The following is a 57671-nucleotide window of genomic DNA, read 5'->3' on the forward strand; positions in this document are numbered from 1 at the left end:
CCCTGCTGCAGCTGCGCCTGGCCGACTACGGTGGTGGGCACGGGCGAGCGGCGCAACTCGGTACTGGCCGATACGCCCGTTACCACCACCTGCCCGATTTCGGTGGCCGTGGGCTCCAGCGCCACATTGAGTGCTGCGGCCGCGCCCGTATCCACCGTTCGGGCCAGCGTCGAGTAGCCAACGAAGCGCACCTGCATCAGGAATCGACCCCGGGGTAAGTCGGTGAAACTGAACTGTCCGTTCTCGTTGGTAGCAGTAGCCTGCCGGAGGTCGGGGAAGTAAATAGTGGCCCCGGGCAGGGCCTCGCCGGTGGCGGCGTCGGTAATGCGGCCGGTTACGGGGGCGCTGGTTGGGGCTCGCGCTGCGGTCGGTGCCGGGGCGGAAACCTGGGCCACAGCCAAGCCCGAGCCGAGCGCAAAGCCCGTCGTGATAAGAAAGCGAAGCATAAAAGTAGAAAAAGGGAGCCGTCGGCGGCCCCGGCGCGGCCAAGTAGCCGTCGGCCAGGAACCAGCAGAATTGCTGCCGGCCATGCACGGCCGGGCGCTCCAGGAAAGAGAAGGGAAACAGGGGCTTAGCAGGGCCGTAGCGCCGCCAAAAAAGCCCGAATGCGCCCCGCTGTCCCCGTGCTACCGCTGGAAAAGGACAGCCGGTTCACGCAGAAAGCAGGGTACGTATTTCTTAACTAGGCAATAACCGTTGGCGGGCCGCGCAAATCGGCCGTGGCGCGGGTGGCCGAGTGCCATACCGAGGCGGCGGGCAGCGAGCGGGCCAGCTGGTAACCTACGGGCGGAGCCGGCACCACGAGCGGAGCCGGGGGCTGAAAGGCCGCATTGAAAAAATGGTCGACCGCGCAGTGCTGGTGCCGGCCACTTACTACCGCTTTGCGGCTGCCCGCCGGACCGGTCTCCAACGGAGCATCAACTGTGTGCTGATGCTCATGTAGCGCCAAAATCCACGCGTCGGGTACCTGCACCCGGGCAAAGCACAGGAGCAGCACCAAAGCCAGCCGGGACCGAAGAGCGCGCATCAGGACAGGACGAATGAGGGCTAAATGTACGGCAAAATATCGGCCGCGCCCCCGCCGTCTGTTAGCAGATGTATATCCGAAGCCCCCCTCTCAACTGGATTTTGGACAGTGCCGAACTGCTGCCGGAATATTGCGGCAGAAAAATAAATACATAGAATAGTTGTATTCCGCTGAAATAGGGGACCTCCTCAAAATTTGTATTTGTAGTATTCGACGTCAGCCGTAATATTGCATTCCGAATTTCATATATGAATGGTCGGAGGGAAGTTTGCTTGTGCGGAAGTGATGGAAGTTGAAACGTTGGAAAATGCCTTGGTCGTCAGATATGAGCGAAATGCGGCGCTGCTGCACGCGCAGTGGCAGTTTCTGGCGGCTCCGCACTGGGCGCCTTCAGCCCTGCGCAGCCTGCTGACGGCCCTGGCCGGGCCGCGGGTACGCGCCTGCCTCTTGGATTTACAGCATATGCCCGATCTGGCCTCGTTGGGGCAGGGACACACGGAATACCATTTGCTGCTACAGCTGGCCGCGCTGCCGCTACATCAACTGGCGCTGGTACTTAAAACAGATCGGCAGCATGAGGCCGTGCTTGCCGCCGCCAGCCAGCTAATGCCTTCGTTTGAAGTGCAGGTATTCGACGATGCCGCTACGGCCCTCGATTGGCTCCGGCAGACTGGCGAAGGCTACCGGGGCGGTCCGGCAAGACGGGGCCCGCTGTCAAACTGACAGCCGGAGCCATACTGGAACAGGGTTTGAAACACTGTGCTACGTCATTACCAGCTTCAAAAGGCTGGCAAAACGGCCGGTTTCTGTTTTCATTCATCTTTTCTGATTCTGTTATGCAAGAGAAAGGCAGCATCTCGATTCACACCGAGAATATCTTTCCCATCATCAAGAAATTCCTCTACTCCGACCACGAAATTTTTCTGCGTGAGTTGGTCAGCAATGCTGTCGATGCCACTCAGAAACTCCAGAGCCTGGCCCGCCAGGGGGAGTTTAAGGGCGAGCTGGGCGAGCTGAAAGTACGCGTTACGGTGGACAAGGAGGCCCGCAAAATCACGGTTTCCGATCACGGCCTGGGCATGAGCGCCGAGGAAATCAAGAAGTATATCAATCAGATTGCTTTCTCCGGGGCCACCGAGTTTGTGGAGAAGTATAAGGAGACGGACGCGCAGGCCAAAGACCAGATTATCGGGCAGTTTGGCCTCGGTTTCTACTCGGCCTTCATGGTGGCCAAGGAGGTGGAAATCTGGTCGAAGTCGCACCACGAAGACACCCCGACGGCCCACTGGACCTGCGACGGCAGCACCGAGTTTACGCTTGAAGAAACTGAAGGCGAGCACGCCAAGGCCGAGCGCGGCACCGATGTGGTGCTGCACGTTGCCGACGACTCCGATGAGTTTCTGGAGGAAGCCCGCCTGAAAGGCATCCTGACCAAGTACTGCAAGTTCCTGCCCGTTGAAATCGAGTTCGAGGGCGAGGTTATCAACCAGACCAAGCCCATCTGGACCAAGCAGCCCGCCGACCTCACCGACGAGGACTACGTGAAGTTCTACCAGGAGCTGTACCCGTTTTCGGAGCCGCCCCTGTTCTGGATTCATCTAAACGTAGACTACCCGTTCAACCTGACGGGCATTCTGTATTTCCCGAAAGTAAAGGACGAGCTGCAGCTGCAGCGCAACAAAATCCAGCTCTACTCGCGCCAGGTGTTCATTACCGATGAGGTGAAGGACGTGGTGCCTGAGTTCCTGATGCTGCTGCATGGCGTGATTGACTCGCCCGATATTCCGCTCAACGTGAGCCGCAGCTTCCTGCAGGCCGATGGTGCGGTGCGCAAAATCAACCAGTACATCACCAAAAAGGTAGCCGATAAGCTGGGTGAGCTGTTCCGCAAAGACCGCGAAGGCTACGAGCAGAAGTGGTCGGATATTGGCATGTTTGTGAAGTACGGCATGCTTTCGGACGAAAAGTTCTACGACAAAGCCAAGGACTTTGCCTTGGTGCAGAACGTGGCCGGCAAGCTGTTCACGCTGCCCGAGTACCAGGAGTTTGTGCAGGCCAACCAGCAGGACAAGAACGAGCAGACGGTTATCCTGTACACCACCGACGCCGAGGCCCAGCACGGCTTCGTGCAGGCGGCTCAGGAGCGCAGCTACGACGTGCTCGAACTCGACGGTCCGCTCGATTCGCACTTCATCGGCCAGTTGGAGCAGAAGCTCGAAAAAACCACCTTCAAGCGCGTGGATGCCGAAACGGTGGGCAAGCTCATCGAGAAGGACGATGCGCCCGAGAGTGTGCTGAGCGAGGACGATAAAACCCGCCTGGCCGATGTGTTCAAGCAGGCTATCAGCAACGACCAGATGCACGTGCAGGTGGAGGCCCTCTCGCCCCAGGATGCGCCCGTTATCATCACGCTGCCCGAGTTTATGCGCCGCATGAAGGATATGCAGCGCACCGGCGGCGGGGGCGGCATGCAGATGTTCGGCTCATTGCCCGACAGCTACACCGTGAGTGTGAATGCCAATCACCCCATCACCCAGCGCGTGCTCAGCGCCGAGGGCGAAGCCGGCGGCAAGCTGGCCCGCCAGGCCTTCGACCTGGCCCTACTGGCCCAAGGCATGCTGAAAGGCGAGGCCCTAACGGCCTTTGTGAAGCGTAGCGCCGATTTGCTGGCTGCTGAGTAGCTTTAGAAGGTATATAAAGTTTTAAGTAGCACAAAGCCCTGATGACAGTAGTCGTCAGGGCTTTGTATTTGTGGGCCTATAGAAGGCGAAAATAAAGCGCATTCCGGATAGCGCGGCCGGGAACCTGGTGGGGGAGTAGCGGGTGTTGTCGGGCTATCGGTTCATTTCCGTGGGGCGGGCTGGTACCAAATCCGGTTATCTTTACGTTTCTGGCTCCGAACGAATCCTGCCCGATTTTCTACATGCGCCTGTTCCGACTTACTTCTTTACCGGCCCTGCTGCTACCGGGGCTTTTGCTACTGGCCGGGGCCTCTGCTTCCTGCTCCCGCAAAACCGTTTCCTTCAACAGCCAGCCCGGTGCCCCCGGCCTGCTGACTGCCGGGGCCGATAGCCTCACGACGGCTACCGACACCACGGCCGCCCCCAGCTTGGGCGGCAAGCGAGTGGCCCTGAGCAAGGAGCAGGAGCGGGCCGCGCGGGCCAAGGAGCGGGCCGCAGAGCGCAAGCCTAAAAAGAAAAAGAACATCTTTCTGGGTGAACCCATTAAGAAAGGCTACACCAAGTCGGGCCCCAAGGGCAAGCGGCAGGAGGTAGAGATATTCTATTACCTGCGCACCTTCCGGCAGCCCGACCCCTCGGCCCTGGCCGTGTACTACTACAACCCACGCAAGCGCAAGGTCTTCAAGGCCAGCGGCGAACTGGATCCGGCAACCGATAAAGTAATGCATGGCCCCTACAAAAAGCTGCGCGGTGGGAAGGTAATTGAAACCGGCTTCTTCGCCTACGGTACCCGCCACCTGCGCTGGGAAAAGCTCACGCCCGACAACATTTTACTTTCAAAAACGCACTACGAGCGGGGCTTCCCGCGCGACGCCAACGTAACGTATTATGACGCCGAACGCAAACAGCTAAAGGAAGTGGTGCCCTACCTCGATGGCCAGATGGAGGGCGACTACGTGCGTTTTCTGGCTACGGGCAAGCGCGAGTGGGAGGGCCAGTTTGAGAACGGCAAGCGCGTGGGCGAGTGGATCAACTATTGGGGTTTCCGCAACCTGAAGGACCGCCGCCATTACGTGATGAGCTACGGCGAATCGGGCTATGAGCCGGAGCTGAAGGAGCCGGTGCTGCTGAAGGAGTACAACCGCAACGGCGTCCTCATCTACGAGAAGGACAAACTCGACAACCGGGACAAGGCGAGGTAATGAGTTGGTTTTCCGGGGCGCTGGTTGCTCAAGTGGCACCGTTAGGTTCCAAAACAAAGCATCAGCCACCCATTCCACTGCTCCACCACTTAATAAAAAGCATCCTCGAAATGCTCGATCCGCAGGCCGGCTGTAGCCGGGGTAAGGGCCACTATGTCGAAGCGGATGTCGGTGGGCCAGGCCAGGGTTTCCTGCAGATGCTCGGCGGCTAGGCGCAGCAGTTGCCGCTTGCGCTCCGTTACGAACTCCTCGGGGTAGCCGTAGCGCTCCGACGAACGCGCTTTTACCTCCACTAATACCAACAACGCGGGCGGGTAGCGCATCACCAGGTCCACTTCGGCCCGGCGGAAACGGTAGTTGCGGTGTAGTAGCTCGTAGCCCTGGGCCAGCAGGTGGTGCAAGGCAGCCTGTTCGCCATCATGGCCGAGCTGATGGGCGGGAATGAGCATGGCGGTGGCAGTTATGGGTATCGGGAAGCTCGGTAGGAAAGGGAAAGCAACGGTCCGGGTGCCGGGTTGGGGCGAAATCTAGTACCTTTGCTTGCCATTTGAAACAATGAATTACCCGGACTGAGTCGAAAAGCAGTTGTCTTTTTGATTGGAGAAAGTACAAGCCGCGCCTCACCAGTCAGGAATAAGTAAATTACTGACTGCCAACCGGGCACCGGCCGTTGTGCTTTTCGCCCGCTAGTTTGTTCCGCTTGCCTTCCCATGACGACTACTTACTCCGCCTGCGCAAGTCCTGCCGCCGAAGCCCAACCGGCTGCCGGGGCCGCTCCGGCCATTGCGGGCCAAAACCACCGGGTGCTGGTGCAGCGGCTGGGGCGGGTCGATTACCAGCCCGCCTGGGAGTTGCAGGAGCAGCTGCTGGCCGAAACCTTGGCGCTAAAAACCCAGAACCGGCTCGCTGCTGAAGCCGGCCAGCCGCTGGCTGCTACGCTCAATCACCTGCTGCTGTGCGAGCATCCGCCCGTGTATACATTGGGCAAAAGCGGCAAGCCCGAGCACCTGCTGCTTGATGAGGCCGGCCTGGCGCAGCACGGGGCTACTTTCCACCGCATCAACCGCGGCGGCGATATCACGTTCCACGGCCCCGGCCAGCTGGTGGGTTACCCCATTTTCGACCTCGACAACTTCTTCACCGACATCCACCGCTACCTGCGGCTGCTCGAGGAAGCCGTTATCCTGACGCTGGCCGATTACAATCTGCGCGCTGGCCGCATTGTTGGGCTTACCGGAGTTTGGCTCGATTTTGAAGAGGGCGCGCCCAACCCGCGCAAAATCTGCGCGCTGGGTGTGAAGTGCAGCCGCTGGGTAACCATGCACGGCTTCGCCCTCAACGTGAATACCGATTTGAGCTACTTCGGCCACATTGTGCCCTGCGGCATCACTGACAAAGCCGTGACCTCGCTGGAGCACGAGCTGGGCCACGCCGTGCCTTTAACCGAAGTGCAGGAGCACCTGCTGCCGCACTTAGCCACCTTGTTCGCCGCCGACCTGATTTCCGTCAGTCCATGAAAAAAGATATCCTCTTTCAACCCGTAACGGGCGTTGGGGTGGCCGTAACGCCCGATGAGCGGGCGGCTACGGCTACGGCCGAGGCCCCCGGCTGGCAAGTGTTCCTGCTCAACGACAACGACGAGCCCCTGCAGAACGTCATCGTCAGCTCGAGCGGCTACGGCACCGATGCGCAGGGCGAACCCGTCCGCACTTCCACGCTGCGCCACGCGCTGCCCGAGGTGCCGCCGCATGCAGCCGCTCCCATCGAAGCCCTCGACTCGGCGCTTTTTCACTTGCACAACCAATATTGGGTCAGCTATTATATAGCTGGTCAGGTGTTTGATAGGAAGTTCGTTTTCGCGCCCGATTCCATCAGCTTCGGGCAGCTGCAACCGATCAGCCTGCTCATTCCTCAGGGCATTTTAGCCACTTAAATCAGTTGTCTTTGCCTGCTTTCTCCGCTCCGCACCAAGCAGCTCTTTACCACAAGCGCCACCCACTCTTATGAACGCACTCGGAATTCAGCTGAGCCTGTCCTCGCTGTGGGCCTTTCTGGTAGCTATGTTCGCCGTGCCGTCCATTATCTACATCGCCCACCTCAAAAACATGCTCGATACGCCCAACGTGCGTACCGTGCACGAGTCGCTGACGCCGCGCCTGGGCGGTGTGGCCGTTTTTGCGGGCTTTATGTCGGCCCTCACCATCTTCGCGCCGCTCGACAATGGAGTGCAACAGCTGCTGGCCGGCTGCATCGTGCTGTTTTTTGTGGGCCTGAAAGACGATTTGGTGAGTATTTCGGTGGCCAAAAAGTTTGTGGGCCAGCTGCTGGCTACCGGCATCGTCATGATTATGGCCGACGTCCGCATCACCAGCTTTCAGGGTATTTTGGGCATCGGCGAGCTGCCAATCGGTATCAGCTACGCCTTCACCTTCTTTGCCATCGTGGGCATCACCAACGCCATCAACCTCATCGACGGTCTCGATGGCCTAGCCGGCTCCATTGTGCTCATTATCGTGAGCACTTTTGGTTACTATTTCTATCAATACGGCGGCCCTGATTTTCAGAACTACGCCTTCGTATCGGTGTGCGTGGTGGGCGGTATCCTGGGTTTTCTGCGCTACAACTTCCACCGGGCCAGTATTTTCATGGGCGACACCGGGTCGCTGGTCTGCGGCTTTATTGTATCCATTCTCACTATTCAGTTTATTGAGATGGGGTTGAAAGTGGGCCAGCCTTTTGGCAACGCAGCCCCGGCCGTGGCCTTGGGTATTTTGTTTGTGCCTCTGTTTGATACCCTGCGCGTATTTATTGTTCGCATGATGGCGGGCCGCTCGCCTTTCTCGCCCGACAAAAACCACGTCCATCACCGCATTCTGGCCATGGGCTTCCAGCAAATAAGCACCGTGATGCTGCTGGGCCTGCTCAACGTCATCGTAATTCTGCTCGTCATCAACTTTGCCTACCTGGGCAGTATGATACTGATTGGGCTACTAATCGTCTTCTCGCTGTTACTGAGCCTAATGCTGGGCGTATACCACAGCCGGGCCGAGCGCCAGCGCATTGCCTCCTAACTAAAGGTGAGTAATGCCAGCAGCGTGTAGCCCCCGTGCAATACACGGGCGGCATGCTACCGGCGTTGGCCTCTTAAAATCAACTATCAACTTCGTGCGCTGCCCGCTCTTCATCCGGACTCTGTGTCTGCTACTGCTGGGGCTGCTACCGCTGGCAGCCGGGGCCACCGAATACCGTCGGCTACCACCGCCGCCGCGCACTGGCCTCACTACCGACTGGCTGATTAAAGATGCTGGCCGCAACCGGCTGATCCTGTACCTGCCCAATTACCACGCTCCGGTGCAGGCCTACTACCAGTGGCTGAGCGTCCGGCCCGACCGGCCGCTACCCATCACCTTCACGGCCCGCGAAAACCTGAGCCTGTTCCTCGACAATCAACTAGTTTTCACTGCCCCCGCGCCAGCTTCCTACACGCTCGATTTGGCCGCACTACTACCGGCCGGCAGTCAGCCGGGCGGGCTGCACCTGCTATGCGTGTGGCACCCGGATGCCATTCCTAACCTAGCCTCCTTCCAGAATGCACTGGCACCGGCCGAGCGCTCTGCCGGAACTCCGAAAACACCGACGACTGGGGCGCAGCCGCGTCCTCGGGGGCATCAGGGACAAAACGTGTTTTTGGGCTTTTTGCTGCTAATTGGCCTTGGCTACGGAGGGCTGCGGGCCACGTATCAGCCGGGTTTCGCTCGCATCTACCAACTAGAGGGCATGTGGGGCCAAGGGGCAGCCGAGCAGGACTTTCTGGTGAAACCTGCTCTCACCTGGCTTAATCTGGTGCTGGTACTGCTATTTGCGCTGTCGTTTGCGCTACTGCTGGTAGCCATCCATACCAACATCGAAAACATCGTTATTCTGCGCCGGCTCTTCGATGTGGCCGAGTCGACTATTGTTGTGAAGGTGCTACTTTATACGCTTCTGGTAGCGGTCTTCGTACTGGGCAAATACCTGTTTTTGGAGTTGATGGGCTACATCTTCGACGTGGCCGAGTTGGTTGCCATTCAGTACCGCGAATTTATCCGGACGGTGCTGTTTATGGGCCTGTTTTTGCCGGGTGTAATGCTGCTCTACCTTGGCCTTAATCGGCAGCTGCCCGAAACGGTGCTGTGGGTATCCAACGGAGTGGTTTCCTTGCTGTTGATTGGTACCGTATGGCGCGTGGCTCGTACGTTGCACCGCAAAAGGTCACTCCTGAATCTACATTTGTTTTCGTACCTTTGCGCCACTGAAGTGATTCCTTTAGTCGTTTTGCTCAAATTAATCGTTTTTACCTACTAATCAGGTACTCAGACAGCCGTCTTCCGACTTCTAACGTTCCCCTATCGCTCCAGATTTTACCTTCATTTTCTACCCAATGGCCGACAACAAAGACCAGCCGGGAAAGGGCCGTCATGCCGCTCCTATCGCCACTATTCTGGTCAGCCAACCCACGCCGACCAGCGACGTTTCCCCCTATTTTTCGATTGCCGAAAAGTACGGCATTAAGGTAGATTTTCGCGAGTTTATTGAAGTTCAGCCGGTCTCCTATAAGGATTTCCGCAAGGAGAAGGTCAATATCGCTGAGCACACGGCCATCATCTTCACTAGCCGCAACGCCGTCGACCACTTCTTCCGCATCTGCCAGGAAGCTAAAATTGAAATGCCCGCCGAGATGAAATACTTCTGTATTTCGGAGCAGACGGCCAACTACCTGCAGAAATACATTGTGTTGCGCAAGCGCAAGCTGTTTGTGGGGCAGCGCACGGCCGCCGATATGTTTGACATCATCCGCAAGCACAAAGGCGAGACGTTCCTGTATCCTTGCTCCGACATCCGCAAGGAGGACCTTCCCGAGTTTATGCGCGAGAACAAGTTCAAGTTCACCGAAGCGGTTATTTACCGCACCGTCGCCGCCGACCTTTCGGACCTGACCGATGTGAAGTACGACTGCATTGCCTTTTTCAGCCCCTCGGGTATCAGCTCGCTGTTCGTCAACTTTCCCGACTTCGTGCAGAATAACACGCGCATTGCTGCTTTTGGCCCTACTACGGCCAAAGCTGTGCTCGACGCGGGGTTGTTGCTCGACATTGAGGCGCCCCAGCCCAATGCCCCTTCCATGACGGGCGCTATTGAGGCTTATATCCGGCTGCATCAGAGCAACGGAGCATCTAAAGCAGCTAACCAACGGTAAATCGGCAGACAGGGGCCCGCAGTGACAGGGCTGACAAGCACCTGCATGGCCTGTTTCTTTCGTGAGTTCAGTGAATAGATTGGAGCGGTTTTTCGTTACATTTGAAAACGTAGGCCCACCGCTATTCCGGGGCTAACTCACGGCTGATTTATATGAAAAGATATATACTAAGCGCCGGGGCGCTGCTGCTGCTGGGCAAAGCTACCGCCCAGCAGCAGCCGCAGTTCAGCCAGTACGGGCTCAATGGGATGAGTCTGAACCCGGCCTATGCAGGTGTGAAAGGCTACGGGGAAGTTACCGGCATCGGCCGCATCCAGTACTACGGCTTCAACGCAACCTTCGACTCGGGGGGCTCGCCTACTACGGGTTCACTCACAGCCTCGCTGCCCATGCCGGTGCTCGCTGGCGGTCTGGGCCTGAGCCTGTACCGCGACCGGATTGCCGAGTTGTATACGACCAACGTGCAGCTTTCTTACTCACGCCACCTCAAACTTGGCGAAGGCAAGCTGGGTCTGGGTGTGCAGGGTATCTTTAATAATATCTACCAAGGAAAATTTCGGGCCGTCGAGGAGGAAGACATTGCCGTGCCCCGCGAAGGATCGGATGCGAAATTTGATATGGGGGCAGGGGTATGGTATGAAGCCCCCACGTATTATGTCGGCCTGAGCGCGAACAATCTGTTGCGCTCCACCTACCGCTTTAAATCGGAAGGGCTGGTCAGTAAGAAAACGGCCCAGTATTTGACTGAGAATCATGCTTACCTGACGGGCGGCTACAATATCGACCTGACTCCGGACGTTGTACTTACCCCAACTGCCCTGCTGAAACTGGTGTTACCGGGGCAATTTGGCGATAACGACAAACTGACCCTGCGCAATGCCTCGTATGAGGTAGGCGCCCGGGCCACGTTCAACGATCGGTTCTGGGGTGGGCTGGGCTACCGCTCGGGCGACTCCTTCACGGCGCTGGGTGGAATTTCTTTCGCCCAAGACAATGCCCTGCGGTTGGGATTGGCCTATGACATAATTGCATTTGGCCAAGTTGCGAAAGCAACCAGCTCATTTGAGATTATGCTGAGTTATCAGTTGCCAAAATCTACCCCCAATATCCGTCCAGCTATCCGGACACCCCGGTATAGCTTCTGACGGACTGTTTTGAAGGAGAGGAATATGTGCTGTAGACGTGGAAAACGAAATGTTGGCGCAATCAGCCAGGCAAATGGACTAAATATCCGTTTAACCGGCTGATACTTTAGTTGGTAGACAAATGTGCGGTGTTGGGCGGATTGCTTGCGTACCAACGGATGATTCATTAGATTTGCCAGCCCGAAAAATTGTAATCTTTGGATATCACCCTCGGTCGTCTTTTTATACTTCACAATGAATAAGTTTTCCCTCCTGCCCCTTGTCGCTTTCTCGGCTCTACTATTGGGCGGGTGTAGCTTCAGCAAAGGCCCTACTGGCGACTTGGTTGGCGCGGAAGATCGGCCGGAATTTAACCCTCAGGAAGTGCCTTATGGCATGGTGCCTTGCCCTGGCGGTACCTTCCACATGGGTCAAACCGACCAGGATATTTCGGCCTCCATGGTCAACATGAACAAGCAGGTGACGATTGCCGGCTTCTACATGGATGAAACCGAAATCACCAACAACCAGTACCGCCAGTTCATGAATGCCATCCGGCAGGACTCGATTGATGTGCTGGGCGAAGAGTACGTGATGACCGAGCTATACCCCGATACCACGGTTTGGGTGCGCGATTTTACCTACCACATGGGTGATCCGCTGATGGAGTATTACTATACCCATCCTGCCTTCGACGATTATCCGGTAGTAGGTGTTGACTGGTTTGCGGCCAAATACTTCTGTAACTGGCGTACCAAACTGAAGGCCCAGGCCAACGAAGAAGCCGGCTTGGCTCCTTATCCTAACTTCCGCCTGCCCTCGGAGGCCGAGTGGGAGTACGCCGCCCGCGGTGGCCGCGATTTAGCTACTTACCCCTGGGGCGGCCCTTACATGCGTAACTCCAATGGTTGCATGCTGGCGAACTTCAAGCCCGGTCGCGGCGATTATGCTTCCGACGGTTTCGCCTATACTGGGCCGGTGGCCTCGTTTTTCCCGAACGACTTCGGCCTGTACGATATGGCCGGTAACGTGAGCGAGTGGTGCGACGATGCCTACATGGAAGCCTCCGTGCCAGTGGTGTGGGACATGAACCCAACCAACCCCGACGACAACGAGCCCCGCAAAGTGGTGCGCGGTGGCTCGTGGAAAGATATTGCTTACTTCCTCGAAACGGGTACCCGCAATTTCGAATACCAGGATTCAGCCCGTTCCTACATCGGTTTCCGCACCGCCATGATTCAAATTGGCTCGGGCGGCGACCGGTAGGCTAACCTAGCATTTCTCCGACTCCTCTTTATACCTCACCACTTCTTCTTCAACAACACAATCAAATGGCAGCTAAAGGCGGTAATTTTCTGTACGATGTATTGATGCCCAAGATATACGGCATCGGCGCGGCTATCGTAATCATCGGCGCTCTATTCAAAATCCAACACTGGGAGTACGCAAGCGAAATGCTGATCGTAGGCTTGGGTACTGAAGCCGTTATCTTCTTCTTAAGCGCGTTCCAGCCTACGTCCAAGGAGGTTGACTGGTCGATGGTATACCCCGAGCTGAGCGAAGGCTACGACCCTTCGACTGGTAACGCCAGCTTCCTGCAGCAGGACAATGGCGGCACGGGCCTGACCCGCAAGCTCGACGACATGCTGAAGGATGCTAACGTAACGCCCGAAGCTATTAACTCGCTGGGCCAGGGCCTGAACCGCCTGAGCACGACCACCCAGCAGCTTGCCGGCCTCGGCGACGCAACCAACGCCACCGACGAGTACACGACCAAGGTTCGCTCGGCTGCCCAGTCGCTGGAGCGCATCAACGATTCATACTCGAAAACGGCCGATGCTATGAGCACCATGGCCGATGCTACGGCCGACGCTGGTGCTTACCAGTTGCAGGTACAGAATGTAACCAAAAACCTGGGCGCTCTGAACGCAGTGTATGAGATGGAGCTGAATGATGCTAACTCGCACCTCAAGTCTATGAACCAGTTCTACGGTACGCTGGCCCAGGCCATGCAGAACCTGACCGAAGCTGGCAAGGAAACCGATCAGTTCAAGACCGAAGTAACCAACCTGACGTCTAACTTGGGCTCGCTCAACCGGGTGTACGGCAACATGCTGAACGCCATGCGGGCCGGCAGCTAAGCCGGACCCAGTACGGCAATTAACACTCATATAGGATAGCAACAGGCATACACGATGGCGGGAGCAAAGGAAACTCCACGGCAGAAGATGATCGGGATGATGTACCTGGTACTCACCGCGCTTCTGGCCTTGCAGGTAAACTCAGCAATTCTACTCAAATTCAAGTTTCTCGACGACAGCCTCTCCTCCATCAACGGAAAGGTGTCGAAGGCAAACGACGGGACCGTAAAGGGAATTCAGGCGCAGGTTGAAAAGGCCCGCAACCAGCCCAAAGACTTGGCCGTGCTCAAGCAAAGCCAGGAGGTGCGCGAGCGGACCAAGCAAACCATTGCCTACTTGGCCGGGGTACGGGAGCAGCTGCTCACCAAAACCGAGAACAAGGGCAAGAACGAGTTCAAGAACATGAGCGCCGAAGACAAGGTGGCCGAGCTGATGCTGGGCGCCAACAAGGACGGCGTGGGCTACAAGATGAAAGGCGAGCTGAACAGCTACTCCGATTACATCAAGAATATCATCCCCGGCGTTACGCCGCTGGCCCTCGACGCCAGCCAGGACCCGATGGTGGTAGACAAGGAACAAAAGAACAAAAACTTCGCTCAGCTTAACTTCGAGAACACGCCCGTAGTAGCCGCCTTGGCCGTACTGTCGCAGAAAGAAGCCGAAGTGCTGAAGTACGAGTCGGACGCGTTGAGCGCCCTGGCCCAGAAAGTAGGTGGTACGATTATCGTGTTCGATAAGATTGGGGCTTTTGCCAGCGCCGAGTCGAACACGGTAGCCGCCGGCACCAAGTACAAAGCAGAGTTGTTCCTGACGGCTTCGGCCTCGGGCCTCAACCCCAGCATGACCCTCAACGGCTCGCCGCTGTCGGTAGGCCCCGATGGCCGCGCCAAGGTAGAGTTCACGGCTCGTCCGGGCAACTTCGATAAGGATGGCAACGCCAAGTCCAGCTGGACCGGTACCGTACGCTTCAAGCAGAACGGCCGCGACACGACCTTCAAGGTGACCATGCCTTACACCGTTACCAAGCCGGTGATGCAGATTCAGTCGGCTTCGGTGCAGGCGCTGTATTTCCGGTGCGGCAACAAGCTGAGCGTAAACGTGCCCGCTTTGGGTGCCCAATATGATCCGAGCTTCTCGGCCAGCGGTGCAGCTACCATCAAAGGCTCTGCCAAAGGCGAAGTTACGCTGGTGCCTAACGCCAGCGAAGTAACCCTGAACGTGAGCAGCGGTGGCAACCCCATCGGCTCGCAGAAATTCGAGGTACGCCGCATTCCCAAGCCCGACATTCAGTGCTGGGTGGGCGGCCGGCCGGCCAACGATAAGCAGGGTACGCCCATCTCGGCGGTTCGTAACATGAACATGAAAGCCATTCCCGATGCCAGCTTCGCCACCTTCCTGCCCGACGATGCCAAGTTCCGGGTGTCGCGCTACGAAGTAACGCTGGTGCGCGGTAAGCGCCCCGTAATGGCTGCTATTTCCGTGAGCGGCCCAACGGCCGACCTGACTTCCGTAGTAAATACGGCCCGTGAAGGCGACCGTTTGTACATCGAAGTGAAAAGCGTGCAGCGTCAGAACTTCCAGGGCAACGTCGAAGATGTGCCGATGGCCAACAAGTCGTTCAATATTCCCCTGCTCTAAGCGTTGGTATGGTTTTGGGTAGTAGGTAGTAAGCATTCAGGCACTTTTTATTGCGCTGAATGCTTACTACCAAACTCCAGCTACCAACTACTTACTACCAACTGATTTCTCTGGTATGAACAAATTCCTTTCCTTCGCCGCCCTGGCGGCCGGCCTTACGCTGTCGGTGGCAGCTTCGGCTCAGGAGCAAGCTACCACCGCGAGCAGCAACGGCTCGTACCGCCCGATTCCGAACTCGGACATCATGTTCCGCAAGACGATCTGGCGGGCTATCGACCTGCGCGAGAAGCAGAACAAGCCCATGTTCTCGGAGGGTAAGGAAATCAGCGGCGTCATAATGGATGCTGTGAAGCGGGGCGAGTTGCAGGCCTACCGTAACGACTCGCTCACATCCACGCTTTCTGCTGCCGAGATGCTGGGCAACATGTCGTACCAGGAAGCCGCAGCAGGCCTCAGTGATGAGGAAAAGGCGGCCGGCTTCTCCAACGAAGCTACCGACGACTGGGGTGCTCCGGTTAAGAAGGGTTCGAAAGCGGCTGCTCCGGCTGCCGCTTCCAGCTATGCTTATCGCCCGAAGGAGATCTACCAGATGGAGCTGAAGGAGGATATGATTTTCGATAAGAAACGCTCGCGCATGTACCACGACATCAAGTCGATTACTTTGCTCGTGCCTTCCACCCTGAGCGGTAACACCTCGGGTATCGAGCGGCCCATTGCCAGCTTCAAGTACAGCGACCTGGTGCGCGTGTTCCGGGCCAATCCCGATAAGGCTATCTGGTTTAACCCCCAGAACGACGCTCAGCACAAGAACCTGGCCGATGCTTTTGAGCTGTGGTTGTTCAACTCCTACATCGTAAAAGTGTCGAACCCGAACGATTCGCGCCTCGACGAAGTCTACGGTAGCCAGCAGCAGGGCATCCTTGCCTCGCAGCAAGCCGCCGCCGACCTGATCGAGTACGAGTACAACCTGTGGTCTTTCTAAATCACAGATATTGCAGATGATGGGATGACGCAGGTATCCTTTCAAAGCAGATCGGTAACTAAGCAGCAGGCCCCGACCAAGATTGGTCGGGGCCTGCTGCTTTTTGGATAGGGCGGTACGCTTTACACCGTCGTATCGGTTTGGGAGAAATAGTTGACCAAAATGCGGGCTTTGGCTTTGCCGACTTCAGCAACCAGCTCGGTTTCGGATAGCTCCCGGATTTTTTTGACCGACTTGAACTTGAGCAGGAGCTTGTCGGCCGTGACGGGACCGAGGCCTTTCACATCGGTAAGCTCGGTTTTGAGCGTGCCCGCGTCGCGCCGGTCGCGGTGGAAGGTGATGCCGAAGCGGTGGGCCTCGTCGCGCATGCGCTGGAACAGGCGCAGGCTTTCGCTCTTCTTGTCGATGTAGAGCGGGAGCGGGTCGTTGGGCACGTAGATTTCTTCAAGGCGCTTGGCGATGCCAATAACGGCCATCTGGCCCCATAGGCCGAGGTCCTTGATGGCCTTGACGGCCATGCTGAGCTGGCCCTTACCGCCGTCGACAATCACGAGCTGGGGCAGAGAGGCACCTTCATCGGTGAGGCGGCGGTAGCGGCGGGTTACCACTTCGTACATCGAGTCGAAGTCGTTGGGGCCGATGACGGTTTTGATGTGGTAGTGCCGGTAGTCCTTTTTGCTGGGCCGCGCGTTGCGGAAACACACCATGGCGGCCACCGGATTGTCGCCCTGGAAGTTGGAGTTGTCGAAGCATTCGATGTGCTTGGGCAGCTCGGTCAGGCGCAAATCCTTCTTGATGGTTTCCATGATGCGCACTTCATTGAGGTCCTTGCTCCGGTCGTTCATGCTCTCCTTTTCCTTGCGCAGGTAAAGCACGTTTTTAAGGCTCAGCTCCAGCAGCTTGCGCTTGTCGCCAATCTGGGGCTGGGCCACCGTTACGCCGGGCAGCGGCAGGGGCGGTAAGGCCACGTTGGTCAGGATTTCCTTGGATTCGCTCTCGAACTCCTCGCGCATCTGCATCACCAGCACGGCCAGTACCTCATCGTCGGGCTCGTCGAGCTTCTTTTGCACCTCCACCGACTGCGTAAGTACAATGCTGCCGTTCATCACCTTGAGGTAGCTGATAAAAGCCGACTTCTCGTTGGAGGCAATGGCGAATACGTCGATGTTGGTCAGGTTGGCATTGACGATGGTGCTCTTGGTCTGGAACTCGTCGAGCTTGTCGAGCTTCACCTTGAACTGGTGGGCCAGCTCGTACTGCTGCTCCTGGGCCGCCTGAGCCATCCGCTCGCGGAAGTACTGCTTGGGCAGCCGCAGGTCGCCGTTGAGAATCTGCCGGATCTGCTGGATGTACTGGTTGTAGGTTTCCTCGTCCTGATTGCCCACGCAGGGGCCCTTGCAGTTGCCGAGGTGGTACTCCAGGCACACCTTGAACTTGCCGGCCTCGATGTTGGCCTCCGAGAGGTTGTAGGTGCAGGTGCGCAGCGGGTACAGCGCCCGCATCAGCTCCAGCAGCAGGTTCATGCCCGTTACGTTGGCGTAGGGGCCGTAGTAGTGGCCGTCGCCGGGGCGCTTGGTGCGGGTGGGGATGATGCGCGGGAAACGCTCGTTGGTCAGCAGCAGGTAGGGGTACGTCTTGCCATCTTTCAGCAGGATGTTGTACCTGGGCTGGTGCTGCTTGATGAGGTTGTTTTCGAGCAGAAACGCATCCGACTCCGAGTCCACAATCGTGAACTCGATGCGCCGGATGTTCCTGACCAGCTGTTGGGTTTTCTTGTTGTGGTCCTGCTTGGTAAAGTAGCTGCTAACCCGCTTGCGCAGGTCAATAGCCTTGCCCACGTAGATAATTGTTTCTTCGTCGCCGAAGTACTTGTACACCCCCGGACGGTGCGGGAGCTGGCGGATTTGGTCTTGCAGCTCAGGAGAAGCGGCCATATGCTAGTATATTTTCGCTGGTTTTTCAGCTGATTATGCTGGTCCCGGATGACAGTCCGGTATGCTTTCAATGCTACGCTTACTGTTTGTTAGAAGATACGGATGACAGAGGAGTGGCCGATTTCTTTACGGAGCTAAAGCAAAGGCTCAACAAAAAATGTGGCTAGGATGTCCCGGCCACATTCTGTAAAAGTCAATTCAATCAGCGAGAAACCAGCGGAAATATGTGTTGTTAGATGTCCTCGCCCCGCAAGTCTTCCAGTTTTACCTGATTGAGTTTTTCGTCGCTTGGGATGGTGTCGCGTTGGCCGCCCGGGCCGCCGTAGTAGCGTGAGCAGTCGGTTTCGATGGTGAGCGAGGCTGGTTTGGGGAAGGCGCCAGTATTGATGTCGAGGCTCTTGTCGGCGTATACTTTCTTCATGAACAGACCGTACATGGGCAGGGCCATGCGCGAGCCCTGGCCGTAGTAGCCGTTGCGGAAGTGGATGCTGCGGTCTTCGCCACCCACCCACATACCGCACACCAGGTCAGGCGTGAGGCCCATAAACCAGCCGTCGGAGTAGTTGTTGGTGGTACCGGTTTTACCGCCCATCTCGCCCTTAAACTTGAAGCCGGTTTTGAGAATGATGCTGGTGCCGCCGCGCTCCTCGGTGGCCCCACGCAGCATGTAGGTCATCAGGTAGGCCGTTTCCTCGCTCAACGCCTCGCGGGTCTGCGGAATGAATTCGCGCAGTACGTTACCATTCTTGTCCTCAATGCGTGTCACCATGACCGGCGAGGTCCAGATGCCCTTATTGACGAACGTGCTGTAGGCGCCCACCATCTCGTAAATGCTGACATCGGACGAGCCGAAGCCCACGGCCGGTACCGCCTCGATAGGGGAGGTAATACCCAGGCGCTTGGCGTAGCTGACCACCGTTTCGGGGCCCAGCTTCTGCACGACCCAGGCCGTAATCGAGTTCATGGAGCGGGCCAGGGCCTGCCGCAGCGTGAAGGTGCGGCCCGAATACGAGCCCTCGAAGTTGCGGGGCGTGTAGGCCGCCCGCCCCGCAACGGCCGGGAACGTGGTGGCTACGTCGGGGCGCTGGTAGCAGGGCGAGTAGCCCTGGTCGATGGCGGCTACGTACACGAACGGCTTGAACGTAGAGCCCGGCTGGCGCTTGCCCTGGCGCACGTGGTCGTACTTGATGTATTTGTAGTTGATGCCGCCCACCCAGGCCTTCACCCGGCCATTGAGCGGGTTGATGGCAATGAAGCCCGCCCGCATCAGCCGCTTGTAATAGGCCAGCGAGTCCATCGGCGACATCACCACTTCCTTCTCGTTATTGGGGCTGTTCCAGTTGAAGACCTTCATCGGGTACTTCTTATTGAGGTAGAACTTCACCGAGTCGGGCTGATCGGGGAAGCGGCCCTGCAGGGAGCGGTAGCGGCCGGTGCGCTTGATGGAGGTAGCCAGGAAGCCCGGAATCACCCGGCCGCTTTCGTCGCGCCAGGGCAGCTGGCCTTTCCACTGCTGGTCAAACCACTTCTGCTGCAGCTTCATGTGCTCGGCCACGGCCGACTCGGCATACTTCTGCATCCGCGAGTCGATGGTCGTGTATATTTTCAGGCCGTCGGAGTACAGGTCGTGGTCGGTTTCCTTGGCCCATTGGCGCAGTTCCTTGCTCACTTCCACCCGGAAATAGGGCGCAATACCCTCGTTCTGGTTTTCTACCTGGTAGTCGAGCTTCATGGGCTGCAGCGTGTCGGTGTGCAGCTGCTGAGCATCAACATAGCCATACTTGTTCATCTGGCGCAGTACCCAGTTGCGGCGCAACCGCGAGCGGGCCGGATTGAACTTGGGGCTGAAGCGCGAGGGCGCGTTTAGTACGCCTACCAGCGTGGCCGCTTCGGCCCGGGTCAGCTGCATCGGCTTCTTGCCGAAAAACGTTTTAGACGCCGTGTTGATACCGAACGCGTTGGAGCCGTAGTCGTTGGTGTTGAGGTACATGCGCAGAATTTCGCGCTTGGTGTAGCTGCGCTCCAGCCGCACGGCCAATATCCACTCCTTGGTTTTGGTAATGAGCATGCGCAGGCCCGGCACGTCGCTGAGTACTCCGTCGTTAAGGTCGCCGCGGGTGCGGAACAGCACTTTCGCCAGCTGCTGGGTGAGCGTGGAGCCGCCGCCGCCGCCGCCGCCGGTCAGCAAACCGGCCGCCACCCGGCCCGTAGCCTTGGCGTCAATGCCGGAGTGCTCCTCAAAACGGGCGTCCTCGGTGGCAATCAGGGCATCTACCAAGTGCTGGGGCAGGTCTTCGTACTCGGCGGGCGTGCGGTTTTCGCGGAAATACTTGCCCATCAGCACGTTGTCAGATGAGTAAATTTCCGAGGCCAGCTCGCTGCGCGGATTCTCCAGCGACTTAAGGTTGGGCATGCGCCCGAACAGGTTCAAAAAATTCGCGCTGACGGCCCACACGTAGAACACCACCCCTATCAACCCGAGGCCGAATAGCATCCAAAAGGAGCGGGCCCACCCGGTATAGCGCCCGGGGCGGTTGGGTTTAGGGCGAGATGCAGCAGCTTTTTTAGTGGCAGAAGAAGCCATTTCGGGGAGTTAAAAATCAAAAATTAAAAGTGAAAAATTATACTCAAAAAAATCGGCTAACAGCAAAAATATGCGGTTGAGACAAGCCAGGACAGTATTTTTGATTTTTCGCTTTTCGTTTTTAATTCAAAGTTAACGGTAGTTTTGGTCGTAGAAACGCTGATATTCGGTGGCGTTTCCTGCCTGCAGCAATACTGGCAGGTTATCAATACCAACGACCAGCGTTTGGTAACCCGCCCCGCGCAGCTTGCTCAGCGGCGATTGGGGGCCGCGCAGTTTCAGGGCGTAGCTCTGGGCCAGCTTGGCATTGCCTAATCCCTCAATGATGATGGCTTCCTCGGTCGTGTTCAGGGTCTGGCGGCGTACCAACAGGCTGCTCGACTTGTAGAAGCGGCCGTTGTAGGCAGTTAGCTGACCCGGTAAATCAGCCAGCAGCGGCGCGTCTTTGGCCACCACAACAAGCACCGAGTGTCCGACCGCCAAATCAGCCTTGTAAGGGGATGCCGGGACGGCCGGCGGCGTAGCAGCGGGGGCAGGAGCCGGAGCAGCAGGCGCCGGAGCTGTAGGAGCAGGGTTGGTTGCCGGGGTGCCAGTGGGCGCAGGGGTAGCCGGCACGGTGGGCGTAGCGGGCATTTCCGGAGTGGGTTCGGTGGGCGTCGTTAACCCAGCCGCTTTCTTTTTCGGCGCGGCGGGCACCTTCTGGCCCCGGGCACGGGCCTGCGCGGCGGCGCGCCGTGCGGCCAGGGCCTCCTCTGCTGGCGTCAGCGGTACGGGGGCGGCCGGAACAACCGTCGGCTCAATGGGCGTGGACGTGGGGGTTGCTGGTGCAGTTCCGTCCGGCTTGGGTAGGGTTGGATTGAGCGTGCCGGCGGGGGCAGCCGGGGCGGTGCCGGGCCGGGAGACCGGCGTGACGGGCGCGGGCAGTAGCACCTGCGGAACGGGCTCGGGCCGGAAGCGGCGCACCGAGCGCGGCTCAATCTCGCCGGGCCGAAACTCCGATTTGCCCGGCTCGGTGGTGCTGGCCATGGCCCCGGCAATCTGGCCCTGTTCGTATTTCTGGTAGGTTTCGAGTAGCGTCGAGGCTTTGGCAGCCAGCGGGCTTTCGGGGTAATCTTTGTAGAACTTCTCCACGGCGGCTTTGGCCGTAGGCGGCGGCTGGGTTCGCACGCTCAGTAGCGCCCCTAGGTAGGCCACTTGGTCGTTGAGGTCGTTTTCGGGGTACTGGGCTTTTGCCTGGGTTAGGGTGGCACCCGCTTTCTTGAAATCCTGCCGCTTGTAGGCCGCAAAGGCCGAATCGACCAACACTGCCACCTTGGCATTGGCCACCGAAGTGCGCCGCAGGTAGTCGGGGTCGGCCACCAGGCGGGCGTACGACGAGTTAGGATAGGCCTGGCGTAGCCGGGCGGCGTACTGCTCGGCGGTGGCCGCGTCGCGCTCCTTTTTAATCAGGTACAGAATGTACAGCGTTTCGGGCGTGTGTGGGCCCTGCGGGTAGCGTTGCAGCTGGGTTTCGTAGGTTTCCACGGCCTTCTCGGGCTCGCGCAGCTGCTGGTTATAGATGCCGCCCAGCTGGTACAGCGCTTCCTGCGTCTGGTCGTTGGAGGTAGCCAGCAGCGCGGGCGTGAGCGGCACATTCTGCCGGTACTGGCCTACCAACTCGCGCAGCTGGGCCTGCGGGTCGGCGGGCGCGGCATTGTCCCCGGTGCCCAGCGCCGAGCCGTTGACAACGGTGCTGGTGTTGCCGGCAATGCCAACGGGCACGCTGCCGCCCTGCGGCGTTACGGGCGAGTTGCTGGCTTGCGTGACCGTGCGCCAGTTGTCCTGCAGCGGCCGGTCGCCCCAGCGCCTGATAAAGTCGTTGCGGGCCGTACTCAGGGCGGTGGGGTTGTCGAAGTACCACTTGCCCCCGGTGTTCACCGCCAGGAAGTCCTCCGAGTTGATGTCTGGCTGCAGGTCGCGGCCGGGAGCCAGGCCCACGGCGGTTTGCTGCAACGCCTGCTGGCGCTCCTGCTCCTTGGCCTGGCGGGCCGCCAGCAGGTCGGCCTGGCGCTGGCGCTCGGCCAGTTCGGCTTCGGCGTAGCTGGTCAGGCGGGCCGTCAGCTCGTCGGGGGTGAGGCGGGCCAAGGCCTGGAGGCTGTCCTGGGTTTCCACTACGGCTAGCTGCCGGGCAAAATCCTGCAAAATCCCAGACCGCTCGGCTACGGCCTCGTAAGCCGGGTTAGTTTTGGGCATCACCTGCACCGTGCTGTCGTAGTAGGCCGCGGCCAGCCGGTAGCGTTGCAGGTTTTCGTAATAGATACGGCCCTGCAGCAGGTAGGTGTACGATTTCTGGGCCGGGTTGCCCTTGGGTACGCGCACCGATTTTTCGAGCAGCGCCAGGGCCGCCGGGAAGCGCTCCTGCCGGTATTCGAACCGGCCCATCTCGTAGTAAATCTTATCGGTGTACTCCTTGTTGTTGGGGTCTTTGAGCAGCTTGGCGAAGTACTTATCCAGCCGGGCGCGGTCGTTGAGGTTCAGGTCGGATACCTGGCCCAGCATCAGCTTACTATAGAAATCCAGCTCGTAAGGCGGGTTTTTCTTCAGAATCTGATTCAGTTGGGCGTAGGCCTTCTTGTCTTCGCCCTGATTCTGATAGAGCTGGGCCAGCACGTAGCGGGTGCGCGACTGCTCGTTCTTCTCCTCGATATAAGGAATAGCCTTTTCGAGGTTTTCAATGGCCAGCTTCGGCTCGTTTACCCGCTGATAGTACTCGGCGCGGGTCAGGAACAGGGCGCGGGCGTTGCGCTCGGTGCCGGCTTCTTTGTCGAGGATGTTCGATACGGCCGCCACGTTGTCCAGCTCGTCGAGGGCCAGAAAGGTGCGCATGAGCCAGACGAGGGCCTCGTGGCGGGCGTTCAGGTCTTTGCCGGTGCTGTTGACGTACTTGAACGTCTTGGCTGCATCCTCGAACTCGCGCTTGTAGTAGCGGGCCTGCCCAATGAGCAGGTAGCTGTCATCCGTCCAGTCGGAGCCCGGGCGGTACTGCACCGGAATGGAGGCCTTTTTAATGATGTCGTCCATGTCGGCCGTCAGGCGGGTAGCCGTGGGCTCATCAATCACCGGAAACAGCGGCAGCACGCGGTTGTAGTCATTCACCCGCTCCGTATTGAGCTTGGCTTCCACTTCCTTCAGCTTCTCGCGGGCCAGGAAGTAGGCATTATCGCGGGCTACCACGTTGTCGTAGGTGCGGCCAACCAGCGAGCGGCGGTCGGTGCCGGCGCAGCCACCGATGACGGTAGCCAGCAGGCCAGTGGCGGCCAGCACCGCGAAGGGGCGGAAAAGAGCAGCGCGCAGGGGCGTGGGAGTCGTCGTCGTTGTCGTCAAGGCGGCAGAGAGGATCGGGGCAGAAAGAAGGACGGACGGGAAACGCCCGCCGCCCACCGATTCGTTCGGGGGCACGGTTTTTCCAGCAACGTCGCAACCTGGGTAAAAGTACGGCTTTCTGTCCGGACGCTTTCGACCCGCTTACGGTCTTGGCGGGCTACTAACGCGCCAAGCCTTAATTTTGTGGTTCCCCCCACCGTCCTGCCCGTTATGGCCAGCCCCGCCAAACCCACCGACCCCAACAACAACAACCCCGACCGGCTACGCGCCGTGGCCCGCTATTCGGGCATCGGTGTGCAGATGGCGGCCACCATCGGCCTGAGTACCTGGGCTGGCTACTGGCTCGATAAGCACTTTCAGACCGAAACGCCCTGGTTTACGCTGGGCCTGATGCTGCTGGGGTTATTTGCGGCCCTCTACAACGTAATTCGGGCAGTAAGCAACGGCGAGTAGGAGCGGGGCTTGTTGCCGCCCGCCGTTGAACAGCACTCCTTAGGCAGTGGGCGGAGACAAGCCCCGCCCCTGCATTTCCTTTGTTTCCCATGAAATCCTTTCTAAAGCCCTATCTACTGTTCAGCTTACTCGTTGGCTTCGTGCTTTATGCGCTCCACAGTCAGTTTGGGCCGCGCATCGTGCATCCGTTCACCATCTACACGTTTGCGTTCTTCTTTGTGCTCACGCTGGTGCTGTACCGGATGATGGAACGACTACTAAAGGCCGATGCCGACAACTTTCTGGTAGCCTACATGGGAGCCATGGTTGCGCGGCTGCTTTTGTCGCTTACGCTGGTACTGGTGTACCTTTTGCGGGGCGGCGGCCACGAGGGCAACGCCCGCTGGGCCTTCCTCGGTAGCTTCTTCCTGCTCTATTTTCTCTTCGCCGGGTTTGAAGTATGGGCCGTTCTGAGTAACTTGCGCCCGTTTTCAAAACGGGGCGAAATCACGAAATGAAGATTTTGTGAGTAAATCCCTAAGCCACTCTGAATGAAGCGCTTACTTTTTGCCCTCTTCTGCCTCCTGTCGCTGACTGCCCGTGCCAGCGAGCCGGTCGCCACTACGGCCGACGCAACGGAGTCCGAAAACTTCAACCCGGGCGAGATGATCCTGCACCACATCGGCGATTCGCACGAGTGGCACTGGTTCACGCTGGGGGAAACGCATTACACTACCTACCTGCCCGTTATTGCCTACCGGGCCGGCAATGGCCTATCGGTATTCTCTTCGCACGAGCTGGCCGAGGGCAAGGTGCACGAAGGCCTGAAGCTGGAGCACGAGCACCTGGTGTCGGAGGATGGTAGCAAAGTCTACGATTTCTCCATTACCAAGAACGTGGCCTCGCTGATGCTGAGCGCGCTGGTGCTGCTGGTGGTGTTTACGGCCGTAGCCCGGGGCTATGCCAAGCGCGGTACCGGTGCTCCCCGCGGCATTCAGTCGTTCTTCGAGCCCATTATTGTGTTTGTGCGCGACGAGGTGGCCAAGAAGTCCATCGGCCCCAAGTATGAGCGCTACATGCCGTATTTGCTCACCGTGTTCTTCTTCATCTGGTTCAACAACCTGATGGGTCTGATGCCCGGCGGCGCCAACCTCACCGGCAACATTGCCGTGACCATGATGCTGGCCCTGTTCACGCTGCTCATTACCCTGTTCAGCTCCAACAAAAACTACTGGGCCCATATTTTCGCCACGCCCGGCGTACCCAAGCTGCTGCTGCCCATCATGATTCCGGTGGAACTCATTGGCGTGTTTGTGAAGCCGTTCTCGCTGATGGTTCGACTGTTCGCCAACATCACGGCCGGTCACATCGTAACGCTGAGCTTTATTTCGCTCATCTTCATCTTCCGCAACCTCGGGGTGGCACCCGTGTCGCTGGCTTTCGGCCTGTTTATCAACGTGCTGGAGCTGCTGGTGGCCATTCTGCAGGCCTACATCTTCACGCTGCTGACTGCCATGTACATTGGCGGCGCCGTAGAAGACCACCACGATGCCGACTACCAGATGGGCGGCGGCGATGGTGCTACGCCGGCGCAGGTTCACTAAACCGGCCCTCCGTCTTTTTCCACTGACTTTTTTCCGTTTTTCACTTCCCCAAATTCTTTTTTATGCTTCTTTCTCTGTTGTTGCAGGCCATTACTAATTCTGCTGGTCTGGCCGTATTCGGTGCCGCTATTGGTGCTGGTCTGGTTGCTCTGGGTGCCGGTCTGGGCATTGGTCGTATCGGTGGTCAGGCTATGGAGGCCATTGGCCGCCAGCCAGAGGCTTCGGGCAAAATCCAAACGGCTATGCTGATCGTTGCCGCGCTGATTGAAGGTCTGGCCCTGTTCGCTGTAGTAGTCTGCCTGCTGATTTCCTTCAATCTCTAAGGAAAGAGGTAATACCCGAGCAGCCCGCTGCGCTAGGTCGCTTTAGCGCACGGCGTAGCGGGCTGTTTTGGCTTTTCCGGGCCCGGGGTCCGCAACGGCCCTTCCGGATATCCGAGTCTTAAGTACTCCTTACTGATTACTTCCCATGAACATTGTAACGCCCGAACTCGGCCTGATCTTCTGGCAGGTGGTGATTTTCCTCATTGTGCTGCTGTTGTTGCGCTCGTTTGCCTGGAAGCCTATTCTGAGCTCCCTCAAGGAGCGGGAAAGCTCCATTGAAGGTGCCCTGCGCATGGCCGACCAGGCCAAGCTGGAAATGCAGCAGCTGCAGGCTGGCAACGAAAAGCTGCTGGCCGACGCCCGCATGGAGCGCGACCGGCTGTTGAAGGAAGCCACGGCCATGTCGAACCAGTTCATCGAGCAGGCCAAGACCAAGGCCACCGAAGAAGGTGCCCGCATGATTGAGCAGGCCCGCGAAGCTATCCGCAACGAAAAGAACGCCGCGCTGGCCGAGGTGAAAAACACCGCCGCTCAGCTTTCCATCGACATTGCCGAGCGCATCCTGCGCCGCGAGCTGACCGATCAGCCCGCCCAGCAGCAACTCGTCGATTCGTACCTGAAAGAAGTAAAGCTTAACTAAGCTGATAGCCATTAGCTGTTAGCGGTTAGCTTTCTTCAAAGCCCGACAAAGCTATCAGCTAGTAGCTAACAGCTATCAGCTCAAATAATATGTCTGAACTACGAGTTGCTTCCCGTTACGCCAAGTCGCTGATTGATTTGGCCCAGGAGCGGGGTGAGCTGGAGCAGGTGAAGCAGGATATGGACCTGTTCAGCAAGACGCTGGGCGAGAACCGCGACCTGCGCTTACTGCTGCGCAACCCCATTGTGAAGCACGATAAGAAGCTGGCAATTCTGCAGGCTATTTTCGGGGGCAAAGTCACGACGCTGACGGAGAAGTTCTTCACGCTCGTAACCCAGCACAACCGCGAAGACTCGCTCGTCTTTATCGGCGACGAGTTTCTCAAGCAGTACAACCTGAAAAAGGGCGTACAGGTAGCCCAGGTAACCACGGCCACTCCCCTCGACCCCGCCCTGCGCGAGTCGCTCAGCCAGCTCGTGCGCGAGCAGGCCGGCATGCCCGGGGTCACGCTCCAGGAAAAAGTAGACCCAGCGCTGATTGGGGGCTTCGTGCTCCGCATCGGCGACCGGCTCATCGACGACTCGGTGAGCTACCGGTTGCGCAAGCTGCGCACCGAATTCTCGAAGAATCCCTACCAACCCCAACTATAACCCACCATGGCAGACGTACGTCCGGATGAAGTATCCGCCATTCTGCGGGAGCAACTCTCCAACTTCAAAACCGAAGCCGAACTCGAAGAGGTGGGCACGGTGCTGCAGGTTGGCGACGGTGTAGCCCGCATCTACGGCCTGGGCAACGCCCAGGCAGGGGAATTGCTCGAATTTGAAAACGGCCTGCAAGCCCTCGTTCTTAACCTGGAAGAGGACAATGTAGGTGCCGTAATGCTCGGCGACTACTCCGATATCCGCGAGGGTGCCACGGTGCGCCGTACCAACAAAATTGCCTCCATTCAGGTGGGCGAGGGCATTGTGGGCCGCGTGGTGAACACGCTGGGCCAGCCCATCGATGGTCGGGGCCCCATCCAGGGCGAGACCTTCGAGATGCCCTTGGAGCGCAAGGCGCCCGGCGTAATTTACCGCCAGCCGGTAACCGAGCCCATGCAGACCGGCATCAAGTCGATTGACGCGATGATTCCGATTGGCCGTGGTCAGCGCGAGCTGATTATCGGTGACCGGCAGACGGGTAAGTCGGCTGTTGCCATTGACACCATCCTCAACCAGCGCGAGTTCTTCGAGCGCGGCGAACCTGTTTTCTGCATCTACGTTGCCGTGGGCCAGAAGGCTTCGACCGTAGCCCAGGTGGTAAACGCCCTGACCAAGGGCGGTGCCATGGACTACACCGTGGTGGTATCCGCTTCGGCTTCCGACCCAGCCCCACTGCAGTTCTACGCACCCTTCACCGGTGCCGCCATCGGCGAGTACTTCCGCGACACGGGCCGTCCGGCGCTGGTAGTGTACGACGACTTGTCGAAGCAGGCTGTGGCTTACCGCGAGGTGTCGCTGCTGCTGCGTCGTCCTCCGGGCCGCGAGGCATATCCCGGCGACGTGTTCTACCTGCACAGCCGCCTGTTGGAGCGCGCTGCCAAGATCAACGCCTCCGATACGATTGCCCAGGCGATGAACGACCTGCCCGAGAGCATCAAGCATTTGGTGAAGGGCGGCGGCTCGCTGACGGCCCTGCCCATCATCGAGACCCAGGCTGGTGACGTTTCGGCCTACATCCCAACCAACGTAATTTCGATTACGGATGGCCAGATCTTCCTCGAAACCAACCTGTTCAACTCCGGTGTGCGGCCCGCCATCAACGTAGGTATCTCCGTGAGCCGCGTGGGTGGTAACGCCCAGATCAAGTCGATGAAGAAGGTAGCCGGTACGCTGAAACTCGACCAGGCCCAGTTCCGCGAGCTGGAGGCCTTCGCTAAGTTCGGCTCCGACCTCGATGCCTCGACCCGCCTCACCATTGAGCGCGGCCGTCGTAACCTCGAAATCCTGAAGCAGCCCCAGTTCTCGCCCCAGCGCGTAGAGGACCAGGTGGCCATCATCTACGCCGCCACCAACGGCCTGCTCGACAAAGTGCCCGTGAACAAGGTGCGCGAGTTCGAGAAGGAGTTCACCCTGACCATGCAGACCCGCCACGCCGCCGAGCTGGCAGCCCTGAAGGCCGGCAAGCTCGATGACACTGTCATCGGCGCCATCCGCCAGGTAACCAAAGACCTGTCGGCGCAATACGCCGCTTAATTTAAGCTGTTAGCCAGTAGCTGTTAGCTGTTAGCTTCCGATCAGGAGGCGCCGCTAGCAGCTGCTGGTAAATGCTTCTTGCCGCCCAAATAAGCAGGGTAGCAGGCGAGCTAACAGCGAACAGCTAATAGCTAACAGCTCAACGTAATGGCTAACCTAAAAGAAGTCCGCAACCGCATTACGTCGGTGCAGAGCACGCAGCAGATTACCAAAGCCATGAAGATGGTGGCGGCGGCCAAGCTGCGGCGCGCCCAGGACAACATTCTGCGCATGCGTCCCTACGCCCAGCGGCTCAACGGCATTCTGGGTAACCTCACGGCTTTGGCCGGCGAGGAGTTGCAGAGCGAGTACGCCGTGGTGCGCGACGTGCGCCGTGTGCTGATCATTGCCATCACCTCCGACCGGGGGCTGGCGGGCGCGTTCAACAGCAACGTATTCAAGGCCACGAATGCGCTGGTGCAGAGTCGCTACGCCGAGCAGGCCGCTTCGCGCAGCCTGACGGTGATGGCCATCGGCAAGAAAGCGCACGAGTACTTCGGGAAGCGCGGGCCGCTGCTGGGCGACTACCAGCACGTGTTCGGGCAGCTCTCGTTCGACACCGTGCGCCAGGCCGCCGAGCAGGCCATGGACGGATTCCGTAGCGGCGAGTACGACGAGGTAGTGATGGTGTACAACGAGTTCCGCAACGTGGCCACGCAAGTGGTGCGGGTGGAGCAGCTGTTGCCCTTGCTGCCCTCCGAGCAGCCCATTACCGACACGGCGACCAGCAACGTGGACTACATCTTCTCGCCTTCGCAGCAGGAGATTATGGAAACCTTGATTCCGCAGTCGCTCAAGATTCAGCTCTACAAAGCTGTGCTGGAAAGCAACGCCTCCGAGCATGGCGCCCGCATGACGGCCATGGACAAGGCCACCGACAACGCCGGCGAGCTGCTCAAGGAGCTCAAGCTGACCTACAACCGTACCCGCCAGGCGGCCATCACCACCGAGATTCTCGAAATCGTAGGTGGCGCCGAAGCTCTGGCCGCGAGCCGGTAGAATTTTTGTATCAGCTATCAGCTTTTGTGCAAAAGCCCGCTTCCGGAAGGAGGCGGGCTTTTTCGGTTTTATGATATTGACAAAATCTGCAACTTGAGTTACGTAATGTCTTCCGTCTTTGTACTTTGCGGGCCTGTTTTAACCTGAATTGTTTTTGGAGCACTTAATTGCTACAACTGACAATAGTAGTCAGCCAAGAAGTAAAAGCAACAGCAATCCTGCAAATGTAAGGCTGGCCAAATCTTCAGCTACTTTAGAATCAGCCCCCGCTAGGCTGAAACGGCCTTGCTTTCCATGCCACCGATTTTGGCAGCCTAGCGTTTGTAGGACCACCAAAGAAACCTCATTATAGAACACTTTATGCAAACTGCTACCCCAGTAAGTCATCTAATTTGCTTGTTTATTATTAGTTGCCTGGGTCACCTGGGGGCATACGCGCAGGCCCCGGCCTGGCAGACGGCGTTAGCCGTGAGCAGCGCTGGGACGTCAAGTGTGAGGGCCACAGCCACCGATGCCAGTGGCAACGTGTACGTGGCAGGCTCGTTTCAGGGTACCATCCGCATTGGTCAGACTACCATGACCAGCTATGGGCTCTCCGACATATTTGTGGCTAAATGGGACAAGGCTACGGGTGCTTTTGTATGGGCCCAGCGGGGTGGTGGTACTGCCGAAGAGGATGTTGGCGGACTGGCCGTAAACGGCGCAAATGTATACGTGACGGGATATTATTACAGCTCTCCCATTGCCTTCAACGGAATCAACCTGACGAAATACCCTGGAAACAGTCCTGATATATTCGTACTGAAAGTCTCGGATGCGGGCAACCTCAGCCGGATTGAGTGGGCGCAGCGCGCGGGTGGTACCAACGTAGATTTTGCGACGGGGGTGGCCGTGAGCGGTACCAGCGTGTACGTGGTGGGTTCCACGGCCAGCATCACGGCTACTTTTGGCAGTGTTGCTCTGCCAGGCAGCGGCGCCGATGTGTTCGTGACCAAGCTTACGGACGCGGGCAGTTCCGGTAGCTTCGTGTGGGCCCAACGGGCGGGTGCCGCTTACGGCGATGCGGCGCGGGCCGTGGCTGCCAGCGGGCCCAGCGTATATGTAGTGGGTGGCTTTGAGGGCCCATCCATCACATTTGGCAATACCACCCTAACGGGCAGCGGCGTGGATGAATTGGCTTTCAAGGGGTTTGTGACGAAGCTTACGGACGCCGGAGCTACGGGCAGCTTCACCTGGGCCAAACGTTGCGGCAACCCTGGCTCGGCCAGTGCTTTGGCCGTGGCTGTAAGTGGCGCCGCGGTGTACGTGGGAGGTACTTTCACGAAGGTGGCTACTACCTTCGGGACTACTGTTCTGACCAACACTGGTTCGGCCGCCACCACCGATGTATTCGTGACCAAGTTGGTAGACGCGGGCAACGACGCCAGCTTTGGCTGGGCCCAGCGCCTGGGCGGCGTCAACGACGATAGAATAGGGGGGATTGCCGTGCGAGGGAATGAGGTGTACACAACGGGTTCTTTCAGTGGTTTGGCCAGCGTGGGTAGCACTTCTCTCAACAGCGTCGGCAGCACCAACTCATTCGTCGCCAAATTGGCTGATGGTGGCGCGACAAGCAGCTTCGTGTGGGCGCAGCAGGCAGGAGGCCCGGGCTACGCTATCAGCCAGGGCATAGCCTTGGCCAATGCCGGCGTGTGGGTGGGCGGGGAAGCAGTGCCGCCGGCTAGTTTCGGCACGCAGCTTATTACCAGCCCCACCGCTAATACCTTGGGCTTTATTGCCCTGCTTACCGACCCCAAACTCCCGCTGGCCACCGCTAGCGCCGGGCTAACTGCCGGACTGCGCCTGTGGCCCAATCCGGCGCAGACTACAGTTAATGTACTGCTGCCGGCCTTGCCAAGGGGCGGTCCGGCCACGCTCACGCTGCTCGATGGCCTGGGCCGCGTAGTACAGACGATACGGGTATTGTCGGTCGCGGCCGGCTGGTCCCGGATACTGAATTTGACCGGGCTGGTGCCGGGCCTCTACCACCTGCGCGTACAGGCTGACGGGCAGCAAGTCAGCCGGGCGCTGGCAGTGGAGTAGCCGTGGTTTTGGTAGCTGCTCGAAGAACTTAAGCTCACCTACAACCGCACCCGTCAGGCGGCCGTTACCACCGAAATTCTCGAAATCGTGGGGAAGGGGGGGCGAGGCCCTTGCCGCGAGCCGGTAGATAGCTTATAGCTGTTGGCTGATAGCTTTCGTGCCAAAGCCCGCTTCCAGCAGGAAGCGGGCTTTGGCTACTTGGCGCTATTTCATATACTGCCGTTTGGCCAGCTACTTGCGCGGCTTCGGCGCTTCGGGATGCTGGGCCAGCAGCTCCAGCACGCGCTGGGGCGTGAGGTGGGTGAAGTCGGGGATGACGATGAGCGGGGCCTGGAAGTCGGCGGCCTGGAGGGTGGTACTGACTCCGATGCAGCGCATGCCGGCCCGGTAGGCCGCCTGCTCGCCCAACAGGGCGTCTTCGAACACCACGCACTGCTGCGGGGGCAGGCCCAGCTTGCGGGCGGTGGTCAGGTAGGTGTCGGCGTGGGGCTTGCCCTTGGCTACGTCGTCTTTACCCACCACTACATCGAAATAGCGGCGCAGGTCGAGGTGGTCGAGGATGTAGGCGATGGTGTCGGAGCCGGAGCCGGTGCCCAGGGCTATTTTAAAGCCGGCTGCGCGGGCCGCCTGCAGGAAACCGCGCAGGCCGGCCAGATCCTGCCGCTTATTCCAGTACAGAACCCGGTAGAGCATCTCGCGCTGGGCGGCGTACTCTTCCAGCTGCTTTTTGGGCACCGGATTGGTGAACACGTTTTGCAGGATGTCGCCGGCGGGCATGCCGTTGAGCCGGCGTAGCAGCCGGCGGGCGTTGGTGGTCAGGCCCAGGTCGCGGAACAGCAGCTGAAACGCCCGCGCCTGGGCGGCGGTGTTGTCGATGATGACGCCATCCATATCGAAAATGAGGGCGTAAGGGAGGGAAGAAGCGGGCATGACAGTGGGGGAGGGAAGGAGTTGGATCGGTAGATGCGTGTCTGAGCAGCTGCGGGCGCGGACACGTAACGCGGGGGTAACTCTAATAAAACGACTTAGTAATGTAGGGGTTACGCTGCCGTAACAGGCGCACGATACTTTTGGGCATCCATTCCACCTCCCCTTTACCGGGGCGAACTGCTGCCTGAATATGTTGAAAACCAGTACCTCTGCCCGCCTGCTGACTGCCCTTGCCCTGAGTGCGGGCTTGGCCGCCTGCTCCGACGACAACACGCCCAACGTAGCCCCGCCGACGGCCGTGAAGCTCGATAACTATTCGGCCACACCGGTGCTGGCGACGGCCCAGCCGGGTTTCACCAACCTGAAGCTCTATTCGCTCATCAGCTCCGACGACCAGTTGGCCGCCACGCCCGACTTTATGTTCGGCGGCTCGGCCGACGGGGCCGGGCTGCTGCGCAACCCCGATGGCAAGGGCTTTACCATGCTCGTCAACAACGAAGACAACCGCGCTATTTCGCGGGTGCGCTTCGACGAAACGCTCCGGCCCATTGGCGGCGAGTATATGCTGAACTCCGACGGTGGCCGGTGGCGGCTGTGCTCGGCGACGCTCGTAACGCCCGAGGAGCACGGCTTCGGCCCCTACTTTCTGAGCGCGGGCGAAAGTGCCGTCGATGCCCAGACCCACCTGATTCAGCCCTTCGCCGACAACAACACCCAGAGCACGCCCAAACCGGTTAAAGGGCTGGGCTACTGGAGCGCCGAAAACGCGGTGCCCCTGCCTAAAACCGCGTACGCCGGTAAAACAGTCATCCTGACGGGCGAAGATGCCTCCGACGCCAGCGGCGGCCAGGTGGCCCTGTACCTGAGCAACACCGTGGGCGACCTCGACGGGGGCCAGCAGTACATGCTGCGGCGCAAAGACCTCAACCAGCGCGAGAAAGACTTGGTTGTAGGCCAGAAATACGAGGTGGAATTTGCCGCCATTCCGAATTACCAGAGCCTGACCGGCGCTCAGATGCAGGCGCAGGTCGACCCATTGAAAGCCATTAAGTTTGGCCGGGTGGAAGACCTGGACTACCGCAAGGGCGGCGGGGCCAACGGCCGCGAGGTGTACTTCAACGTAACGGGCCAGGCCATTTCGGGGGCCAACGCCGACCAGAGCCGCACAATGTGGGGCCGGGTATACCGCCTCGTGCTCAGCGAGCAGAACCCATTGGTGGGTACGCTGGAAGTGGTGCTCGATGGGGATGACCGCGGCGGCAAGGCTGGCGCGTTCCAGAATCCCGACAACATCTGCGTGACCAGCCGCTACGTGTACGTGCAGGAGGATTCCAACGGCTACGGCCCCGAAACGCACGATGCCTACATCTACCAGTACGATATTGCCACCGGCGGCCTGAAGACCGTGCTGGAGCTGGACCACCGCCGCACCGCCCCCGACAAGGACAAGTACAATGTAGCCGGGGCCACCTACACCCCCGCACTCTCAGATAAGGGCGACTGGGAATACGGGGCCCTCGTCGACGTATCGGACGTGGTCAACATCCCCGACACGTTTATCCTCTGCATTCAGCCCCACACCTGGCGGGCGCAGAAGTACAAGGATGGCGGGGCCAAGCCCAACAACGGCAACGACCAGGCCAGCCAGGTTATCATCGTGAGCGGTCTGCCACGCTAATTTGCCGCTACGCCGGCTTTGCTAGGATACTATATAAGTGGCTGTTCAGGTGCTGCATTACGCGTGAAATCGTCAGTTGCGCCGCCCCCTGCCAGGGGCGGCGCTTTGGCCTGTGGCCGGCCCCGGCACGGCCAACTACTCATGGAGAAACTACCGCTCATGCCCGCTTCCAACCGCTTCTCTGCTCAAACATTGCTGCTCGTGCTGGCGGCCGGCCTGCTGCTGTGGGTGAGCTGCCGGACCCCCGCGCGCCCGGCCCGCCGCGCCGCCACGCCCGCCGCCCAGGTGCTGCAAGCCTATCAGCACGACCTGCGCCGCCTCGATTCGGCCGTGGTGCGCCTGCACCGGGCCGTAACTGCGGGCCAGCCACCGGGCCGGCAACGGGCCGCGTTTCTGGCGGCCCGGCGGGCCTGGAAGCGGGTCGAGCTGCTGGCCGAGTACTACAGCCCCTCGGCCGCCAAAGCCCTCAACGGGCCGGCACTTGTTGAGGTAGAGGAATTCGACCAGCAGCAGCGCCTGCAGCAGCCTGAGGGCCTGCAGGTGCTCGAAACCTACTTCTACCCCGACCTCTACGCCCCCACCCAGCGGGCCGAGGTGCTGGAGCAGCTGGCCTTCGTGCGCAGTACGCTGCTGAGCCTGCGCCACACCGCCGCCAGCCTTGCGCCCACCGACCGCCAGCTCTTCGACGCGGCCCGGCTGGAAGTGTTTCGGGTGATTTCCCTCGGCGTAACGGGCTTCGACACCCCGGCCTCGCCCGGGCTGGTACCCGAAACCGCCGCGGCCCTGGCCGGCGTGGCCGCCGCCGTAGCTCCTTACCGCGGCCAGTTGCCCACCCGCCCGGCTGCCCGCCTCGACAGCCTGCTGCGGGCCGCCCAGGCCTACCTGCGCCGCCACCCCAATGCCGCTGCCTTCGACCGGCTGGAGTTTATCGTGGCCTACGCCAACCCGCTGAGCCAGCGGCTGTGGGAAGCGCAGCAGGCCCTGGGCATTGCCCCCTTCGCCGAGGTGCGGGCGTTGCGCCCCGATGCGGCGTCGTTGTTTGCCCCCGATGCTTTCGAGCCGATGGCCTTTGCCCCCACCACGACCGCGGCCGTACCGGTAGCGCGGGCCGAGCTGGGCAGGCTGCTGTTTTTCGACCCCGTACTCTCGGGCAATGGAAGCCGCAGCTGCGCCAGCTGCCACCAGCCCGCCCGCGCCTTCACCGACGGGCAGGCCCGAAGCGTGGCTTTTGCCGGGGCCGGAGCCGGGACAGGGGGGCGCAACGCGCCCACGCTGCTCAACGCGGCCCTGCAGCGGGGCCAGCGCCACGACGGGCGGCTGTTTTATCTGGAAGACCAGGCCGCCGATGTGCTGCATAACCCCGCCGAGATGCACGGCTCGCCGACTGCCGCCGCCGGGCTGCTCAGCCGCAGCCCGGCCTACCAGAAAGCCTTTGGCCGCGCGTTCGACCGCCCCCCGGCCGGCGCGGCCACCGGGGCCGAAGTGCAGGCCGCGCTGGCCGCCTACGTGCGCTCGTTGGTGCGCCTGCAGTCCCCGTTTGATGCATATGTGCGGGGGCAGCGGGAGGCCTTGAGTCCAACCGCCCGGCGCGGGGCGGCCGTGTTTCTGGGCAAGGGCAAGTGTGCTACCTGCCACTTCCTACCCCTGCTCAACGGCACGGTGCCGCCCGGCTTCGAGCGCACCGAATACGAGGTGCTCGGCACGCCGACCCGCCCCAACAGCCGCCGCCTCGACGCCGACCCCGGCCGCGGCGGGGCCACAGGCATCGAGTGGCAGAAGCATGCTTTTAAAACCCCCACGCTGCGCAACATTGCCCTCACCGCGCCCTACATGCACCAGGGTACATTCCGGACGCTGGCCGAAGTAATTGAGTTCTACGACCAGGGCGGCGGGGCGGGCCAGGGCCTGGCCGTACCCAACCAAACCCTGCCGGCTGACCCGCTACATCTCAGCCCGGCCGAGAAAACCGACCTGCGGGCCTTTCTGGAGCAGGCCCTCACCGATACGACCGACCTGTACCGGGCCGCCCCGGCCCGTCTGCCCGCTTTTTCGGCCGGGCTCGACCACCTCAATGTCCGCCCCGTAGGTGGACGGTATTAGTTGCGAGTAAATTGTGGGTAATCGGTAATGAGCAGCAGGAAAATAGAACGTCATTCTGAGCGAAGCGGAGCGCAGTCGAAGAATCTCTACCGCTTTGTTGAAACGACAGAGTTAGCACTGCAGTAGAGATTCTTCGACTACGCTTCGCTTCGCTCAGAATGACGTGCTCTCACAGGCAACCAACAACTGTCAACTGGCAACTGAATCAAACTACCTTTGCCTGTTGAACCGCCCGTCGTCTTCGGGCGGTGGCCTTATCAACCCCTGCCTTGAAAATACGCCTGACCCTGCTGCTGGCCGCCACCCTGGCGCTGCCCGCCTTTGCCCAGAAGAAGAAGCAAGCCGCCGCCACCCTGGAACGCCCAAAGCTGGTGGTGGGCATTGTGGTGGACCAGATGCGCTACGACTACCTATACCGCTACTGGAGCAAGTACGGCTCGGGCGGCTTTAAGCGGTTGTTGGGCGAAGGCTTCAGCTACGAGAACACCCATTACAACTACGTGCCCACCTACACTGGGCCGGGGCACGCCAGCATCTATACCGGGGCCACGCCCTCGGGCCACGGCATCATCGGCAACAACTGGCTGGTGCGCGAAACCGGCAAGGCCACCTACGTCACCGAAGACAAGCAGGTGCAGTCCGTGGGCGGCTCTATGGAAGCCGGCCAACAGTCGCCGGCCCATATGCTGTCTACCACCATCACCGATGAGCTGCGGCTGGCCACCAACTTTGAGAGTAAGGTGCTGGGCGTGTGCATCAAAGACCGGGGCTCGATTCTGCCGGCCGGCCACGCCGCCAACGCCGCCTACTGGTACGACGGCAGCAACGGGGCCTTCATCAGCAGCACCCACTACATGCAGCAGCTGCCGGCCTGGGCCGCCGCCTTCAACGCCGAAGGCCGGGCCCTAAAGTACCTCGACTCGCCCTGGAACACGCTGCTGCCCATTGCCCAGTACACCGAAAGCACCGCCGACGATGTGGAGTGGGAAGCGCCGTTCCGGGGGCAGGAGCGGCCGGTGTTTCCGCACGACCTGCCGCGCCTGAGCGCCCGGCTGCCGGCCGCCGTGAAGGGGGCGCTGCAGGCCACGGGTGAGAAAACGGCCCCCGTCCGCGACCTCGACCTCATCCGCTCCACGCCCTTCGGCAACTCGCTGACCCTGGACTTTGCCCTAGCCGCCCTGCAGGCCGAGCAGATGGGCCAGCGCGGCACCACCGACTTCCTGGCCCTATCCTTCAGCTCGACTGATTACGTGGGCCACCAGTTCGGGCCCAACTCGATTGAGGCCGAAGATACCTACCTGCGCCTCGATCAGGACCTGGCCCGGCTCTTCGACTACCTCGACAAAACGGTGGGCAAGCGGCAGGCGCTAGTGTTCCTGAGCGCCGACCACGCCGCCGCCCACTCGCCCAATTTCCTGCTGGCCAACAAGCTGCCGGCCGGCTCGGTGGGCCCGCGCCTCATGCGCGACTCGGTGCAGCAGCAGCTGGTGCGCCGCCTGGGGCCCGGCAAGTGGGTGCTGAGCTACGAAAACCAGCAGGTGTACCTCAACCGCCCGCTCATCGCTCAGAAAAAGCTCGACCTCTATCAGGTGCAGCGCACAACGGCCGAGCTGATGCTGGAGTTTTCCGGCGTAACGCGGGCGCTGGCCGCCGAGGATGTGCAGAAGTCGCACTGGGAAAGCGGGCTGCTGATGAACCTGGAGAACGGCTACTTCCCCAAGCGCAGCGGCGACGTGCTGGTGGTGTTGTCCCCCGGCTGGCTCGAATCGTACGCCTACCCTGTGAACAAGGGCACTACCCACGGCTCGGGCAGCGCCTACGACACGCACGTGCCGCTGGTGTTCTGGGGCTGGGGCGTGAAGCCAGGCAAGTCGTCGGCTCCGGCGAAGATTACCGATATTGCCTCCACATTGGCGCGCTGGCTCCACATTCAGGAGCCGAGCGCCAACACCGGCGAGCCGCTGCGCGAGGTGCTGGGCTGGTGAGTTTTGAGTTGTTAGCCATTGGCTGTTAGCTGTTAGCTTTCGTTCTTATATCGGCTTTTTAGCGCTTACCTTTGTTGCCCGGATAGGCTATCTGGCTGGCACTACTGCCAGCCGGTTACGGCCTGCCGGCTTTTCTGTATTTACCCACTTTCAAGCTAACCGCTAGTAGCTGACAGCTAATAGCTCCAAAAAATGGCCAAATTCAACCCCTGGCACGACGTAAGCCGCGGCGACAACGTCCCCCAAACCGTTACCGGCATTATCGAAATCCCGAAGGGCTCGAAGGCCAAGTACGAACTGGACAAAGACAGCGGCATGCTGAAACTGGACCGCGTGCTGTTCTCGGCCGTGCATTACCCGGCCGCCTACGGCTTCATCCCCAAAACCTACTGCGACGACAACGACCCGCTCGACATTCTGGTGCTGTGCTCGGTGGAAATCGTGCCCATGTGCCTGGTGGAAGCCAAGGTAATCGGCGTGATGCAGATGGTAGACGGCGACGAGGAAGACGACAAAATCATTGCCGTAGCCGCCCACGACATCTCGGTGAATCACTACAACGAGCTCGACGACCTGCCGCCGCACACCCTGCGCGAGATGCAGCGCTTCTTCGAAGACTACAAGGCGCTGGAGCACAAGTCGGTAACGGTGCAGCGCTTCCTGCCCCGTGAGGAGGCCTACCGCATCATCGATGAGAGCATCAAGCTCTACAACGAAACCTTCCCCAACGGCAACGACCACAAAGAAGTGTTGACCGAAGAGGGGCAGAACGGGTAGAAGCGCAACCAGCACGACGTCGTAGGGGCGGGGCTTGCCCCCGCCCGCCGTTGAACAAACCCACCGATGGCTCTCAGCCGGCTAATGGGGTAGTTCGACGGCGGGCGGGAGCAAGCCCCGCCCCTACATCGTTCTGCCGACCTCGTGCCGCCGCTTTCGTAGCCCTCCGCCACGTTCTAACTTGCCCGCATGGAACCCGCTGTCCCCGCCCCGCCTGCCCCGCCCGCCGCCGCGTGGCGCCGCGCCCTCGATGCGGTGCTGTATAGCAGCGTATGGCTGTCGGTGGCGGCACTGGGGCTGATGTGGGCCACGTTTCTGTTCTGGGGCGTCCACATCTCGGTGCGGCTGGGGGGGCTGATTTTTGCCGCCACCCTCTTCCTGTACAACCTCGATAGCGTGCTGCCCTACAAGCACGGCCAGCTGCCCGGCGCCACCCGCCGCAAGCAATGGATTCGGGCGCACCGCCCCCAGCTGCTGGCCCTCACGGTGGCGGCCGGTGCGGTGGCGGGCGGCCTCTACCTCACCGATGCCCGGCTCCGCCCCCTCACCCTGTTCGGGGGGCATCTGGCGCTTATCTCGATGCTCTACTCGATGCCGCTGGTGCGCCGCCAGGGCCGCTGGTGGGCCCTGCGCGACCTGCCGCTGCTGAAGGTGTTCCTCATTGCCTACGTGTGGGCGGCCGTAACCGTCTGGATACCCGCCCTGTACCTGGGCCGGGCCTGGGCGTCGCCGGTGGTGCTGGTGCTCTTCGCCCGCCGCTTCCTGCTTATTCTGGCCCTGGCCCTGGTCTTCGACATCCGCGACTACAGCAAAGACCGTCTGACCGGCACCCGCACGTTTCCGGGCCTGCTGGGCGTTGGGGCCACCAAGTGGCTGGGGCTGGCGGCCCTGCTGGGGGCGGCGCTGCTGGTGCCGGCGGGCGTGTCGGCGGGCCACGCCGTAGCGCTGGTGCTGCCGCTGGCCCTGGCCGCCGCCGTGCTCTGGTACGCCGAGGAGTCGCGCCCCGACTACTACTTTGCATTGCTCACCGATGGCGTGATGGTTGTGCAGTTCGTGGCCGTGTGGCTGGCAGTGAGCTGAACGATGTAGAGACGCCAATATGCGTCTCTACATCGTTCAACCCATCAGCTCCTCCAGCGCCGGCCCGATGAACCGCACGATATCCGAGGCGAGCAGGCCGGCGTGGCCGGTGTGGGGCAGGGCCAGGTCGCCGGCGCGGCCGTGGGCGTGCAGGCCCAGCAGGGCGGCGGTGAGGGGCGAGAGGTGCCGGTGGGCCCGTAGTGCCAGCAGCAGGCCCGTCAGCACGTCGCCGCTGCCGCCGGTGGCCATGCCCGGGTTGCCGGTGCTGTTGAAGTAGAGGGTGCCATCGGGCGCGGCCAGGGCGGTGTAGGCCCCTTTGAGCACGCAGTAGCAGCGGGTGCGGCCCGCAAAGTCGCGCAGTTGGTCCAGGCGGTGGTAGTCGTCGCGGGCGGGCTCGCCCACGAGGCGCTCGAACTCCTTGGGGTGGGGCGTAAGCAGCGAATTGGGCGGCAGCAGGTTCTGTAGGTCGGGGTAGGCCCCCAGCAGGTTCAGCGCGTCGGCGTCGAGCACGAGCGGCACTTGGGCCGTTTCCAGCAGCTGCCGCAGCACCATGCGGGTATCGTCGTGCTGGCCCAGCCCCGGCCCGATGCCTACGGCGTCGTAGGGCGCGAGGTCGGGCAGCTCGGTGATGCAGTCGGTGTCCGGGTCGGTCAGGCACATGGCCTCGGGGGCCGAAATCTGGAGGATGTCGTAGCCCGCGGCCGGCACGCGGGTCGTGACCAGGCCCGCGCCGCCGCACAGGCAGGCCTGGGTAGCCAGCACCGCCGCCCCCATCTTGCCCTTGCTGCCCGCCAGCAATAGCGCGTGCCCGAAGGTGCCCTTATGGCTGAACTTTGGCCGTTTCGGCAGCTGTCCCCGCAACTCGTCGGCCGTTACAAAAAACCTGTCCACCGCAGTATTGTGGATAACCTCCTGGTCCAGCCCAATCGGCAACAGCCGCCAGTCGCCCACGAAACCGGCGTTCTGGGGTAGCAGGAAAGCCAGCTTGGGCAGCTCGAAGCTGAGCGTGAAATCGGCCCGCACCACCGCGCAGTCGGCCGGCTGGGGCGCATCGGCATAAAGGCCCGAGGGCATATCCACCGCCACCACCATCGCCCCCGAATCGTTGATATGCCGTACCAGTGCTGCGGCCGCACCCTCCAGCGGCCGGCTCAGCCCGGTGCCAAATAGGGCATCGACTACCACTGCCCCGGCCGCAATGGCCGGCAGCTGGTTGGGGGATATTTGCTGGCCGGCCAGCCCGGCCGGGAGCTGCTGCTGTTGGTGGGTGAAGTCGGGGGAATGCCGGGCCGCGGGCAGCAGCCAAAGGTGCACGCGGTAACCGGCGCGGTGCAGGTTGCGGGCCACCACCAGCCCGTCGCCGCCGTTGTTGCCCGGCCCGCAGCACACGTGGATTTCGGTGTCATAGTCGAGTAGCAGCTCATTGAGCAACCAGTTGGTAACGGCATCGGCGGCCCGTTCCATGAGGGCCGTGGAGGTGGTGTACTGGGCCCGGATGGTCGCCTGGTCGAGGGCGCGGGTCTGGGCGGGGGAGAGGAGCTTCATCGTGCTGTTGCTAACGCTGCGCGCCGCCCGTAGGTTGATTGGTGCAAGTAAGCCGGCCGCAGAATTTATTCCGGGCAACCCGCTAGGTATTTTATAACTAATTTATTAGTTATGCAAATGCTAAAGCCACCCGGCCTCCTCCTTCTTACGCTCTCCTTACTTGCGCTGGCGGGTTGTTCCCAGGCCCAGGAAACCAAGGAGTACAAACCGTCCGCCGTCATTCAGCAGGAGGCGCGGAGCGGCAAGCCGGGGGCCAACCAGTTTGCTGCCTGGGATTTATCGTACATTGGCGAATATCAGGCGGCGCTGGAAGCCTGGGAGGCCCCGTACGGCGCGGCGCGGCCTGTGCGCTACGCATCGGCCCCTGACAGCGCGGCTTTTGTGGCCCTGCAACCCGTCGCGGCCCGCGACTATATTCTGCGCCGGGCCCGCACCGAGCAGCTGGTCATCCTCAACGAAGCCCACCACAACCCCCGGCACCGGGCTTTCGCGGCGGAGTTGCTACCCGAACTGGCCAGGCTGGGCTATCGTTACTTCGCCGTGGAAGCGCTGAATGAGCAGGACACGCTGCTTAACCAACGGGGCTACCCGACGCGGGCCACGGGCTACTACACCAAGGAGCCGCAATTCGCCCATTTGCTGCGCACGGCTGCCCGTTCGGGCTTCAAGCTGGTGGCCTACGACCACGGCTTTTCGCACGAAGGAGACCTGAACGCGCAGGTGCAAACCCGCGAAATGGCCGAGGCCCGCAACATCCAACGGATTCTGCAAGCCGACCCGAAAGCGAAAATACTGGTGTACTGCGGTTTTGCCCACGCGAGCGAAGGACTTATGGGCATGGGTACGCAACCCGCTATGGCCCACTACCTGCAGGCCTACACCGGCATCAACCCGCTCACCATCGACCAGACAACTCTCACCGAAGCCGGTACACCGGGCGGCGAGTATGCACGCTACCACTTGGTTAAAGCCGCCCAAAGCGCCGTATTTCTCGATGCCCAGGGCCAGCCTTTCGGTGGGGCCGACTCCAATAAATCGGTGGACGTGAGTGTGTACCACCCGCGCACTACCTACCAGTCGGGCCGACCCAACTGGACGTTTACCAACGACCGGCAGCCTGTGCTGCTTAAAGAGCCGCTGACTGTGGGCTACCCCTGCCTGGTGCTGGCCTATGATACGCGGGAAGACCTGGCCACGGCCGTGCCGGTAGATGTGGTAGAGCTGCAGGGACCTGCCGACCGGAAAGCCCTGGCCCTGGGCAAAGGGCGCTATACGCTGGTAGCCAAAGGCCCGGCGGGCCGCACGCAGACCTGGTCGTTGCAGCGCTGATAAGGGGTGACCGGGCAGGCCGCCAGAAACTTCCGGCCCGGCTGGCGCGTTTGTAATCCGGGCCGCCCGGCGGCCCGCTTTCATCTAACCTGACCCCTTATGCAAACCTGGAACGATATTATCCGGCTGGCCAACCACGGCAGCCCGGCTCCTGCTAAGCGCGTAGAGAAAACCGACGCCGAGTGGCGCGCCCAGCTCACGCCCGAGCAGTACCACGTTACGCGCGAGCACGGCACCGAGCGGGCCTTCAGCGGCGAGCATTGCGAAGCGCACGAGGCAGGCCTCTACGCCTGCATCGGCTGCGCTACGCCCCTCTACGACTCCACCACCAAGTTCGACTCGGGCACCGGCTGGCCCAGCTTTACCCAGCCCATTACCGAAAACGCCCTGCGCTACAAGAAGGACACCAGCTACGGCATGACGCGCATTGAGGTGCTCTGTAATACCTGCGACGCCCACCAGGGCCACGCTTTCCCCGACGGCCCGGCTCCCTCCGGCGTGCGGCTCTGCATCAACTCGGCCAGCGTGCAGCTGGTAAGCCAGCAGCAGGAAGCCTAAGCGCCGCCAGCAGCGCCGTAAATTCTGTTGAAAGCCCTTTCGCTCTTCGCGGAAGGGCTTTGCTATGCCAGCGCGGGCCGCTGCCGCAGCGGGCCGGCCCTAAAGGCCGTCACCCGATAGCCGATACTGCGTAATTTCTGCCGATTTTTGCACCCCCACCGCGCCGCCTTGGTTATGCGCGTACTACCTTGCCCGCCACCCGGAGCGCGGTTCCGCCCCGTTCCACTTTCCTACCCCACCCATGTCGTTGCTCTTCACCGATTTCCGTAGCTGGCAGACCCACTGCTCCTCCACCAACGAACCGCTTTTTCTGCCCGTGCTTACTTACGAGGTGGAACAGAAAGGCCGCACCGAAGAACAGATCTGGGACGGCCTGCAGCGGGCCTACGACGTGATGCGCGACGCCGTGCACACCGGCCTCACCCAGGACATGACCTCGCGCTCGGGCATGGTGAACAACGGGGCCAAAAAAATTGCCGCCTCGCCCATCACGGTACTCTCACCAGAGTTCAAAAACCTCGTTACGCGGGCGCTGGGAGCCAAGGAAGTGAACTCGTGCATGGGCCGGGTGGTAGCCGCGCCCACGGCCGGCGCCTCGGGCATTCTGCCCGGCGTGCTGGTTACGCTCCAGGATATTCATAAGCTCGAAGACCGCGCCATTCTGGAAGGGCTGCTGGTGGCGGCGGGCATTGCGCTCATCATCGAGCAGAACGCCTCGCTGGCCGGGGCCGTGGGCGGCTGCCAGGCCGAAACCGGCTCGGCCGCGGCCATGGGTGCCGGAGCTATTGTATACTGCCTGGGCGGCTCGGTTTCGGAGGTTTTTGCGGCCGTCGCCATCACCATTCAGTGCATGCTGGGCCTTATCTGCGACCCGGTGGCCGGCCTGGTGGAAGTACCCTGCGTGGTGCGCAACGCCTCGGCGGCGGCCATTGCCTTCAGCTCGGCCCAGATTGCCATTGCCGGCGTCGACCCCGTAATTCCCGTCGATCAGTGCGTGGCGGCGCTGGGCGAAGTGGGCGAAAGCATGGAAACCCGCTACAAGGAAACCGCCCTCGGCGGCCTCGCCAACACCGCCCGCGGCCGCGAAATCGAGAAGATGGTTCTCGTGCAGGACGTTCAGATTCTGCCCGACGAGGACGGGGAGTAGGGTAATTTCCGCTCATTCACCGCCGGGGGCCATAATAAGCTTGCTGAGGAAAGCAATGGCTCCGCTGTAGCGGGCCTTTAGGTGGTGGTACTGTTCCCAGGCCGCCGCTTCGTCGTTAACCGGGATGCCGGCTTCACGCAGGCTTTGGTAGGACTCCTGAAAGCCGGCTTCGGGTGTGGGCAGGTGGCTGGCGGGGGCGTTGGGTTCGGGCGCCGGCTCTTCGTAGTGAAAAAAGCGGGCCACGCGGTTGACGGCAATGCAGCCGGCCTTGAAGCACAGCGTCAGGTGTGGGTCGCGGGGTTGCTGAACGCTGCTGGCAATGAGGGCGGCTGCGTCGAGGATGAGGCCGGAAGCTGTGACCCAGGACCGGCCGGGCTGCGGTGAGCGGAAAAACGACAGGATGGGCAGGGACGTATGCGACTCCTCAATTTCCACAAACCACTGCTCCCAATCCTGCCACTGCGTGCGGTCGTCGCCCAACGAGCCGGTGCGGTTCATCCACAGCACCAGCTCCAGCGCCGACGCCTCGCTACCCGCCCGCAGCTGCAGGCGCGACACGGCTATTTCGCGCCTGGAGAAAGCCTGGTACATGGTGGGCAAATAGGATAGCAGCAGCGTGAGCAGCAGCAGCCCCAGCATGGCCTCGGAGTACGACATCATGTTGGCCCACAGGTTGCGGCTGGGTTCCTCAGAGCCCAGCGTGAGCAAGGAGCTGTTGCTGATGCGGAAGCAGCGGTCGATGTTGCCTTCGCCCAACGCCCAAAAAATACCCGTGTAGGCTACGCTCAGCATTGCCAGCCACACTATCGGCAGGGCCACCAGCCCGATGGGGGCATACAGGGCCATTACCCGGTCGCGCTGGGCGTACGTGCGGCCTAGTGCGGCCACAGTATCGAATACGAATCGTAGACCGGTAAATATCCAGCTGTTAATCAGCACGTTCTCGTTGCGCGGTAGTACCAACGTGCGCACCGCCGACAGCACGGTGATAAGAATCAGCAAAATTCCGCCCCCGAAAACCAGCGGCTTAAGTAGTAGTTGCAGCATAGGAAAGCGAGCCACTAACCGGCCGCCCGTCTTGTACTGCTGCCGGGCCGTGGGGGTTGGCTAGGCACCGCCGCTCAACTACCGCTGCCGCCGGTCGGCCACCACGCCCGCATACCGTAACTTCAGTTCCTCGGGCAGAAACGAGCGTTCAAGCAGGTCCTGCACCTTGGCTTCATGCCCTATGCTGGCCAGCAGGCGCCGCACGCGGGATGGGGGTAGGCCCAGGCGGTGGCCGAGGACGAGCGTTACCCCCGCGCCTTCCACAGCTGCCGGAACGTTTTAGGGGCTACGTGCACGGCGTTGCGGCGCTTGCTCCAGCCCGTCTGGCCCAGCAGGCGGCTGAGCACCCAGTTCTTGGCCGCGGCCGGGGCCAGGTCCCAGACCCAGCGGTGCTTCATGCCGTGCAGCCACAGGCTGATGGCGCGGCGCTCCTCGGGGTCGGTGTAGCCGGCTTGCACGCTTTGCTGGCGGTTTTTGAGCAGCAGGTTATGAATCGGGATTTTCACCGGGCACACTGAGGTGCAGGCCCCGCACAGGCTGCTGGCGAAACTCAGGTGCTTGTTTTCCTCCATTCCCGAAAGGTGGGGCGTGATAACCGAACCGATGGGCCCCGAGTACGTGGCCTCGTAGCTGTGGCCGCCAATGTTTTTGTACACCGGACACACGTTCAGGCAGGCGCCGCAGCGGATGCAGTTGAGGGCCTCGCGCTGCTCGGGCTGGGCCAGTAGGTTGGTGCGGCCGTTGTCGAGCAGAATTACGAACATTTCCTCGGGGCCGTCCTTTTCCAGGGGCTGGCGCGGACCGGTGTAAATGGTGTTGTACACCGTGAGCTGCTGGCCGGTGCCGCTGGTGCTCAGCAGCGGCCAGAACAAATCCAGGTCGCGCAGCCGCGGAATCACCTTCTCGATGCCTACAATGGCAATGTGCGTGTGCGGAAACGTGGCCGAGAGGCGGGCGTTGCCCTCGTTCTCGGTCACGCAAACCGCGCCCGTATCGGCCACCAGGAAGTTGCCGCCCGTGATGCCTACTTCGGCGGCCGTGTACTTGTCGCGCAGCAGGTGGCGGGCCGTGAGCACGAGCTCCTGGGCGTCGTCGGTGTGCGCTATGCCGAGGTGCTTGACGAAGATAGCGGCAATATCGGCCTTGCTCAGGTGCATGGCGGGCGTTACGATGTGGTAGGGCCGCTCGCCGTTGAGCTGCACGATGAACTCGCCCAAATCCGTCTCGACCGACTCGATGCCGCGCTTGCCCAGGTACGCATTGAGGTGAATTTCCTCCGTGGTCATGCTCTTGGCTTTCACCACGGTGCGGGCCTTGCGGCGCTCCATAATTTTGCCCACTTCGGCCAGGGCCTCTTCCGCATCCTGGGCCCAAATCACCTTGCCGCCGCGCTTGGTGAAGTTCTCTTCGAACTGCAGCAGGTACTCATCGAGGTGGTTGATAACTTCCGTTTTCAGGTACGAAGCCCGGCTGCGGGCCAGCTCGTGGTCGGCGTAGAAATCCATGCCGGTGGTTACCGCCGCGTTGTACTTGCCGATATTGAAGCGGATTTTGCGCCGGTGTTCCAGGTCGAAGGCCTTACGGTCGGTATCCACCAAAAACTGGGCAGCTTTGGTCGGGGCGGGGGCGGCGGTGGGCTTCATGGCAATGGGGAATCGTTGAATAGGCTAAACAAAAAGAACGTCATCCTGCCGAAGCAAGAACCTTTCACGCCTCAACGAATATCGGAATAACGACTCGTTTTAGCGCGTCAAAGCTCTTGGCTTCGTCCAGAATGACGTTTCTTTCTAACAGCTAACAGCTAACAGCTAACAGCTAACAGCTAGGCTACTTCTTGTTCGAGTCGACTACAATGCGCTTGTCGCGGTTGGCCAGGTCCCAGGCGGTGTAGAACACGAGGCGGGCGCGTTTTTCCATTTTCGGAAACTCGATTTTCTCCACTTCGTCGCCCGCGCCGTGGTAATCGGCGTGCACGCCGTTGAAGAAAAAGGCCACCGGGATGCCGTGCTTGGCGAAGTTGTAGTGGTCGGAGCGGTAATAGAAGCGGTTGGGGTCTTCGGGGTCGTTGAAGCGGAAGTCGAGGTCCATCTGAACGTACTTCTCGTTCTGGGCCTGCAGAATGGTGTGCAGCTCCGAGCTGAGCTTGTCGGAGCCGATAACGTACACGTAGTCCGATTTGCCCTCGTGGTCCTTGTCGGTGCGGCCCACCATGTCGGTATTCAGGTCGACTACGGTGCTTTCGAGCGGGAAAACGGGGTGGTCGGTGTAGTATTCCGAGCCCAGCAGGCCCTTTTCTTCGCCCGTAACGGCCAGAAACAGGATGCTGCGACGGGGGCCGTGACCTTCAGCCTTGGCTTTCTGGAAGGCCTGCGCCATTTCCAGCACCGTTACTGTGCCCGAGCCGTCGTCGTCGGCGCCGTTGTGCACCTCGCCATTAATGATGCCGATGTGGTCGTAGTGCGCCGACAGAATCATGAGCTCCTCCTTGCGGTCGGTGCCTTCGAGGTAGCCCATCACGTTTTCGGTAACGAAATCCTCGTTTTTGCGCGGGGCCAGCACAGTGGCCTTGGCGGGCTTGAACGAGCCAAATACCGGCTTACCAACCGACGTTACGTCCGCTGCATACTTGCGTACACTTGGGGCGTTGGTACCCAGTAGCTTGTAGCCCACCGCCGGCGACACGAAGTAGGCCGTGGGGCGGGTGCTGCCCTCTTTGGTATCCTTGAAGGCAATGCTCGGCCGGCTGATGTAGGGCGTCATGCGGGCCGCGAGCTTGCTGAAATTGCTGTTGGGGTCGAAATCGACGAAGAATACCGAGCGGGCGCCCTTCTGGGTGGCCATGGCCAGCTTGGCCCGGAAATCCTGGCCCCACTTGCTGTTCTGGCCGTCTTTGCCCAGCAGGGCCGTGCCCTTGGCCGTCTGGGGTTCGCCCAGCATAATCAACAGATCTTTGCCCTGCACGTCGCCCAGCGCTTTGTAGTCGGAGTAGTCGTCCTGCTCGATGCCGTAGCCCGCAAAAACCGGCTGCACGACCGTGGGAGTCGCGAAGCCCTGACCACCGAGGGCGTAGAAATCGGTGAGCCACTTGTAGGTGTCAATCCCGATTTTGAGCATGGCGCCATCGGCCCAGCTGCCGCGCACCATGGTAAAGTGCTGGATGTAGGGGTTGTCGGAGCCCTTCACCGGGCCCTGCAGGCCGAGGTCGGCGAACTGCTTGGCCAGGTAGTCCATGGCCATTTTCTGGCCCTTCTCGCCGGTTTCGCGGCCCTCGTATTCGTCTGAAGCCAGGATGGTGAGGTGCTGGCGCAAATCGGCCTGGGTGATGGTTTCGGCGTAGCTGCGGGGCAGGTCGGCGCTGGAGGCCGTAGCACCGGAAGCCGCTGCGGTAGTTGCGGTGGCGGTAGCCGTGGGGCTGGTAGCCGAGCTGAGCGGCTGCTGGGTAGCGCACGACGACGCCACGAGGCCGGCCGCCAGCAGGGAGGCGAAAAGGGAAGGGTTACGCATAGTGGAACTGGGGGGGCTTAGGGAACATAGTGGTAGGTTGGCAAAAGTGCGGGTTACTCCTTTACAATCAATACCGAAGCATACGCGGCCACGCCTTCGCGCCGCCCCACAAAGCCGAGCTTTTCGGTGGTGGTGGCTTTAATGCTGATGTCGTCGGCTTCGATGCCCAGCACCTCGGCCAGTACGCGCTGCATTTCGGGAATGTGGGGGTTGACTTTGGGTGCTTCGAGGCAGACGGTGGAGTCGATGTTGCTGATGGTGTAGCCTTGCTCGCGCAACAGACGCGCAACTTCGGCCAACAGACGCTTCGAGTCGACGCCTTTGTACTGCGGATCGGTGTCGGGGAAGTGGAAGCCGATGTCGCGCAGGTTGGCCGCGCCCAGCAGCGCGTCGCAGATAACATGGATGAGTACATCGGCATCGGAGTGGCCCAGGGCCCCGTGGGTATGGGGTACCAGAATACCGCCGAGCCAGAAAGGCAGCCCCGGCTGGAGCTGATGAACGTCGTAGCCGAAGCCAGTGCGGATTTTCATAGGAAATACGAGCTAGGAAATGAAGCCGCAAGGTACGTTTTCAAGGGTGAGTTACGGGTGTCGGCGGCGGGCAACTGAAAGAAATCAGCACGCTTTTAAAGTAAAAAAGCCGCTGAATCGTCAAGCGGGAAAGCAGTGGCGGGCAGCGCAGGAGGGAATAGCAAAAAACTAATGGAAACTTAGGAATCATTTAAAGTTTCCGTAGTACCTTTGCGCTCGTTATTATGGAAATCAAAGACCGAATTCAGCACGCTTCCCTGCTCCTCTTTACCCGCAACGGGATTAAAGGGGTGTCGATGGATGACATTGCCAGTCATCTGGGCATCTCCAAAAAAACGCTCTACAAGTGGTTCGATAACAAAGACGAGCTCGTGTCGGCCGTTATTGGCCACCACCTGAACGGGGTGCAGGGCGAGTGCGAAACCATTGCCGGCGCGGCCCTTAATGCCGTGGATGAGATGGTGCAGATCATGGATTGGGCCAAACGCCAGATGGCCCAGGTAAACCCCACGGCCATCCATGACCTACGCAAGTATTATCCGGCGGCTTGGCAGTTGTTTTCCACGCATAAAATCAACTACATCCTGGCCCAGATTCAGGCCAACCTGCGCCGCGGGGTGACCGAGGGCCTCTACCGCGCCGACCTCGATGTGGAGGTGCTCTCCCGCCTGCGCCTGGCCCAGATCGACGTGCTCTTCGACCAGGATATATTTCCGGTTGTTGAGTTCAATCAGCCCCGGGTGCAACTGGCCTGCAACGAGCACTTCCTGCTGGGGATGGTTACGCTCAAGGGGCATAAGCTCGTCAACGAATACCGCCACGTAACGGAAGAAGAATAGGTTTTTCTGAGCTGTTAGCTTTTAGCTGCTAGCTGTCAGCTTAATGTTCCGATAAATCAAGTGTATCTCATACTTCTGCCCGAAAGCTGTTAGCTATCAGCTAATAGCTAACAGCTCAAAAAGTCACTCATGAAAAATAACCTTCGCCTTTTGCTGCTGGCCGCCGCGCCGGGCCTGTTGCTGGCCTCCGCCGGCGTGGCCCGGGCGCAAACTGCCCCCGCCACCCCCGCCGAGCTGGGAGCGCCGGGCATCGGCACGCTGCCGCTGAGCCTGAAAGAGGCCATCGACTACGCCATCAAAAGCAAGTCGACGCTGCAGGCCACCCGCCTGGCCGAGCAGACGGCCAAAGCCAAAGTGGGCGAAATCCGGTCGGCGGGTTTGCCGCAGGTGAACGTGGCGGCCAATGTGGCCGACAACTTCAAGCTGCAGAAGAGCCTGGTGAACTTCGGGGCTTTGGGCGGCGGTGCGTCGGCTACCACCCTCACGCCCGGCGACATTGCCGCGGCCCAGAACGGGCAGACGGTGAACCTGGGCACCGTTACGCTGCCCACCGAGCCGGTGCCGCCCCAGGCGTTTGCCTTCGGGTTGCAGTGGGCCGGCAACACCAGCGCCTCGGTGTCGCAGCTGCTGTTCGACGGGGCCTACCTCATCGGCCTGAAAGCCGCCAAAGTGTACGAGGAGCTGGCCCAAAAGCAAACCCAGCAAGCCGAAATCGACGTGGTGGAGCAGGTGAGCAAGGCCTACTACAGCACCCTGGTAGCCCGCGAGCGGCTGAGCCTGCTGGCCCGCAACGTGCAGCGCCTCGACACGCTGCTCTACCAGACCAGCGAAACGTTTAAGGCGGGCTTCGCCGAGAAGCTGGATGTGCAGCGCCTGCAGGTGCAGCGCAACAACCTGGTGGTGGAGCAGCAGAAAGCCAGTCGCCTCACCGAGCTGAGCGTGGCCCTGCTCAAGTTTCAGATGGGCGTGCCCCAGAGCCAGACGGTGCAGTTGACCGACTCGCTGAGCAATGCCCTGGTAGATGCCGGCACCCTGCGCCGCAGCCTGGGCGGGGCCGATTTCAACACCGGCGGCGGTGCCAACGGCCTCGGCGACCTGCCCGTGGCCCCGGCCCCCATCACCCCGAACAGCGACGCCCAGCGCAGCCAGGACCAGCAAACGGCCCTCAGCGGGGCCCGCACCGGTCAGCTGGCCGCCGCCTTCAACTACAACAACCGCATCGAGTTCAGTACCCTCGAAACGCAGCAGGCCCTGGCCGGCCTCGACCTGGCCAACCGCCGGGCCGGCGCCTACCCGCGCCTGCTGGCCACGGCCGCCTATGGCTTCTCGGGCTCGGGCCAGACGGCCGGCGACCTGTTCGCCTTTCGCGGCCCCAACTCGCGCACGGGCAACGGCTTCTCGAACCAAAACTGGTTCGGGTTCGGCAACGTGGGCCTGAGCCTGCAGATTCCGGTGTTCGATGGTTTTCGCCGCAAGTACCTGGTGCAACAGTCGCGCATTCAGCAGCAGACCATTGAGAAAGGCTTCGAAACGCTGCGCCAGAGCATCGATTTGCAGGATGCCCAGAGCCGCACCAGCCTCATCAACGCCCTCGACGTGCTCGATAACCAGCGCGCCAACCTGGGCCTGGCCGAAGAAGTGGCCCGCGTCTCGCTCATTAAGTTTCAGGAGGGCGTGGGCTCGAACCTGGAGGTGATTTCGGCCGAAACCAGCCTGCGCGAAACTCAGACCAACTACTACGCCGCCCTCTACGACGTGCTGGTAGCCAAAGTCGACCGCGACAAGGCCACCGGCGTGCTGTACCGCAAAGCCAATAACTAATGTAAGCTGTTAGCTGAGAGCTGTTAGCTGTTAGCTTTTTCTCCCATGACTCTTTGCTTCTCCATCATATGAACCTCAACTTTTTGAAAAAAGCTAACGGCTATCAGTTAACAGCTAACAGCTTTTTAGTGGCTCTCAGCTTAATAGCCATTTCCTGCGGCTCCAAAGACCCGGCTGCGGAACTCGCTAAGCTCAGGAGTGAGCAGGCTGCCAACCAAGCCAAAATTTCGGAGCTGGAAGCCAAAACTGGCCCCTCAGAGGCTGAGGTGGCGCTGCAGGCCACGCCAGTATCGGTCATCAAGGTGGCCGGCGAAGATTTCAGGAGCTACCTCGAAGTGCAGGGCCGGGTTGATTTCGACCAGAACGCCACCGTGGCCGCCCGGGCGGCCGGCACGCTCACCACGCTCAACGTGAAGCGCGGCGACCAGGTGCGCAAGGGCCAGACGCTGGCCACCGTCGATGGTTCGGTGCTCGACGCCAGCGTGGCCGAACTGAGGGTGCGGATGGACCTGGCCAAGGTCATTTACGAAAAGCAAAAGCGCCTCTGGGACCAGCAGATTGGCACCGAAATTCAGTTTCTGCAGGCCCGCAACAACTACCGCGCCCTGCAAAGCAACCTGACCACCCTCAACAAGCAGCGCGACCTGTACCGCGTGGTGGCGCCCTTCGGGGGTACCGTGGATGACGTGCTGCCCAAGCTGGGCGAATCGGTGGCCCCCGGTACGCCGGTCGTGAAGCTGCTCAGCAGCAGCGGTAGCGGCAAAATCGTGGTCGATGTGAGTGAGGCCTACGCCAACAGCATCAAGGTGGGCGACAAGGCCCTGGTGAGCATTCCCGACCTGGGCGAAAGCGACCTGAATGCCACTGTGCGGGTGGTTACGAGCACCATCAACCCCGTCAGCCGCACCTTCACCATCGAGCTGCGCCTGGCCGACCCGGGTAAGGCCGGCCGCTTGCGCCCCAACATGGTGACCAACGTGCGCATCGAGAACTACAACCGCCAGAACGCCACCGTACTGCCCGTTGACCTGGTGCAGCGCGACGAGCAGAACAGCTACGTGCTGGTCGTGGACGACAAGGGCGGCAAGAAAGTAGCCGCCAAGCGGGTTATCCAGGTAGGCAACACCTACAACGGCAAAGTAGAGGTAACCCAGGGCCTGCAGAACGGCGACCAGGTAATCTCGGCCGGCTACCAAAGCCTGAATGAGGGACAATCGATTAGCTTATAGCTGAAAGCTGTTAGCTGTTAGCTTTCGTTCAGGCTGCGTGGTCTTGGCTTTTGCACCTTCAATCTGCGTTTTATGAAGAACTACAAGGAGCTGAAGGTATGGCAGCGGGGGCTGGAAATAGTGGCTGCAACCTACGAACTGGTGCGTCTGCTTCCCCGGGAAGAAACCTACGGCTTGCGAAGCCAGATGACGCGGGCAGCGGTTTCTATTCCTTCCAACATTGCCGAAGGAAGCAGCCGAACTAGCGAGAAGGAGTACCGGCACTTTCTGGAAATAGCGCTGGGCTCCTGCTTCGAGTTGGATACGCAACTCATTGTGGCCATTCAAACCCAATTGCTGACGCTTCCTACCGGGTGCTTATTGCCTGGGTTGCTGGAAGAGGAAATCAAGATGCTCCACGGTTTTATTAGCCGACTCACAATGAACGAAAAGGGAGTAGCATAAGCATCACCAGCGGACCACACCGGTCACTTGGTATCCCCCAAGACCAGCTAATAGCTAACAGCTATCAGCTAATAGCTCAAAACCACTATGCAGGACATCGAAAAAGAATTCGGGCCCACCAGTTGGTCCATTGATAACAAGACGACGATTTACATTATCACGCTCATTTTGTGCGTGATGGGTATTTTCGCCTACATCAAGCTGGGCAAGGAGAAGTTTCCCGACATCGTAATTCCGCGCATTATCGTGGCCACGATTTACCCCGGTACTTCGCCCACTGATATCGAGAACCTGGTGACGCGCCAACTCGAAAAGGAAATTAAGAGCGTGAACGGGGTGAAGAAGATTTCTTCGACCTCCAACCAGGACTATTGCATCGTCGACGTGGAGTTTACCTCCGGCGTCGATGTGCAGTACGCCAAGCAGCTCATCAAGGACGCCGTGGACAAGGCCAGCTCCGAGCTGCCTAACGACTTGCCCACGCCGCCTACCGTGCAGGAAGTGAACCTGTCGGAGCAGCCCATCATGAACATCAATATGGCCGGCAACATGCCCATCAGCCAGTTGAAAAAGTACGCCGACGACTTCCAGGATAAGATTGAGGCCCTGCCCGAAATTACCCGCGTCGATATCATCGGGGCCCTTGATCAGCAGGTGAACGTGGATGTGGACCTGAACCGGCTGCGGGCCTCGCGCCTGAGCTTCTCGGACATCAGCGCCGCCATTGCCCGCGAGAACGTGACTATTTCGGGTGGCACCGTGGATGTGGGCAACCAGAAACGCGCCGTGCGCGTGGCCGGCCAGTACGTGCGGGCCGAAAACATTGCCAACATCCAGCTCAAGAACCTGAGCGGCTCGGCCGTGCGCCTCGGCGACATTGCCACCGTCACCGACGGCTTCAAGGACCGCGAGTCCTTCGCCCGTCTCGATGGCAAGCCCGCCGTAACGCTGAACGTGGTGAAGCGCCAGGGCGAAAACCTGATCGACGCCTCCGACAAAATCAAAACCATTATTGCCGAAGCCGAGCTGACGCTGCCCAAGGAGTTGACCATCACCGTGACGGGCGACACCTCCAACGACACCCGCGTTACGCTCCACGACCTGATCAACACCATCATCATCGGCTTTATTCTGGTAACGCTGATTCTGATGTTCTTCATGGGCACCACCAACGCCCTGTTCGTGGGCCTGTCGGTGCCGCTGAGCATGTTCCTGGCCTTCGTGCTGCTGCCCACGCTCGACTTCTCGCTCAACATGATTGTGCTCTTCGCCTTTTTGCTGGCGCTGGGAATCGTAGTGGACGACGCCATTGTGGTGATTGAGAACACCCACCGCCTGCTGCACGAGCACCCCGAGCTGACGACGGCCCAGGCCGCCAAGTACGCCGCCGGCGAGGTATTTATTCCGGTACTGGCCGGCACGCTGACCACCGTGGCGCCGTTCGTGCCGCTCATGTTTTGGCCCGGCATCGTGGGCTCGTTCATGTTCTACCTGCCCGTGACGCTGATTCTGACACTCATGTCGTCGCTCATCGTGGCCTTTATCATGAACCCTGTGTTTGCCGTGAGCTTCATGGAGCGCGAAGACCACCACACGGGCGAAAAGCCAAAGTGGGACCGGCCGCTCTCCATTGCTATCGGCATTATGGTGGCCATTGCCATCGGTGGCTTCCTGTTCGGCTCGACGTTCCTGGGCAGCCTGATGCTCACGCTGGCCGTGCTCGTGATTCTGAACCGCTTCGTGTTCGTGCACCTGATTGCCGGCTTCCAGACCAAGGTGCTGCCGCGCTTCCAGAACGCCTACGGCCGCCTCGTGGGCTGGGCTATTTCGTGGCCGAAGATGATTATGCTGAGCATGGTGGTGCTGTTCGTGCTCTCGATTGTGGCCATTGCGGCTCGCGGCCCCAAGGTCGACTTCTTCCCCAAGGGCGACCCCAAGTTCGTGTACACCTACCTCAAAATGCCCGTGGGTACCCGCGTCGCCGTGACCGATTCGGTGGCCCGCATCCTCGAACAGCGCATCTACGGCGTTATCGGCAAGAACAACCCCGACGTGGAATCGGTGATTACCAACGTAGCCATTGGCGCCTCCGACCCCGGCGAAGCTTCGGCTGCTGGTACCTCTCAATCCAACCTGGCCAAAGTGGCCGTGGCGTTCAAGGAGATGAGCGAGCGGGAGGGCCAGTCGACGGCCGTTTACATGGACAAAATCCGGGAAGTGGTGAAAGGCATTCCGGGCACCGAAATTTCGGTGGACCAGGAGAGCAGCGGCCCGCCCACCGGCAAAGCCATTGCCATTGAGGTAGCCGGCGAAGACTACCCCACGCTCATCGCGCTCAGCAAGAACGTCACCCGCTACATCGACTCGGCCAATATTGGCGGTATCGAGCAGCTGCGCTCCAACCTGGAAGACCGCAACCCCGAAATTGCCGTCGACATCAACCGCACCCGCGCCAACCGCGAGGGCATCAGCACGGCCCAGATTGGCATGGAAGTGCGCACGGCCATCTACGGCACCGAGGCCAGCAAATTCAAGACGGCCGACGACGAGTACCCGATTCAGGTGCGCTACGCCGAGCCCTACCGCTCCGACATCGACGCCATCCTGAACTCGCCCCTGACCTTCCGCGACGCCACCGGCCAGGTGCGCCAGGTGCCCATTTCCTCGGTGGCCGATGTGCGCTACGGCACGACCTACGGCGGCATCAAGCGCAAGGACGTGAAGCGGGTTATCACGATTTCCTCGAACGTGCTCGGCGGCTTCACTGGTCCCGATGTGGTGCGCCAGATCGAAACATCGCTCAAGTCGTTCCCCGTACCGCCCGGTTACACCGTGAAAATGGGCGGGGCCAAGGAAG

At 60.5% G+C, this 57671-nt stretch carries 48 protein-coding genes (2 of these 48 running past the window's edge); 35 read left to right on the forward strand and 13 right to left on the reverse strand.

The features are described from left to right. A protein-coding gene (locus tag BLW21_RS13495; RefSeq protein ID WP_092740889.1) for a TonB-dependent receptor crosses the window boundary here: on the reverse strand, nt 1-446 show its beginning. 2008 nt of this gene lie to the left of the window's left edge; only the first 446 of its 2454 coding nucleotides appear in the window; its start codon is at nt 444-446; its stop codon lies off the left edge, out of view. 236 nt (nt 447-682) lie between these two features. Next, nucleotides 683-1027 (reverse strand): hypothetical protein, encoded by a 345-nt coding sequence (locus BLW21_RS13500; protein WP_092740891.1) that lies wholly within the window; start codon nt 1025-1027, stop codon nt 683-685. A gap of 282 nt (nt 1028-1309) precedes the next feature. Between BLW21_RS13500 and BLW21_RS13505 the strand changes: the two genes are divergently transcribed. The 3 genes from BLW21_RS13505 (at nt 1310) to BLW21_RS13515 (ending at nt 4910) form a co-directional block, all read left to right on the forward strand. Continuing rightward, entirely contained in the window at nt 1310-1750 is a 441-nt protein-coding gene (locus BLW21_RS13505) for an STAS/SEC14 domain-containing protein (RefSeq protein WP_139255209.1), read from the forward strand. Nucleotides 1751-1863: 113 nt separating this feature from the next. Continuing rightward, on the forward strand, nt 1864-3708 hold the full coding sequence (gene htpG, locus BLW21_RS13510) for a molecular chaperone HtpG (RefSeq protein WP_092740895.1): 1845 nt from the start codon (nt 1864-1866) through the stop codon (nt 3706-3708). Between the two features lie 242 nt (nt 3709-3950). Further along, entirely contained in the window at nt 3951-4910 is a 960-nt protein-coding gene (locus tag BLW21_RS13515) for a toxin-antitoxin system YwqK family antitoxin (RefSeq protein ID WP_092740897.1), read from the forward strand. Nucleotides 4911-4999: 89 nt separating this feature from the next. On the opposite strand, the gene BLW21_RS13520 is transcribed toward BLW21_RS13515, so the two are convergent. After that, on the reverse strand, nt 5000-5359 hold the full coding sequence (locus tag BLW21_RS13520) for a YraN family protein (protein WP_092740899.1): 360 nt from the start codon (nt 5357-5359) through the stop codon (nt 5000-5002). A 261-nt stretch (nt 5360-5620) separates the two neighbouring features. Here BLW21_RS13520 and lipB point away from each other — a divergent pair, with 261 nt between their 5' ends. The 10 genes from lipB to porN all read left to right on the forward strand — a co-directional run bounded on the left by lipB (nt 5621) and on the right by porN (nt 16031). Continuing rightward, a complete protein-coding gene (gene lipB / locus BLW21_RS13525) occupies nt 5621-6427 on the forward strand; it encodes a lipoyl(octanoyl) transferase LipB (protein ID WP_092740901.1) in 807 nt (268 codons plus the stop codon). Continuing rightward, nucleotides 6424-6843, forward strand: a complete 420-nt coding sequence (locus tag BLW21_RS13530) for a hypothetical protein (RefSeq protein WP_092740903.1) — start codon at nt 6424-6426, stop codon at nt 6841-6843. Before lipB ends, BLW21_RS13530 begins: the two co-directional genes overlap by 4 nt. Nucleotides 6844-6913: 70 nt before the next feature. After that, complete coding sequence (locus tag BLW21_RS13535; RefSeq protein WP_245711895.1) at nt 6914-7981, forward strand: MraY family glycosyltransferase; 1068 nt, start codon at nt 6914-6916, stop codon at nt 7979-7981. 94 nt (nt 7982-8075) lie between these two features. Beyond that, on the forward strand, nt 8076-9254 hold the full coding sequence (locus BLW21_RS13540; RefSeq protein WP_175470969.1) for a DUF4271 domain-containing protein: 1179 nt from the start codon (nt 8076-8078) through the stop codon (nt 9252-9254). A 76-nt stretch (nt 9255-9330) separates the two neighbouring features. Further along, the gene (locus BLW21_RS13545; protein WP_092740907.1) at nt 9331-10146 is read left to right on the forward strand and encodes a uroporphyrinogen-III synthase; all 816 of its coding nucleotides are present in this window, start codon (nt 9331-9333) and stop codon (nt 10144-10146) included. A gap of 152 nt (nt 10147-10298) precedes the next feature. Further along, nucleotides 10299-11291, forward strand: coding sequence for a PorP/SprF family type IX secretion system membrane protein (locus tag BLW21_RS13550; RefSeq protein WP_092740909.1), 993 nt, complete (start codon nt 10299-10301; stop codon nt 11289-11291). Nucleotides 11292-11525: 234 nt separating this feature from the next. After that, nucleotides 11526-12536, forward strand: a complete 1011-nt coding sequence (gene porK, locus BLW21_RS13555; RefSeq protein WP_092740911.1) for a T9SS ring complex lipoprotein PorK/GldK — start codon at nt 11526-11528, stop codon at nt 12534-12536. A 104-nt stretch (nt 12537-12640) separates the two neighbouring features. Next, nucleotides 12641-13411, forward strand: coding sequence for a type IX secretion system motor protein PorL/GldL (porL, locus tag BLW21_RS13560; protein ID WP_175470970.1), 771 nt, complete (start codon nt 12641-12643; stop codon nt 13409-13411). A 54-nt stretch (nt 13412-13465) separates the two neighbouring features. Then, complete coding sequence (gene porM / locus BLW21_RS13565; protein ID WP_092740915.1) at nt 13466-15049, forward strand: type IX secretion system motor protein PorM/GldM; 1584 nt, start codon at nt 13466-13468, stop codon at nt 15047-15049. Between the two features lie 115 nt (nt 15050-15164). Next, complete coding sequence (porN, locus tag BLW21_RS13570; protein WP_092740917.1) at nt 15165-16031, forward strand: type IX secretion system ring subunit PorN/GldN; 867 nt, start codon at nt 15165-15167, stop codon at nt 16029-16031. Between the two features lie 122 nt (nt 16032-16153). On the opposite strand, the gene uvrC is transcribed toward porN, so the two are convergent. The 3 genes from uvrC to porW form a co-directional block, all read right to left on the reverse strand. Further along, nucleotides 16154-17965: an excinuclease ABC subunit UvrC gene (uvrC, locus tag BLW21_RS13575; RefSeq protein ID WP_092740919.1), complete on the reverse strand. Its 1812-nt coding sequence runs from the start codon at nt 17963-17965 to the stop codon at nt 16154-16156. Nucleotides 17966-18197: 232 nt separating this feature from the next. After that, entirely contained in the window at nt 18198-20459 is a 2262-nt protein-coding gene (locus BLW21_RS13580) for a transglycosylase domain-containing protein (RefSeq protein ID WP_092740921.1), read from the reverse strand. A gap of 222 nt (nt 20460-20681) precedes the next feature. Beyond that, nucleotides 20682-23987: a type IX secretion system periplasmic lipoprotein PorW/SprE gene (porW, locus tag BLW21_RS13585; protein WP_139255210.1), complete on the reverse strand. Its 3306-nt coding sequence runs from the start codon at nt 23985-23987 to the stop codon at nt 20682-20684. A 108-nt stretch (nt 23988-24095) separates the two neighbouring features. Between porW and BLW21_RS13590 the strand changes: the two genes are divergently transcribed. The 9 genes from BLW21_RS13590 to BLW21_RS13630 all read left to right on the forward strand — a co-directional run bounded on the left by BLW21_RS13590 (nt 24096) and on the right by BLW21_RS13630 (nt 32268). After that, entirely contained in the window at nt 24096-24365 is a 270-nt protein-coding gene (locus tag BLW21_RS13590) for an AtpZ/AtpI family protein (protein WP_217633871.1), read from the forward strand. A gap of 89 nt (nt 24366-24454) precedes the next feature. Then, entirely contained in the window at nt 24455-24862 is a 408-nt protein-coding gene (locus BLW21_RS13595; protein WP_092740927.1) for a hypothetical protein, read from the forward strand. A 33-nt stretch (nt 24863-24895) separates the two neighbouring features. Beyond that, a complete protein-coding gene (gene atpB, locus BLW21_RS13600) occupies nt 24896-25948 on the forward strand; it encodes a F0F1 ATP synthase subunit A (protein ID WP_092740929.1) in 1053 nt (350 codons plus the stop codon). A gap of 62 nt (nt 25949-26010) precedes the next feature. Further along, nucleotides 26011-26271, forward strand: a complete 261-nt coding sequence (atpE, locus tag BLW21_RS13605; RefSeq protein ID WP_019946527.1) for an ATP synthase F0 subunit C — start codon at nt 26011-26013, stop codon at nt 26269-26271. Between the two features lie 145 nt (nt 26272-26416). Further along, nucleotides 26417-26911, forward strand: a complete 495-nt coding sequence (locus tag BLW21_RS13610; RefSeq protein WP_092740931.1) for a F0F1 ATP synthase subunit B — start codon at nt 26417-26419, stop codon at nt 26909-26911. Between the two features lie 89 nt (nt 26912-27000). After that, a complete protein-coding gene (gene atpH, locus BLW21_RS13615; RefSeq protein ID WP_092740933.1) occupies nt 27001-27561 on the forward strand; it encodes an ATP synthase F1 subunit delta in 561 nt (186 codons plus the stop codon). Nucleotides 27562-27567: 6 nt separating this feature from the next. After that, nucleotides 27568-29148, forward strand: a complete 1581-nt coding sequence (gene atpA / locus BLW21_RS13620; protein ID WP_092740935.1) for a F0F1 ATP synthase subunit alpha — start codon at nt 27568-27570, stop codon at nt 29146-29148. A gap of 147 nt (nt 29149-29295) precedes the next feature. Further along, nucleotides 29296-30186: an ATP synthase F1 subunit gamma gene (gene atpG / locus BLW21_RS13625; RefSeq protein ID WP_092740937.1), complete on the forward strand. Its 891-nt coding sequence runs from the start codon at nt 29296-29298 to the stop codon at nt 30184-30186. Nucleotides 30187-30678: 492 nt separating this feature from the next. After that, entirely contained in the window at nt 30679-32268 is a 1590-nt protein-coding gene (locus BLW21_RS13630; protein ID WP_092740939.1) for a T9SS type A sorting domain-containing protein, read from the forward strand. A gap of 231 nt (nt 32269-32499) precedes the next feature. On the opposite strand, the gene BLW21_RS13640 is transcribed toward BLW21_RS13630, so the two are convergent. Then, nucleotides 32500-33198, reverse strand: coding sequence for an HAD family hydrolase (locus BLW21_RS13640; RefSeq protein ID WP_092740941.1), 699 nt, complete (start codon nt 33196-33198; stop codon nt 32500-32502). A 190-nt stretch (nt 33199-33388) separates the two neighbouring features. Between BLW21_RS13640 and BLW21_RS13645 the strand changes: the two genes are divergently transcribed. The 5 genes from BLW21_RS13645 to BLW21_RS13665 all read left to right on the forward strand — a co-directional run bounded on the left by BLW21_RS13645 (nt 33389) and on the right by BLW21_RS13665 (nt 40818). Next, entirely contained in the window at nt 33389-34876 is a 1488-nt protein-coding gene (locus BLW21_RS13645) for a PhoX family protein (RefSeq protein WP_245711898.1), read from the forward strand. Nucleotides 34877-35035: 159 nt separating this feature from the next. Beyond that, nucleotides 35036-36976 (forward strand): cytochrome-c peroxidase, encoded by a 1941-nt coding sequence (locus BLW21_RS13650; RefSeq protein WP_217633872.1) that lies wholly within the window; start codon nt 35036-35038, stop codon nt 36974-36976. Between the two features lie 269 nt (nt 36977-37245). Continuing rightward, entirely contained in the window at nt 37246-38961 is a 1716-nt protein-coding gene (gene pafA, locus BLW21_RS13655; RefSeq protein ID WP_092740945.1) for an alkaline phosphatase PafA, read from the forward strand. 192 nt (nt 38962-39153) lie between these two features. Next, nucleotides 39154-39738 carry an inorganic diphosphatase gene (locus BLW21_RS13660; protein ID WP_092740947.1) on the forward strand — a complete coding sequence of 195 codons (585 nt, stop codon included), beginning with the start codon at nt 39154-39156 and terminating at the stop codon, nt 39736-39738. A 189-nt stretch (nt 39739-39927) separates the two neighbouring features. After that, nucleotides 39928-40818: a UbiA family prenyltransferase gene (locus BLW21_RS13665; protein WP_092740949.1), complete on the forward strand. Its 891-nt coding sequence runs from the start codon at nt 39928-39930 to the stop codon at nt 40816-40818. Between the two features lie 36 nt (nt 40819-40854). Here the strand turns inward: BLW21_RS13665 and BLW21_RS13670 are convergent, their stop codons facing one another. Then, nucleotides 40855-42363, reverse strand: coding sequence for an NAD(P)H-hydrate dehydratase (locus tag BLW21_RS13670; RefSeq protein ID WP_092740951.1), 1509 nt, complete (start codon nt 42361-42363; stop codon nt 40855-40857). 117 nt (nt 42364-42480) lie between these two features. On the opposite strand from BLW21_RS13670, the gene BLW21_RS13675 reads away from it, so the two are divergent. From BLW21_RS13675 to sdaAA, 3 genes are all read left to right on the forward strand, one after another. Beyond that, a complete protein-coding gene (locus BLW21_RS13675; protein ID WP_139255212.1) occupies nt 42481-43692 on the forward strand; it encodes a hypothetical protein in 1212 nt (403 codons plus the stop codon). Nucleotides 43693-43791: 99 nt separating this feature from the next. Then, nucleotides 43792-44250 carry a peptide-methionine (R)-S-oxide reductase MsrB gene (gene msrB, locus BLW21_RS13680; RefSeq protein WP_092740955.1) on the forward strand — a complete coding sequence of 153 codons (459 nt, stop codon included), beginning with the start codon at nt 43792-43794 and terminating at the stop codon, nt 44248-44250. A 241-nt stretch (nt 44251-44491) separates the two neighbouring features. Then, the gene (gene sdaAA / locus BLW21_RS13685; RefSeq protein ID WP_092740957.1) at nt 44492-45397 is read left to right on the forward strand and encodes an L-serine ammonia-lyase, iron-sulfur-dependent, subunit alpha; all 906 of its coding nucleotides are present in this window, start codon (nt 44492-44494) and stop codon (nt 45395-45397) included. A gap of 12 nt (nt 45398-45409) precedes the next feature. Here sdaAA and BLW21_RS13690 read toward each other — a convergent pair whose 3' ends face one another. The 5 genes from BLW21_RS13690 to ispF form a co-directional block, all read right to left on the reverse strand. Further along, nucleotides 45410-46444, reverse strand: coding sequence for a hypothetical protein (locus BLW21_RS13690; RefSeq protein WP_092740959.1), 1035 nt, complete (start codon nt 46442-46444; stop codon nt 45410-45412). Nucleotides 46445-46522: 78 nt separating this feature from the next. After that, nucleotides 46523-46648: a hypothetical protein gene (locus BLW21_RS21955; protein WP_262490445.1), complete on the reverse strand. Its 126-nt coding sequence runs from the start codon at nt 46646-46648 to the stop codon at nt 46523-46525. Nucleotides 46649-46689: 41 nt separating this feature from the next. After that, complete coding sequence (locus BLW21_RS13700; RefSeq protein WP_092740963.1) at nt 46690-48087, reverse strand: LutB/LldF family L-lactate oxidation iron-sulfur protein; 1398 nt, start codon at nt 48085-48087, stop codon at nt 46690-46692. Between the two features lie 184 nt (nt 48088-48271). Continuing rightward, nucleotides 48272-49948 (reverse strand): M28 family peptidase, encoded by a 1677-nt coding sequence (locus BLW21_RS13705; RefSeq protein WP_092740965.1) that lies wholly within the window; start codon nt 49946-49948, stop codon nt 48272-48274. Between the two features lie 53 nt (nt 49949-50001). Beyond that, nucleotides 50002-50481: a 2-C-methyl-D-erythritol 2,4-cyclodiphosphate synthase gene (gene ispF, locus BLW21_RS13710; RefSeq protein ID WP_092740971.1), complete on the reverse strand. Its 480-nt coding sequence runs from the start codon at nt 50479-50481 to the stop codon at nt 50002-50004. A 224-nt stretch (nt 50482-50705) separates the two neighbouring features. Here ispF and BLW21_RS13715 point away from each other — a divergent pair, with 224 nt between their 5' ends. From BLW21_RS13715 to BLW21_RS13735, 5 genes are all read left to right on the forward strand, one after another. Beyond that, nucleotides 50706-51320, forward strand: coding sequence for a TetR/AcrR family transcriptional regulator (locus BLW21_RS13715; RefSeq protein WP_092740974.1), 615 nt, complete (start codon nt 50706-50708; stop codon nt 51318-51320). A gap of 129 nt (nt 51321-51449) precedes the next feature. Then, nucleotides 51450-53141: a TolC family protein gene (locus tag BLW21_RS13720; protein ID WP_092740976.1), complete on the forward strand. Its 1692-nt coding sequence runs from the start codon at nt 51450-51452 to the stop codon at nt 53139-53141. 68 nt (nt 53142-53209) lie between these two features. Further along, on the forward strand, nt 53210-54370 hold the full coding sequence (locus BLW21_RS13725; RefSeq protein WP_092740978.1) for an efflux RND transporter periplasmic adaptor subunit: 1161 nt from the start codon (nt 53210-53212) through the stop codon (nt 54368-54370). Between the two features lie 72 nt (nt 54371-54442). Further along, nucleotides 54443-54814, forward strand: a complete 372-nt coding sequence (locus BLW21_RS13730; RefSeq protein WP_092740980.1) for a four helix bundle protein — start codon at nt 54443-54445, stop codon at nt 54812-54814. Nucleotides 54815-54901: 87 nt separating this feature from the next. Further along, nucleotides 54902-57671, forward strand: the 5' portion of a protein-coding gene (locus BLW21_RS13735; RefSeq protein ID WP_092740982.1) for an efflux RND transporter permease subunit. 644 nt of this gene lie beyond the right edge of the window; the window shows 2770 of its 3414 coding nt (coding positions 1-2770); it begins with the start codon at nt 54902-54904; its stop codon lies beyond the right edge, outside the window.

This window comes from Hymenobacter psychrophilus (genome assembly GCF_900107135.1).
GTDB classification, from domain to species: domain Bacteria; phylum Bacteroidota; class Bacteroidia; order Cytophagales; family Hymenobacteraceae; genus Hymenobacter; species Hymenobacter psychrophilus.

What these genes read in the sequence shown, in the direction of transcription:
- BLW21_RS13500 (WP_092740891.1), bottom strand. Translation starts at nt 1,027, where the DNA reads ATGCGCGCTCTTCGGTCCCGGCTGGCTTTGGTGCTGCTCCTGTGCTTT.
- htpG (WP_092740895.1), top strand. Translation starts at nt 1,864, where the DNA reads ATGCAAGAGAAAGGCAGCATCTCGATTCACACCGAGAATATCTTTCCC.
- BLW21_RS13515 (WP_092740897.1), top strand. Translation starts at nt 3,951, where the DNA reads ATGCGCCTGTTCCGACTTACTTCTTTACCGGCCCTGCTGCTACCGGGG.
- BLW21_RS13520 (WP_092740899.1), bottom strand. Translation starts at nt 5,359, where the DNA reads ATGCTCATTCCCGCCCATCAGCTCGGCCATGATGGCGAACAGGCTGCC.
- lipB (WP_092740901.1), top strand. Translation starts at nt 5,621, where the DNA reads ATGACGACTACTTACTCCGCCTGCGCAAGTCCTGCCGCCGAAGCCCAA.
- BLW21_RS13530 (WP_092740903.1), top strand. Translation starts at nt 6,424, where the DNA reads ATGAAAAAAGATATCCTCTTTCAACCCGTAACGGGCGTTGGGGTGGCC.
- BLW21_RS13535 (WP_245711895.1), top strand. Translation starts at nt 6,914, where the DNA reads ATGAACGCACTCGGAATTCAGCTGAGCCTGTCCTCGCTGTGGGCCTTT.
- BLW21_RS13545 (WP_092740907.1), top strand. Translation starts at nt 9,331, where the DNA reads ATGGCCGACAACAAAGACCAGCCGGGAAAGGGCCGTCATGCCGCTCCT.
- BLW21_RS13550 (WP_092740909.1), top strand. Translation starts at nt 10,299, where the DNA reads ATGAAAAGATATATACTAAGCGCCGGGGCGCTGCTGCTGCTGGGCAAA.
- porK (WP_092740911.1), top strand. Translation starts at nt 11,526, where the DNA reads ATGAATAAGTTTTCCCTCCTGCCCCTTGTCGCTTTCTCGGCTCTACTA.
- porL (WP_175470970.1), top strand. Translation starts at nt 12,641, where the DNA reads ATGCCCAAGATATACGGCATCGGCGCGGCTATCGTAATCATCGGCGCT.
- porM (WP_092740915.1), top strand. Translation starts at nt 13,466, where the DNA reads ATGGCGGGAGCAAAGGAAACTCCACGGCAGAAGATGATCGGGATGATG.
- porN (WP_092740917.1), top strand. Translation starts at nt 15,165, where the DNA reads ATGAACAAATTCCTTTCCTTCGCCGCCCTGGCGGCCGGCCTTACGCTG.
- uvrC (WP_092740919.1), bottom strand. Translation starts at nt 17,965, where the DNA reads ATGGCCGCTTCTCCTGAGCTGCAAGACCAAATCCGCCAGCTCCCGCAC.
- BLW21_RS13580 (WP_092740921.1), bottom strand. Translation starts at nt 20,459, where the DNA reads ATGCTATTCGGCCTCGGGTTGATAGGGGTGGTGTTCTACGTGTGGGCC.
- BLW21_RS13595 (WP_092740927.1), top strand. Translation starts at nt 24,455, where the DNA reads ATGAAATCCTTTCTAAAGCCCTATCTACTGTTCAGCTTACTCGTTGGC.
- atpB (WP_092740929.1), top strand. Translation starts at nt 24,896, where the DNA reads ATGAAGCGCTTACTTTTTGCCCTCTTCTGCCTCCTGTCGCTGACTGCC.
- atpE (WP_019946527.1), top strand. Translation starts at nt 26,011, where the DNA reads ATGCTTCTTTCTCTGTTGTTGCAGGCCATTACTAATTCTGCTGGTCTG.
- BLW21_RS13610 (WP_092740931.1), top strand. Translation starts at nt 26,417, where the DNA reads ATGAACATTGTAACGCCCGAACTCGGCCTGATCTTCTGGCAGGTGGTG.
- atpH (WP_092740933.1), top strand. Translation starts at nt 27,001, where the DNA reads ATGTCTGAACTACGAGTTGCTTCCCGTTACGCCAAGTCGCTGATTGAT.
- atpA (WP_092740935.1), top strand. Translation starts at nt 27,568, where the DNA reads ATGGCAGACGTACGTCCGGATGAAGTATCCGCCATTCTGCGGGAGCAA.
- atpG (WP_092740937.1), top strand. Translation starts at nt 29,296, where the DNA reads ATGGCTAACCTAAAAGAAGTCCGCAACCGCATTACGTCGGTGCAGAGC.
- BLW21_RS13640 (WP_092740941.1), bottom strand. Translation starts at nt 33,198, where the DNA reads ATGCCCGCTTCTTCCCTCCCTTACGCCCTCATTTTCGATATGGATGGC.
- BLW21_RS13645 (WP_245711898.1), top strand. Translation starts at nt 33,389, where the DNA reads ATGTTGAAAACCAGTACCTCTGCCCGCCTGCTGACTGCCCTTGCCCTG.
- BLW21_RS13650 (WP_217633872.1), top strand. Translation starts at nt 35,036, where the DNA reads ATGCCCGCTTCCAACCGCTTCTCTGCTCAAACATTGCTGCTCGTGCTG.
- BLW21_RS13660 (WP_092740947.1), top strand. Translation starts at nt 39,154, where the DNA reads ATGGCCAAATTCAACCCCTGGCACGACGTAAGCCGCGGCGACAACGTC.
- BLW21_RS13665 (WP_092740949.1), top strand. Translation starts at nt 39,928, where the DNA reads ATGGAACCCGCTGTCCCCGCCCCGCCTGCCCCGCCCGCCGCCGCGTGG.
- BLW21_RS13670 (WP_092740951.1), bottom strand. Translation starts at nt 42,363, where the DNA reads ATGAAGCTCCTCTCCCCCGCCCAGACCCGCGCCCTCGACCAGGCGACC.
- BLW21_RS13675 (WP_139255212.1), top strand. Translation starts at nt 42,481, where the DNA reads ATGCTAAAGCCACCCGGCCTCCTCCTTCTTACGCTCTCCTTACTTGCG.
- msrB (WP_092740955.1), top strand. Translation starts at nt 43,792, where the DNA reads ATGCAAACCTGGAACGATATTATCCGGCTGGCCAACCACGGCAGCCCG.
- sdaAA (WP_092740957.1), top strand. Translation starts at nt 44,492, where the DNA reads ATGTCGTTGCTCTTCACCGATTTCCGTAGCTGGCAGACCCACTGCTCC.
- BLW21_RS13690 (WP_092740959.1), bottom strand. Translation starts at nt 46,444, where the DNA reads ATGCTGCAACTACTACTTAAGCCGCTGGTTTTCGGGGGCGGAATTTTG.
- BLW21_RS13700 (WP_092740963.1), bottom strand. Translation starts at nt 48,087, where the DNA reads ATGAAGCCCACCGCCGCCCCCGCCCCGACCAAAGCTGCCCAGTTTTTG.
- BLW21_RS13705 (WP_092740965.1), bottom strand. Translation starts at nt 49,948, where the DNA reads ATGCGTAACCCTTCCCTTTTCGCCTCCCTGCTGGCGGCCGGCCTCGTG.
- ispF (WP_092740971.1), bottom strand. Translation starts at nt 50,481, where the DNA reads ATGAAAATCCGCACTGGCTTCGGCTACGACGTTCATCAGCTCCAGCCG.
- BLW21_RS13715 (WP_092740974.1), top strand. Translation starts at nt 50,706, where the DNA reads ATGGAAATCAAAGACCGAATTCAGCACGCTTCCCTGCTCCTCTTTACC.
- BLW21_RS13720 (WP_092740976.1), top strand. Translation starts at nt 51,450, where the DNA reads ATGAAAAATAACCTTCGCCTTTTGCTGCTGGCCGCCGCGCCGGGCCTG.
- BLW21_RS13725 (WP_092740978.1), top strand. Translation starts at nt 53,210, where the DNA reads ATGAACCTCAACTTTTTGAAAAAAGCTAACGGCTATCAGTTAACAGCT.
- BLW21_RS13730 (WP_092740980.1), top strand. Translation starts at nt 54,443, where the DNA reads ATGAAGAACTACAAGGAGCTGAAGGTATGGCAGCGGGGGCTGGAAATA.